This is a genomic window from Nocardia sp. NPDC055165 (assembly GCF_053606985.1).
This window is the reverse complement of sequence record NZ_JBSGSS010000019.1, coordinates 1-57671: the sequence shown is the minus strand read 5'-3', so window position 1 is coordinate 57671 and position 57671 is coordinate 1. Positions and strand designations below refer to the sequence as shown.

Sequence of the window (57671 nt, the reverse complement as noted above, 5' to 3'; positions counted from 1 at the left end):
GTCCGGTGGCGCCCGCCGGGGCGCCGCCCTTCCTGGAGTAGGAGGTGGCCCGTGTACGCACGTTCCAGCACATTCGCTGCCCAGCGGTCGTCGATCGACCGTGGTATCGCATACCTCCACAATGCGGTGATGCCGAATATGCCCGAAATCGACGGGTGGGTCGGTATGTCACTGATGGTGGACAGGGCGACAGGCCGATGCATCGCCACGACCGCGTGGGAATCGGAGGACGCCCTGCACGACAGCAGGATGCGCGTCCGATCGCTGCGCGACGGTCTGGCCGAAGCGCTCAACGGACAGGTCGAGCACATCGAGGAATGGGAAGTCGCGGTCATGCACCGCGATCACCTGGCCGGCGCGAGTGCCTGCACCCGATGCACCTGGATCCAGGTCGACCCGACGGCAGTCGACTTGGCGATCCACACGTTCAAGTCCAGCTTGCTGCCGGAATTCGAGAAGATCGAAGGATTCCGCAGCGCCAGCCTGTTCGTCGACCGGGACACCGGCCGAGGGGTGGGATCCACGGTCTGGGCAAGCCGAGAGGAATTGGACAACAGCCGCCCCCTGGTGGATCGCATGCGCGCCGAAGCGATCCGCACCATGGGAGCCGAGGTCCTCGAGGTGGCGGAGTTCCGACTCGGCTTCGCCCATCTGCGCGTCCCCGAGTTGGTCTGAACGACGAGACATCCGGCCGCGGAGCGGCAACTCCCGGCCGGCCTTCGGGCTGTATCGGAGGAGCATTGTGAATGCCTCGAGCGGAGCCGACGAACCACTCGACGCGGCTGAGCGCGCGGAACTACAGCGCCTGCGACAGGAGCTGGCCGAACTTCGTAGCGCCCGCGATGAGAAATCGCCGAACGTTGCTCCGGCCGAGGGCCGACGTCCCTCCGGTCACCGGAGATTGCGCTGGACAGGTGCGGCGGTCCTGCTCGTGCTGGTCGCCGTCCTGTCCTTTTCCGCGGTCCTCGCCCGCTACGCCCACAGCGAGGTCCTCGACACCGACCGCTATGTCCGGACAATGGCCGCGCTGGGGTCGGACCCGGTGCTGCAGGGCGAACTCACCGATCAGATCACCGATGAGGTCATGACGCGCCTCGATGTCGAGGCGATCACCGCCGACGCGCTGCGGTCGATCGCCGACGACGCTCCCCGCGTGCCGCCCGCCGTGGTCGGGCTGGCGCCGGTGATCGCCGATCAGGCCGAGTCGTTCGTGCACCGGACGGTGGCATCGTTCGTGGCCTCCGACCAGTTCGAAGCCCTGTGGATCCAGGCCAACGAGCAGGCGCATCAGGCGCTGGTCGCGGTGCTGACCGGGCAGACCCGGCCTGGCGTCGATGTCAGCGATCAGGGCGTGGTCAGCATCTCGCTGGCCCCGATCATCGACCGGGTTCGGGCAGCGCTGATCGATCGGGGGTTCGCGTTCGCGGACAAGGTCCCCACGGTCGACAAGTCGTTCGTGCTGTTCGAATCGCCCGAACTCGTCAAGGCGCAGCGGGCGACCTCGGCATTGGACAAGGCCTCCGCGGTGCTGCCCTGGCTGACCCTGCTGGCCGCCGTCGGTGCCGTGTGGGTGGCGCCGAACGGCGCACGCCGACGCGCCGTTGCGCTGGTCGGAGTCAGCATCGCGATCGCGATGGCGCTGCTGGCCGTGGCGATCGCTCTCGGCCGGTCGTGGTATCTGGGGGCCGTGCCTGCGGACGTGCTCTCCGCGCAGGCGGCCACGGTGCTGATCGACACCGTGCTGGTTCCGCTGCGCACCGCGTTGCGGGCGGTGTTCGTGCTGGCCGTGGTGATCGCGGTCGTCGGCTACCTCACCGGATCGTCGGGATCGGCGGCCGCGGTCCGTGGCGCTGGTACTCGGGCGCTCGACGCGCTGCGCCCCGAGCACGGGCGGGCCCCGAATCCGATCGAGTCCGCGGTCGCGCGGTTCCGCATCCCGCTGCGGGTGGTCATCGTCGTGATCGCGGTGACGACGCTGGTGTTCTGGCCGTACCCGTCGGGCGTGGTCGTGGTGGTGACCGTGCTCGTCGCGGTGGCAGCCCTGCTGGTGGTGGAACTGGTGGCACGGCCCGCGCTGGTCGAACGCGACTCACCGGTCACGGAGGCGGTGCCGGCTCGGGACGGGTGAGTGCCGCTCGGATCAGGTCTTCTCGTCGAGGTCACGGCGTCGTCGGTCCGACGTTCACGGTGAATTCCGTGTTGCAATGGATTCCGGTCATAGCAAACAGCAGAAGTACGTCACGACTGCCGGGATGGTGAGCGTCGATGAGCAACGATTCGGCTGGGCAGACGGGCGGCACACAGCGACTGCTGGCGGTGTTGCTGGCGATGGCGATGTTCGTGCTCGTCGTCGATACATCGCTGATGAACGTGTCGATCTCGGCGGTGGTGCGAGATCTCGACACGACCGTCAGCGGGGTCCAGGCGGCGATCGCGTTGGAAGCGCTGGTTTCGGCCGCATTCATTCTGATCGGCGGAAAAGCAGGTGACCTGATCGGACGTAAGCGGGCCTATGCGCTGGGATTGATCGGCTACGCGATCGGGGCGACGGCGATGGCGTTCGCGCAGAGCCTGATCGCGATCGTCATCTTCTGGGCGGTGCTCGGCGGGATCGGCGCGTCGCTGCTGTTGCCCGCCATGCAATCGCTGATCCACGGCAACTTCGAAGGCGCGGCGCAGAAGAAGGTCTATGCCCTGGTCGGCGCGGCGGCCGCGATCGCGGCCGCGGTCGGCCCACTGCTCGGCGGATTCATCACCACCTACCTGTCGTGGCGCGTCGGGTTCGTGTTGGAGGTCGTCGTTATCGCGATCGTGCTGTCCGGGATGGGCATCGTCCGCGATGTGTCCTATACCGGCCCACGCAGCGTCGACCTGGTCGGGGCGGTGCTGTCGGTACTCGGTATGGGCGGAATCGTGCTGGGAATCCTGGTGTGGCAGGAGGGCGGCGAAGCGGTCGGCGCCCTCCTGGCCCTCGGGGCCGTCGCGCTGGCCGGCCTCGCCTATTGGCTCGTTCGGCGCAAGCGTGCGGGCAAATCGATACTGCTCGACCCGGACCTGTTCCGTTCCAAGGCCTTCCGGCTGGGCATCTCGGGACAGATGCTGCAGCAGATCGCCCTCGGCGGCACGATGATCGCCCTGCCGATCTACCTGCAGATGGTGCTCGAGTACAACGCGATGCAAGCAGGACTGTCCATCGCGCCCCTGTCGTTGAGCATGTTCGCCGTAGCGCTGCTCACCGGCAGATACGCGGGCGATCGGCCCGCGAGCACCATCATCCGGTGGGGATTCGTGCTCCTGACGGTCGGGACGGTGGTACTCGTTCCGATCGTGCCCCGCGCGGAATTCGGCTGGGGGCTCATCATTCCCCTCATCATCGCGGGCTCAGGGCTGGGTCTGCTGGTGTCTCAGCTCAACAACTACACACTGGCCCCGATCGAGGAGGAGCGGATCAGCGAGGCCGCCGGCGTCAATTCGGCGGCCGGGTCGTTCGGGTTGTCCTTCGGGCTGGCGTTCGCCGGCGCCATCATGCTGGCGACGTTGTCGATCACCTTCACGAGCATGGCGGAATCGAGCACGGTGCTCCCGCAGGCACAGCAACAACAGGTGGCGCAGGTGCTGGAGGACGACGCCGAGATCATGAGCAACACCCAGCTCGATCAGCTGCTCGTCGACCAACCGCCGCAGATCCGCGACGAGATCGTTCGCATCAACACCGAGGCTCGGCCCTTCGCTCTGCAGGTGGCACTACTGGTTCCGCTGCTGGCCGGTCTCGTCGGGTTGTTCACCTCGTTCCGGATGAGACGCATCCCGGAAGCCGTGCCGAAGCCGTCCTGATCCCGGTCGCGATATCGGCGGGGCATTCGGCCCTGCCGGCAACAAGGTGGCGATCAGCCACACCTGGGGTCCCTGGTGTGGAGTGCGGCTCCGGACGATGGTTTACCTATGAGTGGCGCGAAATCGACTACCGAGGTGTGGCGGGAGAAGTTCCGGGCCCGCCGCCGGACCAGGTTCGTCGTGGCGTTCGGAGTTCTCCTCGCGGGACTGAGCACGGCTGCCGTAGTCGTCTTGCCCCGACTTGCGTCCGCGATGTCCGGCATGGATGTCTCGACCATGCTGATCTGGCTGGCGATTCCGGTCTTCCTTGTCGCCGTCGTGGCGGAGTTCGTGTACCTCGAGCGTCACGGCAAGCCTTACGACTACCGTGACTCAGCTACCTCCATCGCCGCCGGTGTGGGGTATCAAGTGCTCAACATTCCCTGGGCGCTGGCGGAGCTCGCGATCTTCGCAACTGTTTCCTCGCTGGTGCCGTGGCACCTCGAGGGCTGGGTTGCGTGGGCCGTCGCGCTGATCGGGGTCGACTTCGCCTACTACTGGTTTCATCGCGCGCACCACGAAATCCGGGTGTTCTGGTCGGTCCACGTCGTGCATCACTCGAGCGAGAACTTCAACCTCACCACAGCACTGCGTACGCCATGGCTGGTTGTCACGTCCCTGCCGTTCCTGGCACCGCTGGCGCTGTCGGGAATCGATGGCAAGATCATCGCCGCCTCCTACGCGATCAACCTGCTGTACCAGTTCGGCATCCACACCGAGGCCATCGGCAAACTCTGGGCGCCTATCGAATTCGTGTTCAACACACCGAGCCACCACCGCGTGCACCACGGCTCCAACACTGAATACCTCGACCGCAACTACGGTGGCGTGCTCATCATCTGGGACCGCGTCTTCGGCTCCTTCGAACCGGAGGGCGAGCAGGCGATCTACGGCCTCACCAAGAACGTCGACACCTACAACATCGCAAAGATCAACGCCCGCGAGATAGTCGCGATCTGGCAGGACGTGCAGAACGCGGCGAAATTCTCGGACAAGCTCGGGTTCCTGTTCCGAGGTCCTGGTTGGCGGCCACAGCCGACCTGAGCGAGCAGCTCTTCGAGTTCGAGCCACCCGTGACGTCATCATGGGCAGGCAGGGACCGCGATCGGCAGCGGCAGCCTGGCCGCGCTATTCGGTGAAGTCGACCTTGGTGCCGTCGATCCAGCCCGGCAGGCTGTCCGCGACGAAGTCGGACATGTCGCGGCCCGCGTCGATCGTCGATTCGACGTCGGCGAGGTAGGTGGCCATCGCGCGTTTGGCCGACGGCGTGGACGCCGCGGTGAGGAAGTGGGCGCGTTCGATGTGCAGGCCCTTCTCGAGTGAGGTCGAACCACCCTGGTAGACAGCGTGTTTGATACCACGGACCGCCGTGGGGGAGCGCTTCGCCAACCTGGCAGCCGTCGCCTGCGCCTCGGTCAGCAGCTCGTCGGCGTCGATCAATCTGTGCACGAGCCCGATCTCCAGCGCCCGGCTCGGGGTGATCGGAGCGCCCTCGAGACACAATTCGAGCGCACGCCCCGCGCCGAGCACGCGAGTGAGCATCTGGGTGCCACCGCCGCCGGGGATGATGCCGACCAGGATCTCGGGCTGCCCGATTTCGAAGGGACCATCGGCCATCAGGCGCAGGTCGCAAGCCAGCGACAGCTCGCAACCGCCACCCAGCGCGCGGCCGTTGAGCGCGGCGATGAAGACGGTGCTGGACTCCCGCATCAGTCGGCACACCTCGTGATAGCGGCGGAGATTCGCGACACCGCCCGCGCCGGCCCGGGCCAAGCCCGACTGCCCGCCGGGAACATGGTCGGCCAAGGAACTCATCCGCAGCGCTGCGCCCGCCGTGCGCGCGTTCAGCGTCAGCGGTGCGGCCTCGACGCCCTCCAGGATCTCCGACACCGAGTAATGGCTGACGAAGACCCCGTCGACGGCGCTGGTGAGCACAACCGCACGGACTCCGTCGTCACCGTCGATGGCGCGCAGGAGGTCGAGTAGTTCACCCATCACGGCATCGGTGAGGAAGTTGTAGGGCGGGTTGTTCAACCAGATGGTTTGAACGGGGCCGTTCCGGTCGGTGCGGAGAAATTCCATGCCATTGCCTTTCGTTGTCGCTATTGCCCGTAGGCACGTTCGAGTTCGGCCAGCGCGTCACCGCAGTACGGTGCGACCCGTTGGACATGGGGCAGTGCGGTCGCGCACGCGGTCACACACAGGTTGAGGCGATTCGCGTAGGACAGGATCGTCAGGTTGAGTGCTTGACCGTCGAGCGGGATCGATACCGCGTGCCACTCCTCCAGGGTCATACCGTTGTAGTGCAATTGCCGGCTCGGTCCCGGCATATTGGAGATGACGACATTGAACATCGGCGTGATCCGGCTGCTCACGCCGAGTACCAGACTCGCGCCGAAGGGCGCCATGAGCATCGCCGTGTACGCCATGACCGCCGCGCCCGACATCCGGCTCATGTGTTCCTTGGCAGCGACCGTCGAGGCGACGATCGCCGAGACGCGTTCCCGCACATCGGTGATGTCGGTCGCGAGGGTGGCCAGCGCCATGGTCGTCGCGTTGCCCTCGGCGTCGTCGCTGTCCTTGGGTCGGAACGACATCGGCATGCCGGCGATCAGTGAGTCCGCGGGCAGCGCGTCGATCTCGGCGAGGTAGCGGCGCAGGCCGCCCGCGCAGATCGCGAGGATGACGTCGTTGATCGTTCCCCCGCATCGCTGAGCGAGCGCGGTGATGCGGGCCAGATCGAACGACTGGGTGGCTATCCGGCGTTCGGCGGTGATCGCGCCGTTGAGGATCGATGCCGGCGCGGAGTACGGCTTGACCAGGGCCGCATCGGATTCGAACAGCCCGCCGTACATGCGTGAGATCGCCTGCACACCCGTGAGCTGATCGGCGATTCCCCGGATCGGAGCGTTCATCAGTCGCCGGAGCGAGGAGACCGGGCTCGCGCCCGTACCTTCCGAATCCGGGGTGGGGTGGGGCCGGGGCTTCCGGGTTTCGCGATAGGCCCAGATCGCAGGCCTGCCGCGTTCGTCGGGATCGTTCGACATCACTTTGCGGGCGAGCCGCACGGTGGCGACGCCGTCGAGCAGGGCGTGGTGTCCTTTGACGTAGAGCGCCAGACGTCCGTCGTCGAGGCCCTCGATGACGTGCAGTTGCCACAGTGGGTGCGACCGATCCATCGGTACACCGTGCAGGCGCGAGACGAGGGCGCCGAGCTCACGCTGTCCGCCCGGCGCGGGCAGTACATGGTGCTGGAGGTGGTAGTCGAGATCCGGTGCCTCGACGCTGACCCATTGTGGGAGCACGCGAGCGATCAGCGCGGAGTCGATGCGGCGGTCGAAGGGGCTGGTCGCACCGGTGTAGGTCCGTAGGTCGTCGAGCAGGTCCGCGACGAAGTCCGGGCCCGCGTCCGGTGGCAGCCGGAAGATGTCGAGGTGTGCGATGTTCATCAGGTTGGAGTCGGTTTCCCCCCAGAGGAAGGCGACATCGATCGGGTTCAGCGTGGTGGTCGACATGGGGTGGTGGCCTCCGGCGAGAATTCTGTAGTGGACGCGGCTCGCAACGCTGCTCGGCCGTCAGTGGCGGTGTCGGTCATACGTCGTTCTCGGTGCGCGCGGTAGGCAGTACTGCCGTCAGCCATGCGGTGAGTTCGGCATCTACCCGATCCAGGGCTGTGGTCGATCGCTGCGCCTTGGCGACCAGGATCGCGCCCTCGATCGCCGCGATCGCGGTGGTCGACAGCGATTGGGCGCGTGGCATCGGTACCCCTTGTTGCCACAGCGCGACGGTGATCAGCGACTCCCAGGACGCGAAGGCCTCGCCCGCGGCGTTCTTCGCCTCGGCGAAATCGCCGCTTTCCAGCGCGCCCGCGGCGATGGGGCAGCCTGCCGCGAAATCGGTGTCGTGGAGCTGGCGCCGGAAGAGGTCGACGATGTGCGACAGCGTCGCGGTGGGGCCACTCGTGGCCAGATCGTTGAGGATCATCGACGCCATCAGCGCCCCGGCGTGCCGGGTGGCCTCCTCGGCCAGCTGTGCCTTCCCGCCGGGGAAGTGGTGATAGATCGAGCCCCGGGGCGCCTGCGAGCGGGCGATCACGTCGGCGAAGGAGGTGCCCTCGATGCCCTTCTCCCGGAAAAGCAGGGCGGCGCCGATCAGCATCTTGTCGCGGGCCGACGCTGTCACTCCGGCCGCGCTGTTCTCTGCGGTCACCACGTCACCATCCTATGTCCATCATCATATCCAGATTCTGCCACGATCCCGTTCGCGCACCATTCCACCTGAGTTACGCAGGTAGAAACACATTCGCCATTGACTGTAACACGCAGTTACGGCTACATTGCTGTCATCCCACTATGTAGCGCGTCATAGACGACGAGCTCGTTCGGATCACCGATGATCCGAGGCAGAAGGGCATTCGCAGATGAGCTTCCCCATCGAGACGACCGACGGACATCGCCTGGTCGTCACCACGGCCGGCGACCTCGCCCGGCCCACCGTCGTGCTGGTACACGGCTTCCCCGACGACCAGACGGTCTGGAACGGCGTCGCGCGCGTGCTGTCGGACCGGTTCCACACCGTGACGTTCGACGTACGTGGCAGCGGCGAATCGGACAAACCCCGGGCGATCTCCGCCTATCGCAAGGATCAGCTCGCCGCCGACATCGGCGCGGTAGCCGCGGCGGTCTCCCCGGACCGGCCGGTGCACCTGATCGGCCACGACTGGGGCGCGGTGCAGGCCTGGCACGCCGCCGCGGCCCCGGCGACGCGCTCGGCGATCGCCTCCCTGACCTCGATCTCCGGGCCCTGCCTGGACGGTGTCCCGCACTGGTTGCGCAGCAGCCTCGCCGCCGGACCGGCCGGATGGCGTGCGGTCGCCACGATGTGGAAGTCCCCGCTCTACATGGGCGCGCTGGCCACCCCCGTGCTCGGCGCGCTGCTGTGCAGGCTCGGCCTCGTCGACGCCGCGATCGGGCTCGCGCACCGACTGGAAGCCGGTGTGGCACCGAATATCTCGCCGCACCGGGCGCGCGACAACCGCGCCGGCCTCAAGATCTACAGCGCCAATCTGGTACCGACGCTGCTCCGTCCCCACCTGCGCAGGGTCGGTGTGCCGGTGCAGGTGCTCGCCCCGCGTCGCGACATCTTCATCACGCCCGCCGCGCAGCGCGACGTGGCCCACGTCGCCGACCAGTGGCAGGTCCACGACGTCGACGGCGGCCACTGGGCCCCGGCGTTCAACCCCGCCGAGATCGCCGACCGCATCCGCGCGTTCGTCGACGCCGTCGAAGCAGCCACCACCGCAACCCAGGCAGGAGAACCCCGTGAGCACTCTGCGTGATCAAGACAAAGTCGCACTCAAAGCACGTGCCGTGGAATGGGATTGGACCGGTCTGCCGTTCCACTACGTCTACGACGACCCGTTCTCGACTCATGTGATCAACAGCTTCAACATGCTGCTGCCCGAGGGCGAGGTGTTCTTCGTCCAGGTTTTCCAGCAGGCGTTGCCGCTGATCACCGATCCCGAGGTCCACGAGGACGTCGTGGGTTTCATCGGGCAGGAGGCCACGCACTCGTCCGCGCATCAGAGCCTGGTCGACTACCTCGACCTGCACGGGCTCGATTCCACCCGGTTCACCGACCAGATCCGGTGGTTCTTCCGGGCACTGCTCGGCGAGCGCGAACTGACCGACCGGCGTGCGCACAACTGGCTGCTCGAACGTGTCGCCGTCGTCGCGGCGCTCGAGCACTTCACGTCGTACCTGGGCGACTGGGCGCTCAACGCCGACGCGTGGCGCCGAGGCACCATCGAGACGCGAGTGCTCGACCTGGTGCTGTGGCACCTTGCCGAGGAAGTCGAACATCGGCACGTCGCCTACGACCTGTTCACGCATCTGGACGGTAGCTATTGGCATCGCATCAGGGCCTATCTGGTTGCGATGCCCACCTTCGCCTTGCTGCACTTGCGCGGAATGCGGCTGCTGCTCAACGACGATCCGGTCGCCGAACGCGGACTGTTCGCGACAGTGCGTGCCGCGCGCCGCGCCTGGCGCGCGGGGATGGTGCCGTCACCCGGCAGCCTCGCGAAGATGTCCATCGAGTACTTCAGGCCGTCCTACCATCCGCGCAAGTACGGCTCGACCTCGCAGGCGGTCGCCTACCTCGCGGCCTCTCCCGCCGCACTGGCCGCGTCATGAGCGAGATCCGGACCACCGCGGACCGGGTCGGCGTCGTGCTCGACCGTCGCCGCATCCCACCGTCTTTCACCGATCCGAACCGGCCCGACCGGGTCATGCGGGCCTACCGTTCCCTGCTGCGCTTCTACAGTGCGCTCAGCAACATGCGCCTGCCCGCGACCGGGCCTGCGGTCGTGGAGCGTGGCATCGCGGTCCGGGTTGTGGAGAAGACGACCGAGGCGCTGGGCGTGGTCAGCCTCACGCTGCGATCATGCTCAGGGGAGGAGCTGCCGCCCTGGCATCCCGGCTCGCACATCGACGTCACATTGCCGTCGGGGACGGTTCGCCAGTACTCGTTGTGCGGCGATCCCGACGACCGGACGACGTACCGGATCGCAGTGCGCTGGATCGACGGCGGAACGGCGTCGACCGAGATCCACGACGACGTACGCGCAGGCTCGATCCTCTCGATCCGCGGCCCCCGCAATGCTTTCCCGTTCGCCGATCCCCGGCTGGCGAAGGCCGACATCGACAACATCGCCTTCGTCGCCGGCGGGATCGGCATCACCGCCCTGCTGCCCATGATCGGCCACGCCCACCGCTCCGGCCTCGACTGGACCCTCACCTACTTCGGCCGCAACGAAGCGACCCTGCCGTTCCTGGCAGAGCTCGCCGCCACGGACCGGAACCGGGTCCGCGTGCTGACCACCGAGCGCAACGGCCGCCCCGATCCTGCCGAGCTGCTCGCCGATGTCCGCGCCGGGTCGTCGATCTACTACTGCGGTCCGCCCGTGCTGCACGATGCTTTTCGTGCGCTCCTACCCGAAACAGGCGCGGCGGGACTGCATTTCGAACGCTTCTCGGCACCACCGGTGATCGGCGGCGACCAGTTCCGAATCCGTTTGGCGCGCACCGATACCGAGGTCGAGGTCGCCGCGGACCAGTCAGCCCTGTCCGCGGTGCGCGCGACCCGGCCGGGCACCGCCTACTCGTGTCAGCAAGGTTTCTGCGGCACTTGCCGGGTCAAGGTGCTCGCCGGTGCCATCGAGAGTCGAGGGACCGCGCGGTTCCTCGAGGAACCCGACACGATGCTGCTGTGCACCGACCGTGCGCGAGGACGTCGAGTCACCGTCGACCTGTGATCACCGATACCGAGGACGCGTGATGCGCGTATCACTGGATCGAACATGTGGCCATCGGTCGCCTCGCGCACGGGACGACGACGAAGCCCAGAAGCTCGGCACACACTGAGCGTGGTGGCTATCGGTGTGCGTCTCGGAGCGCAGTGGTTTGAATCTGATAACCCTGCGGGCTCAGGCGTCGCAGGACTTCGGAATAGGTGCCGGTGCGGTGCAGGAGCGCGGTGGTGGCGCGTCCGGCGCGGAGGGCGACGGCATCGGCGGCGGGGGAGGTGGGCAAACCGCAGGTGGTGCGGATGTGCCGTGGAATGAGGGCGAGGCCGACGCGGGCGAGTGCGGGGTAAGCCTGGAACAGGGAAGCTTTGGTGAGGCTGCCGTCGAGGGCGCGTGGATGCAGGATGGCATCGAGCGTGCTGCGGGTTTGGGCGTTGACGCAGATCAGGTGGCGGGAAGCCGCCCATAGCCTGCGGTATTCCTCGTGACTGGCGGGGAGGTGGTCTAGATCGAGGGCTTCGGCTGAGAGTCCGTGCTCGGCGGCGGAGGCGCGCAGGGCGTCCTCGTCGACGCCGAGGGTTTCGAAAGCGATCGCTGCTTCTCGGAAGTAGCGATCGGCATCTTCGGGGGTGAGTCCTCCGGCCAATGTTTGGTAGGCGTAGTAGACCGAGTGCCAGCTGAGCATGTGGTTGCCCAGTTGCAGGTAGGGGTCGAGGGCACTGTATCGGTTCCCGGTCATGGGTTCGGTGCCGACGATGCGGGCGTGTAGCCGGTCGAGACGGAGATTGGCCTTCGCGACGGTGTCGGTGTCGGCGAACACGACGGTCAGGAAGTAGTACATGGTCCGGTTGAGGCGTCCCAGGGGATCCTCCCGGTAGCGACTGTGCTCCTCGAGTGCGGCGGCGCCGTGCGGGCTGGCGACCATGTCGAGCACGAACGAGCGCATGACGCCGGGGATCACGGCCGGATGCGACCACACCTTCCACGACACCGAATCCGGGCCGAACAGGCCGTCATCGACTCGGGTAGTCGGGACCTCCAGATGAAACTGCTGCTCCACCGCTCGGCCGGCCGACTCGGCGATGTGCCCGCAGGGCGGGGTCGCGCGCTGGGTGTGGTTCGTGGCCACTTTGCCACTCCTCTCGACAAACACAATCAGAAACGCAATGATTCTCTATATGAGAGTACATGATGTTTCTAGATTGGAGAGGTGGTGGATGTGAGTATCCGTAGACCGCTGGTCGGTTTCGCGGTCTTCGCGCTGACATCGATCCTTGTGACCGCCGTTGTATGGAACACCCTGTCCCGCAACGTGAAAGGTGAAACGGGCACCTATACGGCGACGTTCTCCGACGTCTTGGGTTTGCACGAGGGCGACGACGTACGGATGGCGGGCGTGCGGGTCGGCAAAGTCGTGCGCATCGGGCTCGACGAACGCAATCGAGCACTGGTTACTTTCGTCGTGCAACGCGAGCAGACGCTCTACAGCGACACCAAGGCGTTGGTGCTGTACCAGAACCTGATCGGGCAGCGGTATGTAGGTCTGGCGCCGGGCGTGGAGTCCGAGGGGGCCCGTATTCCCCTGGGTGACCGCGCATCCATCCCCCTCGATCGCACCGAACCGTCGTTCGATATCTCCGGGCTGCTCAACGGATTTCAGCCGCTGTTCCAGGCCCTGGCCCCGGAGCGGGTCAACGCGATGGCAGAGACCCTGATTCAGGCTTTGCAGGGTAACGGGGTGTCGTTGAGCGCGTTCATCATTCAAGCCGCGACCCTGGCTGGCGACTTCCAGCGCCGCGACGCTGTGCTCTCCGACGTCATCACGAATCTGTCGTCGGTGATGACGGGTCTGGCCGCACGGGGCGATGAACTCGAAACGTTGGTCACCCAGACCCGGGCGCTGATCGGCGGGCTCGCCGAGCAAGGGCAAGCCCTCCAGGCATCGACGGCCCAGATAGCCGATGGCACCACGGAGTTGTCCGCCATGCTCGGCCGCATCCAGCCACGCATCGCATCGGCGCAGAACAGCACCGGCCTCGCACTGACGCTGCTGCTGACCAACGGCGCAAAACTCGACCAGGCGGTAGTGGATCTGAACTCCGTACTGGCGGGCATCGGCGGAGCCTTCCAATACGGCACCCATGCCACCGGTCACCTGTGCGGCCTCGACATCTCCCTCTACGGCGTGCTGTTCCCCCGTGGAACATTCAGCCAGATCGGCGGAAGCGCGCACTCACCAGAATGTCGGTGATGATCACGCCACCGTTCGCTCACCGCACCACCGACTACTGTGGCGCTATGCGCAGTACCGATGCCACGGTGTCGCCGACGACCGCCGCCATCGTGTTGCAGTTGCTCTCCGGGTCCACCCCCACGCCGCTGCCCCGGCACCGGCACGAGCTGTCCCGCGAAGACGTCCGGGAAACTCAGCGTGCCCGCGTCGTCGCCGCGGCGATCGAGCTGTTCGCCGATCTCGGGTACTCCCAGACGAAGGTGCAGGACATCACCAAGAGTGCCGGCGTGTCCCGCAAGACTTTCTATGAGCTGTACGCCAACAAAGAGGACGTCTTTCTCGACGCTTACCAGGCGGTCGGTGTGCTCATCGGCGAAGCGGGTGTCGGTGTGGATGACACCGATGACCTGTCCGTTACTCCGGAGACCATGCTTGAGTACGCGCAGCGATTGTTGCTGGTGATGGCTTTCGCGCCCGCGGCTACCCGGATGTTCTTTCTCGAAGCCCTCGGGGCGGGCCCGCGGGTGCGGCTTCGGCGTAACCAGGCGATCGACGAGTTCGTCACCGCCACCGCGCCGTCGCTGCAAGACTTTCGCGCCCGGTACGAACCCGATCTGCCGGCGCTGACCACCGAGCAATGCCACGTGGCGGTGGCAGCTTGCATCGAACTCATCACCCAGTACCTCGCCGATCACGAGGCGGCCACCCTCGCGCTTCTGGCCCCTCGGCTGGTCGATGCCGTACGCGCGATCGTGATCCCCAATTATCGCTCTGAGTAACTGAAGGCTGACGTCCTTGTGCAGCCTGACCTCGTTGGTGTTCAGGCCGCCCATCGGGGTGCGCTGGTGCGGAACTGTCACAGGTGCTCAGTAGGGCGGAACGCTGTTGAGAATGGGAAACACTGTGTAATCTCATAACCAGAATCACTGTGTTTCTCATTTGATGAAAGGATCGGCAACGTGGCCGTTTCCAAGGCACTTCCACTCGCTATCGGCGACCAGCGGCACCGTCGGGCGCCGGGACCACCCGCGCTGCCGCTGGCCGGTGCTCTCTACGGCGCCGGATACCTGCTGGGAGGAGAAGGCTTGGGGCACAAGCTGTTCGACTACTACGGTTCGATCGTCGCGGTGCCGATTCTCGGATTCGGACGGGTTGTTCTCGTGAACGATCCCGAGCTGGTGAAGCAGGTTGGCCGCACGCGAGTTCAATCCGTCCCGATCACACACGGTGCTGTCGACCCTTTCACCGACCATGATTCCGGTGTAGTCGCAACTCCCGCACTGTGATTCACGCCGTCTCGGCCGCGGTGTCCCGCTGGAGCAGGGCTGGGAGGTCGCCTGGCGAGGATACCCACGGAACCAGTTCGAGCGCGGGCAGGACCAGATCGTCGAGCGCGGGGATGTGTATGCCCAGCTCGGACATGCGGCGCGCGACGCGCTCGAGCGACTGTCCCAAGCGGTTGGCGACATCGCAGAGGTGCGCCAGGGAAACGGGTTTGCTCTCGTGCAGCCAATCGTGCTCGATGCGGTCCTGACGTTGCCCGAGCATCACGAGATCATCTCGATCGACCTGCTCCCCCAGCTCGACGCCTTCCGGCATCCGCAGGCCGTAGGCCGTCAATCGGTCGACAACCGCGGGAATGGATCGCCCTACGCGATGTGAGATTAGCAAGACCTCACGGACGGTGACGGCGCCACGGTTTGTGTCGTAGAACCAGCTTCCGAAATCGAGTTCTTCGGAATCGAAATCTTCGTAGATCAGGATGATGCGTTCGTCCAGTTCATCGAATCGTCCATGCCTCGGCACCTCGAATCCATACTCGTGCAGGCGCGTGCCCACTCTGATTAGAGAGGGGAGTCGATCCTTCCCTGCGAACTCGGAAAGAATGCCGAGCGGGATCGGCTCCTCGATCCGCAGCCAGCCGCCATTCATGCTGTCGGCCAGGATTTCGAGATCGGAACTCGCCCAATCGCCGGGAATCGGAGGACCGTCCTGGTAGCCGTAATCGGCCAGCCGATCGGCCACCTCCGACGGAGTAATGTTCAGGTAATCGGCAACACTCAAGATGTGTCCGGGCGGAACTGTTTCCCGGACGTCGAGCCATGGCCCCCTGGTGTCGTCGCCCTCGCTGAGCAATTCGGCGTCGTACTCGGTGATCGCATCGACGACGGTCCCTGCAGCGAGCTGGAATCCGTAATCGCGAAGTCTCGCGACTACCTCGGCGGTGGTGATGTTCATCTCCCGGGCAGCCGCTGAAATGAAGCCTGGCTGAATCGGTTCGGCGACGGCGAGCCACGGGGGACTACCGTCCAGAAACCTGCTGAGGAGTATCAAGTCACCAGATCCGGCGTCGTCCGGGATTTCGGCGGGCGCTGTCACTCCGTACTTCTGGAGTCGTTCGATAACCGATGGGATCGTGAGACCGGTATCAACGGCCGACTTGACTATCCGTCCGGGAGAAGCCGGAATGTCATGCCTCGAATAGCGTGAATAGGAGGTTACGACGGGCTCGAGGAGTATTTCGTCCTGCTCGTCGATTCGACGGGGCAGGCTGCTCGGTGTGCTCAGCTGGTACCCATATCGCGCCAGGCGTTCTGCGGCGTGTGGCAGGTCGATACCTAGTTCCTTGATCGCATTCAACAAGTGGCCGAGCGACACCGGCTCCGCGATCGGCAACCAGCCGTCTCTGGATCCCGGCTCCAACTGCAGCAGCTCGATGTCCAGGCGCAGGACTTCGGAGTGTGCTGCGGAGGGAGCGGTGTCGACGATCCGCTGCGCCGAGGCGGCGTCGAGTACCCGCAATGCGACAGCTCGTTCGACGATGCGCGCGAGCTCCAGTCCCGAAACCTGCGCAATCCGCAAATAATGCCCTGGTTGCGTGAGGCCTGCCGGCGAGCTCCAGCGCAGGTTTTCGCGTTCTGTGATGATCAGGGCATCGGACGGCCGACCCGGCATGGTGGTGGGCGCGGTGGACAGCCCCGGAAACGCGGTGGACAGTAGCCGCCATGCGGATCCGGTTCGGTGTGCCAGCACCCGCCACAAGAAGATGTGGTCCGGCGCCCTTCCATGGATCGTCTTGGGTTCGTAGCCCAGCTCCTTCGTGATCCGCCACCAGTCCCGGACGGTCAGTTTTAGCAAGTCGACGTCCGGTGGCCAGCTTCCGGTGACCCGGGTATCGTGTTGCCGATTGCCGATGGCCAAGGCGCTACGTGCGTCGGCTGCGGCGTCGGTGAGGATATCCGCAACCCGGGGACTGGTCGCCGAAATGCTGTAGATCCACGGATGATTCAAGAAAGCAGGTGGATTCTCCACGAGCTCCCGCGCCGTCTCTGTCAGCAGATCCGCTACCCGTTCGGCGACATCCTGAACAATCATGGTCCGATCGACCGACAGCTGAATCTGCCCGTCACCGGTGAGGTTGACGATGGCTCCCGCGGGCACGATCGATCCCTCGATGCTGGCCAGGACGCCGGTGTGCTGCGCCGTGCCGACATTGATGCCGTCGACCAGGAGACCTCCGCCTCGTTCACACCACACAACTTGCCCGGTCGGTTGCGGCGTGCAGTGAAACAGTCCGCCGTGCGCGCTGACACCGTCGCTGTCGCGTGAGCTGTGCTCGCCCGCGTTCAATTGCTGTGGTAGCCAGACCTGCTCGTCGCTCTGTTCCCCATCGTCGTGGATCGCGGTGGTCCGGAACTCGGCGATGCCGAGGAGCCGCCGCAGCGCGGTGACGGCTGACATGGCCCGGGCATCGGAGCGTAGATATAGACGCACCCTGGTCCCCGGACCGACAGACGGGGGATCGATCTGCTTGATGTGGAAGAGATGCCCGGGCCCCACAACTGTCACCTGAAGCCACTGACCGGCCAGACCTCCGGAGCGCGGCAACCTGCTCGTCGTCACCTGGATCTCGTCGGCGAGCATGAAGTAGCTGAGCACACCGATGCCGAACCTGCTGTTCGGGAACATCTGTAGTCCGATGCGCGCCCATTCGGCGCGCTCCTCCACGAACTCCGACATGCCGGTGAAGCTGATGCCCGCGCGGGAGAACGCGCCCATGATCTCTGGCTCGCCCATGCCGACACCGTTGTCGTGGCATTCGATGTACATCCGGCCGTCTCCGTCGATCCGCTGCTCGATACGGATCTCGCCTTCGAAAGTGGAGCGCTGCCCGGTCTGCCGCGCGCAGTACTCTTCGCGGGCGCGCCGGTACCGGCAGGCGTCCAGGGCGTTCTGATACATCTCGCGGATCGCCAGGTCCGGCGAACCGTACAGCTGGTTTCCCATCAGGAGTTCTTGGATGCGCCGCTCGTCGACAGTGAAGCGGGCATTCCAATCCTGGAACTTCGCCTGGCCATCGGAGTCCACGGCGGGCGTCACCTTGATCGCGGACGCATAGGAGGGGAGACCGCGCAGCAGGTCGAGAGACGGATCCGCACTGTCAACGAGGAACCGGTGGATCGCCTTCAACCGTGTATCGACGGTGCCGACGTGTGAGCGGACCGCGTGCAGTGCGGCCGGATGGTCGCAGTCGGCATCGAGTTGGCAGCCACCGGGTTTGCGGCCGGAGCCAGCGAGTTTCCACCGGGCGTGACACAGCGTCGCGCGCAGCTCGTCCAGGTCCACCGGCTGCGGAATACCGAGGTGGTCGACGACGACCTGGGAGAGCTGTGTGATGTCCAACGCCAGGGTTCGCGCCGTGACCAGCAACAACCCCACCATTCGTTCCCGCAGCGGCTGCGTTCCACGCGGACCGGCAAGTCCGAGATAAGAATGCGGCTTGAGTCGCATACCGCCCTCGCTAGTCAATCGGTTGATATCGAGGGACAGGCAGCCGATCAGCGCCGTGAGGCGTTCCGGCTCCAGGATCTCCGCGAGATCATTGTGCAGCTTCGGCAATTCGCCAAGCAGCTCACGGATCTCGGTGAACTCGATCGGCTTACGCTCGGCTACCCAGCGATGCAGCAGCCACCAGTCGATCTCGCGCCGGGCGGATCTGCGGTCGGGCAGTGCCGCCTGTCGAGCGCGGCGCAATAGCCACTGATAGTCGAGCAGGAAGCCCTCGAAGTCGTTGTGGCCGTGCGCGGTCGAATCCGAGGGGCTTTCCGTGGGCAAGATCGAAGCGGCGAGCCGGGCCGTCGTTCTGGCGAGTTGCACCTGATGGAGAAACGGTGTGAGCACCAGTAGGACGGCCTCGCCGTGGCTGAGCTGCTCGGTGTTCTCGCCCTGCGTCCACGAGGCCAGGCACTCGACGGCCAGGGCATAGCGGTGCAGGAAGCGCTCGTCCCGCCACGGATCATCGATCGTGGTCTCGGCCCGTGCGTACAGCGTCGCGAGGGCCCGCGCCAGTTCCGCGGTTCTGACTTTGAGGTCCTCGCTCCAATGGTCGGCGGGTATGTGGCACCAAATCTGGTGGTGGGTAACCAGATTGGCCCATTCCAGCGCATATCGGCCGGTACTGTCGTCGGGTCGGTCGACGGACTGGCGCGCCGCCGAATGCAGCTTCGTCCAGTGCGCCCGATCCACGATGCGACTCGACCAGGCGAGATAGGTTTCGATCATCGGCCAGATGTCGTCGAAGTCGTCCGGAACACGACGGTTGAACCAGTCACTGGCGGTCTGCTTCGGGATGTGCTTGCGGGCCCGCTCCCGGCTGCGGCCGTGTCCACGCAGGGCCGCGGTCTCCAAGTCCCGGAGTTCGGCGAACCACCGACTGCGATCGCCGATGTCTCCCATGGTGCAAACCCCCTGTCGGACAAACCCCTCGGACAAGCTCGGACACGAACTCACCGGCAGCGTAGCGGGTCGTACTGTCCGGGCGTCCGAGATCGCTGGCAGCACAACCGCTACCGGCCCTATCACTGAGCCACGGCCGAGGCGGCAAGCGGCTCGGCCCCGAACGAAGGTGGTTGCGATGACTTCATTTCTGGCTCTACTCCATGGCGCCCCGCGTCTCGCCCTGGTGACGGTGGCGCTGGTGCCGCTGCTGATCATCGTGCTGGCGAGCGTTCCGGCACTGCTGGTGCTGCCCTTCCTGCCGGACGGCACGGATCGGAGCTTGCGACTGATCCGCACGCTCATTACATGGCTGCGGGTGACGCTCGAGGGTAGCGCTGGCACAGCGCGGGGTTAGCGCCATGGACCGGCGTGGCTCAGTTGGTCACCTTGCGGGTTAATCTCGCGATCTCGACAATGATCTGGTCAGGGTGGCCGTCGTTCTGGACCGGTGCGTCCAGGACAGTGTCGATGTGGGTGTAGCCCCAGGGGTCATGACGCGCGGTGCTGAGGTCGCTCCAGAGCCCCTAGGATGCCGGGCCGGACCAGCTCGCCCGACAAGCCAGGCCAGGGACAGCTCCACCCATCCTGAAATCGGCATGGGCGGACGTTCGACCGCGCGGGCAACTTGCCTGGAGACGCTTACCGGCCGTGCCCCATTCGTGCCCTGAGCCAGGGGCAAAGGGGGTAAATCCGGGTGCCTCACGCGCAACCGGTAGCCCAGGTCAGACCGTTTTTCCCGCCTATTCGTCTGCTTCCCAAGCAGTGAGATTTCCCGTCGGCAGATGCGGATGTTCGTGACCGAGCGGTATGCGGCATGAGCGGACGTGGTGCTGCGACCTCGGGCACGGGAGGTCGTGTCGCAGGCAGCCAATACAGTCTCCGGTGTGGGATACATGACTTCTTGGGTCGCGGTTCGCGGAGATGTTCCGGGTGACCTGTTCGACGAATTGGGGCTGATCGATCTCGAGGGCCGTTCGGTAGCCCAAGAATCGGACTTTGCCGCAGCGGCACTGCGCGGCGGATGGGTGACAGTGCTCGTCCGCGACACCCATCCGGGGTATCCGTACCGCCCGGATCTGCTGGCGCGGCTTTCTCGACGCGCAGAACTGGTCACGTGCCATGAATCGACGTACGGACCGGAAAGCGCCTCTGCCCGATGGTGCAACGGTCAGCAGGTGTGGAAAGCCGAGCACCTCGCGGAGACGACAGACGTCACCATTGAAGGAGACGTGCCGGACGTCTTCGATGAACTGATGTCCGCCGCTGGCGTTCGCTCTGCCCGAGACTCCGGAATCGACGAATTCTATGAGGTGCCAGTCGAGTTGGCCAAGTCCATCACCGGATTCCGGCAGGACGAGGCTGTCCGAGGAGCCCCACCAGCGATCCGACTCGGCATGGACGTCAAGGCCTTCGCGCTCACGCCGGTCGAATACTCCTGGACCGTCACCAAACTGGATGACGAAGACCAATTGCGAGCCGTCATGGGGGAGGCCATACATCAGTTCCATCGCAGCGAGTTTCCCGGCACCCGGCTGTTCAATCGGACCGGCGCCAATGACAACGGTCGGCGGCGAATCGACGGCGGAACTGTGCCGGCGGTCATGGCCATCAGTGGCTTCGATCGGTGGCGGCCCGAATTCGAAGCCACCGTCGCTCGCCGTGTCGCAGAGGTTGCTCCACAGGCGAAACTTACCCTGAACTGGAATTTTCCAGACGCGGAGCAAGGCATGCAGGAGGCAGATAGTCGATGATCCCTCTGCGAGTTGGCATGAGCCGGAGAGCGGCCCTGAACGCCGTGTAATCGGCATGAGCGTGCACTCAAGTCCGTGTAGTACAGCTCGGGGGCGTTGCCGACGACGCTGACTCTGGCGGCGATGCGGAGCTCGATCCAGAAGAAGGCGTGCGCACGACTCGCGCGCACGTCTTCTTACTGGTCGGGTGCGCCCAGATGGGTTCGGGTGGTGCGGTTGAGATGCTTATCCCCTCGATGTGGCGTATCGGTGGTGAAACGTGCGGCTCCGGGTGGGGCGGCCGCGCGCTGGTTTTCACTGCGCAACGGGAGGGCGAAGATCGCCGTGTGAAACCCTTCGGACGAAACTCATTCGGCAGTAAGGGCTTTGGTAGGTGTGGAAGTTCCGGCTCCCCGGACGAGGGGGTGAGGTTCGCCGGTGAGGACGGCTAGTGCGGCGGCGACTTCGTGCACTTGGGCTTTGACGTAGGTATCGGTTGTGCCAGTGGTCTTTCCGCGGTGCCCGGCGAAAGCTCGTGCCACGGCATAGCTGAACGTGCGTTCGACCCACGTCAGTGTGGTGTGGCGTAGCCAGTGCGTGGTGACACCTTGTGTGGCTACCCACGGCAGCGATTCGCCGACCCGGCCCCAGATGTAGTCGTATCGGCGCCCGGTGATCGGGCGGCCGTGGTCGTATCGCAACAACTGGCCGTTGAACGGGGCGTGCCGGGTGGTCGCGTGGTCGTGCAAGTGCCGCATCAGTGTCGGCGACACGGGCTGCCAGCGGTCTGAGCCGCCTTTCTCCCGAAGGAACACCAGGCATTGGTCGCGATCGAGGTCTTGTGGTCGCATCGCCAGCGCACCGCCGCGGCGGCATGCGGTTTCGAGATGGAACCGCAGGATCAGGGAGTCGAGTTCGGGGTCGTCTCCGGATGTGGCTGCGATCTGGCAGATTTCGGCGACTTGGCCGGACGGGATCGCATAGCGGTGTGAGGGGCGGCGGGTCGGGATGGGTAGCTTCCGCGCTGGATTGTCCTGCGGTCGAATCCAACCGGCTTCTTCCGCGTAGCGGTAGATGCAGCGCACAGCGGACACGTAGTGCTCGACCGCGCTCGTTCCACCCCGTGACGCTCGATTCGTTCGAGCGGTCGCTTGCACCATCTGTGCGAGTTCTTCCAACTCATGGTGGGTGGGTTCGCCCAGAGATCGGTTTGCCCATCGGGACTCGAGTAGGTCGACGTGGGTGCCATAGGTACGGGCCGTCCCCGCTGTCAGGCGGGCCCGCACGCGCGGGATCGCCTCGGCGAAAGTCGGCGCGGTGGGTGCGGTGTCGATGAGATCGGTCGCGGTGATGCCCATCTGGACCAGCAGTAGCCGAGCAGCAGCCAGAGCTTCGGCAGTGACAGGGGAGCCAACAGTGTCTGTCACAGTGTCTCCTCCAGAAGGCGTCGGCTCTGACCGGTCAAGTTGTCGAGCACGGCGGGAGGATGGATCAACAGTCCGCGCAGCGTGCGGTGTGCCATCAGCAGCACCCGGTCGCCTTCCATCAGTCCGACGCGGCGGCGCGTGCGGAACGGGATACGCAGGAACCCGGCACCGGTCATCACGACCGACCCGTCCTCGGTCTCGCGGACAAGGATCAGTCGGCCCTCCGGACACGACAGGGTTAGCCGGGTACCCGGAGACCAACCCAACTGGGTGAACACCGAACGGTCGGCAACACGTCCGGATTCTCCGATTACAGCTATCCCGTAGGCAAGGTTCTTGTTGGCTGATTGGGGAACGGCGAACACCGGCAGTGGGCCGTGGATGCGTTCTTCCAGCCCAGTCAGCGGTGGAGTCAGCGGCTCGATCATCGCCGATCACCCCGCCCCGACGGCGACATGAGACGCCAGGCGTCCGGCTGATCAAAAGTGGCACAGCTGCCACCCTGAGAATTATGTTCGCGCAGGTCAGGCGCTTCTGGTGCCGAACTTGTGTGTCTACACGGGCACTCGCACACCCGATAGTGCGCGAGCGCTACTCGCGTTCGAAAATCTGGCCCACAGGCCGGTTTCGAGGAACGGCGATCATCGCCGAAATGTGGCACAGCTGCCACCGGTGAAAAAAGTTTGCCCTGGTCAAGGTCATACACGGGTGCTCTCCTGGGTGTACGAGTGCACTCGAACACGCAGAAGCCCTGATCTGGCCCGAGAGCCAGGAATCTGTGCGCGAGAGGGGACTTGAACCCCTACGTCCGTGGACACCAGAACCTAAATCTGGCGCGTCTGCCAATTTCGCCACTCGCGCTTGGATGTGTACGACCGTCCAAACTCTACCGGGCGAATCGGGCTTCGCGAAGCGTTGGGGCGGCGTGGCGTACTCGTGGGTAACACGACCTGGGGTTATAACGATTCAGTAACTCTCAATGTGAGGGGCACTCATGTTTGAGAACTCGGGTAACAGGCCGGACCTGCGCGTTCAAACATGAGGCTGCGTCATGTTTCAGAAGATTTCGGTACGGTCGTACAGAAATACTGGGGAGTAGCCCGCTACCGGGCCGGAAACGTGAGGCTTTCCTCATGATTTTGTGCGATTGTGGCTCTCAACAGGCCCGAGGGGCTGCCGGAAACGTGTGCGTGCCGTCGGTGGGCGACACGCCAGGAGAAGGAAGTCGAGCGTCTTGACGATCAACGAGAGCACCGAAATCGGCATGGGAGCGACCGCGAGCGCCAATGGTCGTGGCCAGGCGAGAGGTGTCCGCGCGGCGCTGCTGGAGCAGCTGCGCAACGGGGCGGGATACGCGTTGGCGTTCGGTGGACAGGGTGCGCAGTGGCTGCGCGAGCTCGAGGAGATCGGGCGCGACAGCGCGCTGGAGCCCGAGCTGACCGCGCTGGTCAACGACGCGGCCGTGCTGCTCGAGCCGGTTGCGACGCAGTTGCTGGTGGTGCGCCCCGGCGGTTTCGACCCGATGGGCTGGGTGCTCGAGAGCGAGCTCGACGAGCCGGAGGAGCCGTCCTCGGCGCCCTCGGACGCGGTGCTGCGCTCGGTGGCTGTGTCCATGCCCGGCGTACTGCTGGCCCAGCTCGCCGCGACCAGGGCATTGCGCCTGCAGGGCCTTGACCCGGTCGAGCACGCTCCCGTCGCCATCGTCGGACACTCGCAGGGGCTGTTCGCCGCCGCCGCGGTCGAAGCGGGCGGCACGCGTGACGCGGAGCTGCTGGCCATCGCCCAGCTCGTCGGCGCCGCTGCCGGGCTCGTCGCGCGCAGGCGTGGACTGATGCCGGTGGGTGAGCGGTCGCCGATGGTGGCGGTGTCGAACGTGGATCCCGAACAGCTGCGGGCGATCGTCGCCGAGGTGGCCGAAGGAGTCGACCCCGCGGTCGCCGCGGTCGTGTCGATCCGCAACGGGCGCAAGCGCGTCGTGCTCTCGGGTGCGCCCGCGCAGATCGATCGAGTGCGCACGCGTTGCGCGCAGCTGCACGACGAGCAGACCCGTGAGCGCGAGAGCAAGGCCCGCGGTGGTGCGGTCTTCGCGCCCGTGTTCGAGGACATCGCCGTCGACGTCGCCTTCCACCACCCGGCACTCGCCGAGACGGTCGAACTGGTCGCGGGCTGGGCCCGTCAGTGCGAGATCGACGCCGACCTCGCCGCCGCTCTGACCCAGCAGGTGCTCGTCGACCCGATCGACTGGGTCGCCACCGTCGACGCCGTGGTCGACGCGGGCGCGCAGTGGATCCTGGACCTGGGGCCCGGCGACCTGCTCTCGCGGGTGACCGGCGGCTCGCTCAAGGGCACCGGTGTCGGTGTGGTCGCCGCCGCCACCCGCGCCGGTCAGCGCAGCCTGCTCACCCCGGGCGCCGCGCCCGAGGCGTCGACGCCGTGGTCGGCGTTCGCGCCGAAGCCGGTGCGTCTGCCCAACGGCCGCATCGTCGTCGAGACCGCGTTCACCAAGCTCACCGGTCGCTCGCCGATCCTGCTGGCAGGCATGACCCCGACCACCGTCGACGCGAAAATCGTCGCGGCCGCGGCCAACGCTGGCCACTGGGCCGAGCTGGCCGGCGGCGGACAGGTCACCGAGCAGATCTTCGCCGACCGGGTGAGCGAGCTGCGTCAGCTGCTGCAACCGGGCCGCGCGGTGCAGTTCAACTCGCTGTTCCTCGACCCCTACCTGTGGAAGCTGCAGCTCGGCGGCAAGCGCCTGGTGCAGAAGGCGCGGGCCGCGGGTGCGCCGATCGACGGCGTGATCGTCACCGCGGGCATCCCCGAACTCGACGAGGCCGTCGCGCTGATCGGCGAGCTGTCCGAGGCCGGCATCAGCCACGTCGCGTTCAAGCCGGGCACCGTCGCCCAGATCAAGGCCGTGCTGCGCATCGCCGACGCTGTCCCGGACTACCCGGTGATCATGCACATCGAAGGCGGCAAGGCGGGCGGGCACCACTCCTGGGAAGACCTCGACGACCTGCTGCTGGCGACCTATGCCCAGCTGCGCAGCCAGGCCAATGTGGTGATCTGCGTCGGCGGCGGCATCGGCACCCCCGAACGCGCCACCGACTACCTCACCGGCACCTGGTCCACCGGCCACGGCTACCCGCTGATGCCCCTCGACGGTGTGCTCGTCGGCACCGCGGCCATGGCGACCCTGGAAGCCACCACCGCCCCCGCGGTGAAGCAGCTGCTGGTCGATACCCCCGGCACCCCCGATTGGGTCGGTGCGGGCACCGCCAGCGGCGGGATGGCCTCCGGGCGCAGCCAGCTGGGCGCCGACATCCACGAGATCGACAACGCCGCCTCGCGCACCGGTCGCCTGCTCGACGAGGTCGCGGGCGATGCCGAGGCCGTGGCGAGCCGTCGCGCCGAGATCATCGCGGCGCTCGACGCCACCGCCAAGCCCTACTTCGGCGACATCGCCACCATGACCTACCAGCAGTGGCTGGAACGCTACGTCTCGCTGGCTGTGTCGAGCGAGGTGCCGATCTCGTTCGACTGCGGCAGCGATATCGGTGACGCGATCCGCGACGCGACCCGCTCGGACTGGCTCGACATCAGCTGGCGCGACCGGTTCGCGGAGATGATGCGCCGCACCGAATCCCGGCTCAACCCGGCCGACAGCGGCGAGATCGAAACCCTGTTCGCCGACGACGACGCCTTCGAGCACCCCGTGCAGGCGTTGTGCGAGCTGAAGAAGCAGTACCCGACCGTCGCGGACACCGTGCTGCACCCGGCCGACGTGCCGTTCTTCGTTTCCCTGTGCAAGACACCGGGCAAGCCGGTGAACTTCGTGCCCGTCGTCGACGCCGATGTGCGCCGCTGGTGGCGTTCGGACTCGCTGTGGCAGGCCCATGATCCGCGCTACTCGGCCGATCAGGTGTGCGTCATCCCCGGTACCGTCGCTGTCGCGGGCATCACCCGCGTGGACGAGCCGGTCGGCGAACTGCTCGACCGCTTCGAACAGGACACCGCGTACAGCCTGGTCAGGGCCGGTGTCGTTCCCGAGCCGGTGGACGCGCGTCGCGTCGCCGGTGTGGTGGCGGGAGCGATCGACACCGTGCTCGCCGCCCCCGATGTGCAGTGGGCCGGTCGCACCACCGTCAACCCGGTGCACCGCCTGGGTGACGTCTCGGAGTGGACCGTCGAGCAGGGGAGCGCGGTGCATCAGAGCACCGGCGCCACGCTGACCGAAACCACCGGGCCCGAAAGCGAATTCAGCTACGTGGAGCTTTCGGTGCCGCTGGCCCGCGACTCCGTGCGGATCCGCATCACCGTGCCGGCGAGCGTGTACTCCGGTGGCGCGCCGGTGATCACCGACGCCGACGCCGAAACCGCGATGTCGGCACTGCTCGGCGTTGCCGCCGGGAAGTCGCTGCCCGAGGTGAAAGCCGGTGTGGCGCACCTCAATCTGGCGTGGATGCCGGACCTGATCGCCGACCACGCCGGTGTCACCGGCTCCGGCCTGCCCGACACCCTCAGCACCCTCGGTCGCACCGCCCCCGATGTGCTCGTCGGCGCCTGCTGGCCCGCGGTCTTCGCGGTGCTCGGCGCGGCTCGCACCCCGGTCGGTGGCTGCGTCATCGAGGGCATGCTCGACCTGGTCCACCTCGATCACCAGGTCGAACTGCTGAACGAATTGCCCTCCGAGACAAGCATTCTTGTCGTTCGCGCCGAAGGCGGGGCGGTGGTCGACACCGACATGGGCCGCGTGGTCGAGGTCGTGGTGAACATCGGCCTGATCCTGGATCAGGGACTCGACGCCACCCCGCTGGCCCGCCTCGTCGAACGCTTCGCCATCCGCGGCCGCAACGGCGCGGGCGAGCTCACCGATCCGCCGCGTGCGGCCGGTGCGGTGTCCGACACCGCCACCGACACCCCGCGCCGCCGTCGCCGCGACGTGCAGATGGCCGCCCCGCGCGCCATGCACGCCTTCGCCGCGGTCTCCGGTGACCACAACCCGATCCACACCTCCGAGGCCGCCGCCAAGCTGGCCGGCCTCGGCAGCCCGATCGTGCACGGTATGTGGCTCTCGGCCGCCGCCCAGCACGCGGTGGTCGCCGTGGATCCCGAAAGCTCCGTTCCCGCACGCACTCTCACGGCATGGACCACCCGGTTCCTCGGCATGGTGCGCCCCGGCGCGACCGTGGACGTGCGGGTGGAGCGGATCGCGGTGGACGCGGGCGCCGAGATCGTCGAGGTCTCCTGCCGCGTCGACGGTGACCTGGTCATGACCGCGACCGGGCGCACCGCCGCCCCGAAGACCGTGTACGCCTTCCCGGGCCAGGGCATCCAGCGCAAGGGGATGGGCCTGGACGCGCTGACCCGCTCGAAGGCGGCCAAGCGGGTGTGGGAGCGTGCCGACGCGCACACCCGCGAAGCCCTCGGTTTCTCGATCCTGGCGGTGGTGCGCGACAACCCGACCTACCTCAAGGCGCGCGGTGTCGAACATCGGCACCCGGACGGCGTGCTGCACCTGACCCAGTTCACCCAGGTCGCCATGGCCACCCTCGGTGTCGCCCAGGTCGCCGAGCTGCGGGAAGCGGGCGCGTTCGTCGAAGGCGCGATGCTGGCGGGTCACTCGGTCGGCGAGTACAACGCCCTCGCCGCCGTCGCCGGTGTGCTGCCGCTGGAGGCCGTGCTCGAGGTGGTGTTCCAGCGTGGCTCGGCCATGCACGAGCTCGTGCCGCGTGACGCGCAGGGCCGCAGTGACTATCGGATGGCCGCTATCCGCCCGTCGCAGATCGGGCTGCCCGACGCCGAGGTGATCGACTTCGTCGACGGCATCGGCGCCGAGACCGGCGAGTTCCTCGAAGTGGTGAACCTGAACCTGCGCGGCTCCCAGTACGCCATCGCGGGCACGGTCGCCGGGCTCGAAGCGCTCGAGACCGAAATCGATCGCCGCCGTGCGGAATTCGGTGGCAAGCGGGCTTTCATCCTGGTGCCCGGCATCGACGTACCGTTCCACTCCTCGGTGCTGCGCGACGGTGTGCCGGAGTTCCGGCACAAGCTCGAGCAGCTGCTGCCCGCCGAGGTGCACCCGGAAGTCCTGGTCGGACGCTACATTCCGAACCTGGTGCCACGCCCGTTCTCCCTGGATCGCGCGTTCCTCGCCGAGATCGCCGAACTCGTGCCCTCGGAGCCGCTCGTAGCCGTGCTGGCCGACTTCGACAGCTGGGCCACGCGCGATGCCGAGCTGTGCCGGGTGGTGCTGATCGAGCTGCTGGCCTGGCAGTTCGCCAGCCCGGTGCGCTGGATCGAGACCCAGGATCTGCTGTTCACCGACACCGCGCACGGCGGTCTCGGGGTCGAGCGCTTCGTCGAAATCGGCCTAGGCGCCACCCCGACGGTGGCGAACCTGGCCTCGCAGACGCTGAAGCTGCCCGCGTTCGGCGGGGCGACCGTGGAGGTCGTCAACGTCGAACGTGACGCCGCGGTCGTCTACTCCACCGATACCGATCCGGCCCCGGTCGACGACATCGACGAGACCCCGGTCGAAGCCGCGGCCGCACCGGCAGCGGCGGCACCCGTCGCCGCCGCCGCTCCGGTGGCGACCGGCGGCCCGCGCCCCGACGACATCGCCTTCAGCGCCGCCGACGCCACCCGTGTGCTCATCGCGCTGTGGACGAAGCTGCGGATGGACCAGATCGGCCCGGTCGACACCATCGAGGGCCTGTGCGACGGTGTCTCCTCGCGCCGCAACCAGCTGCTCGTCGACCTCGGCGCCGAACTGTCCCTCGGCGCCATCGACGGTGCCGCCGACGCCGACATGGGCGCGCTGGCGGCCACGGTCGAACGCCTGGCCCGCACCTACAAGCCGTTCGGCAGCGTGCTCACCGACTCCATCGGCGACCACCTGCGCAAGGTCTTCGGACCGTCGGGCAAGCGGCCCGCCGCCATCGCCGATCGGGTCAAGAAGGTCTGGGAACTCGGCGACGGCTGGGCCAGCCACGTCACCGCGGAGGTCTCGCTCGGCACCCGCGAAGGCGCCAGCGTGCGCGGTGGTGACCTCGGCGGTCTCGCCGGTGGTGCGCTCAGTGATGCCGCATCGGTCGACGCCGCCATCGACGCGGCCGTGCAGGCCGTGGCGGCACGGCGCGGTGTCTCGGTCTCGATGCCCTCGGCGGGTGGCGCGACAGGCGGCACCGTCGACGCGGCGGCGCTCGGCGAGTTCACCGAGCAGATCACCGGACGCGACGGCGTGCTCGCCACCGCGGCGCGGGTGGTACTCGAACAACTCGGCCTCAGCGAGAAGATCAGCGCTCCCGAGGCGACTGCCGACACTCTCGCGGACCTCGTCTCGGCCGAATTGGGTTCGGACTGGCCGCGTCTGGTCGCGCCCGCGTTCGACGCCCGCAAGGCCGTTCTCATCGACGACCGGTGGGCCACCGCCCGCGAGGATCTCGCGAAGATGTGGCTCGGCGACGACGCCACCACCGCGGAACAGTCGATCGACGGATTCGCCGGCGCCGGTGAAGCCGTGGCCGCCCAGGCGAACTGGTGGCGGCAGCGGGCCATGCACGAGGCCCGTTCGGTGCTGGCCGGGGTGTACGCGCAGATCGCGAAGACCGCGCTCGACACCACCGAGCCAGGTCTGTGGTCCGACGACCTCGCCGTGATCACCGGCGCCAGCAAGGGTTCCATCGCGGCAGCGGTCACCGGCAAGCTGCTGTCGGGCGGCGCGACCGTGGTGGTCACCACGTCGAGTCTCAACGACGAGCGGCTGCGGTTCTACCGCTCGCTCTACCGCGACAACGCCCGCCACGGTGCGGCGCTGTGGGTGGTCCCGGCCAACATGGCCTCCTACCAGGACCTCGACGCGCTGATCGACTGGGTCGGCACCGAACAGGTCGACAACGCGGGCGGCGCCAAGATCAAGGTCAAGGACGCGATGACCCCGACGATGCTGCTGCCGTTCGCGGCGCCGCGCGTCGCCGGTGACCTCGCCGACGCGGGCGCTCGGGCCGAAATGGAAATGCGCGTGCTGCTGTGGTCGGTGGAACGGCTGATCGGCGGCCTGTCGGCCCTCGGCGCCGACCACGACGTCGACGCGAAACTGCATGTGGTGCTGCCGGGTTCGCCCAACCGTGGCTTGTTCGGCGGCGACGGCGCGTACGGCGAGTCCAAGGCCGCCCTCGACGCGGTGGTCTTGAAATGGAAGGCCGAGAAGTCCTGGGCCGAACGCGTCACCCTGGTGCACGCGCTGATCGGCTGGGTGCGCGGCACCGGGCTGATGGGCCACAACGACCCCATGGTCGAGGCCGTCGAGAAGGCGGGTGTGCACACCTGGTCGACCGACGAGATGGCCGACGAACTGCTCAAGTGGTGCACCTCGCGTGCCCGCCAGGTGACCATCACCGGCCCGCAGCAGATCGACCTCACCGGTGGTCTGGCGCGTGCCAAGCTCGACCTGCCCGCGCTCGCCAAGCAGGCGCAGGAGGCCGCGGCCGAGAAGGTCGAAGAAACCGCCACCGTCGCGACGATCGCCGCACTGCCCGCCCCGCCGACCCTGAGTTCGGCACTGCCGGTGCCGGAATGGGCCCCGGTCACCGCGGAGCTGAGCGACATGGTCGTGATCGTCGGCGCCGGTGAGCTCGGGCCGTACGGCTCCTCGCGCACCCGCTTCGAGATGGAGGTCGAAGACGAACTGTCGGCCGCCGGCGTGCTCGAGCTGGCCTGGACCACCGGTCTGATCCGGTGGGAGAACGAACCGAAGCCCGGCTGGTACGACACCGAATCCGGCGACTTCGTGCCGGAATCGGAGGTCGCGCAGCGCTACCACGACACCGTGGTCGAACGCTGCGGTGTGCGCCGCTACGAAGACGACGGCGCGATGCTCGACAACGCGGCCCCGCTGCTCACCTCGGTGTTCCTCGATCAGGACCTGTCGTTCACCGTCGCAGGCGAGGCGGAGGCACGCGCCTTCCACACCGCCGATCCCGAGCACACCGTCATCGCGCCGGTCGCCGATTCCAGCGACTGGACCGTGACTCGTCAGGCGGGCACCGAGATCCGGGTGCCGCGCAAGGCGAAGCTGTCGCGTGTGGTCGGCGGTCAGATCCCGACCGGCTGGGATCCCACCATCTGGGGCGTCTCGGCCGACATGGCCGCCTCGATCGACCGGGTCGCGCTGTGGAACATCGTCTGCACCGTCGACGCGTTCGTCGGCGCGGGCTTCAGCCCCGACGAGCTGATGAGCTGGGTGCACCCGAGCCTGGTGGCCAACACCCAGGGCACCGGTATGGGCGGCATGTCCTCGATGCGCTCGCTCTACGTCGACAACCTGCTCGGCGAACCGCGCCCGAACGACATCCTCCAGGAGGCACTGCCCAACGTCGCCCTGGCGCACGTGGTGCAGTCCTACGTCGGCAGCTACGGCGCCATGGTGCATCCGGTCGCGGCGTGCGCCACGGCGGCGGTCTCGGTCGAGGAAGGCGTCGACAAGATCCGGCTCGGCAAGGCCGAGGTCGTGGTCGCCGGTGGCTTCGACGATCTGGGTATCGAAGGCATCGTCGGCTTCGGTGACATGTCGGCCACCGCCGACTCGGCGAGCATGCGCGCCAAGGGAATCAGCGACCGCTACTTCTCCCGCGCCAACGATCGCCGCCGCGGCGGGTTCGTGGAATCGCAGGGTGGCGGCACCGTGCTGCTGGCCCGTGGTGACGTGGCCGTGCAGATGGGTCTGCCGGTGCTCGGCGTCGTCGCCTTCGCCCAGTCCTTCGCCGACGGCGTGCACACCTCCATCCCGGCGCCGGGTCTCGGCGCATTGGGTGCGGGGCGCGGCGGCAGCGAGTCGCGACTGGCGGCCGAACTGCGCAAGCTCGGCGTGACCCCCGACGACATCGCGGTGATCTCCAAGCACGACACCTCCACCGCGGCCAACGACCCCAACGAGTCGGAGCTGCACGAGCGGCTGGCGGGCGCGCTGGGTCGTACCGAGGGCGCCCCGCTGTTCGTGGTCTCGCAGAAGAGCCTCACCGGACATGCCAAGGGCGGCGCGGCGGCGTTCCAGCTCATCGGCCTGTGCCAGGTGCTGGAAAACGGTGTGGTGCCGCCGAACCGGAGCCTGGACTGCGTCGACGAGAAGATGGCGGGCTACCCGCACCTGGTGTGGGCGCGTGAGCCGCTGCGCTTCGGCGAGAAGTTCGCGCTGAAGGCGGGTCTGGTGACCTCGCTCGGCTTCGGTCACGTGTCCGGTCTGCTCGCGGTGGTGCATCCGCAGGCGTTCCTGGCCGCGATCGAACCGGCCGCGCGGGCGGAGTACCAGGAGCGGGCGCAGACGCGTCAGCTCGCGGGCAGGCAGCGGTTCGCCGAGGCCATGTGCGGCGGGTCGGCACTGTACGAGAAGCCCGCTGATCGTCGACTGGGCGCCGACGGCACGCCGGCCAAGCAGATCCGTCAGCTCGAGGCCGACATGCTGCTCTCGCCGCAGGCGCGTCTGGACAGCGACGGCGTCTACAGCGCGAGCGGATGGGGTTGCGGCACCGGGCAAATCACCCCGCAGCCGACCGAAGCGTCGTAGGCTGCCGCTTTGTGACGATTCTCGGTATCGGCTTGGACTTGGTGACCATCTCCGAGTTCGCCGAACAGCTGCAACGGCCCGGGTCGACCATGCTCAGGGAGACATTCACCGCTGGTGAGCGTCGCTACTGCCAGAGCAAGCAGACCGACCCGGACCGCAGCTTCGCCGCACGCTGGGCCGCGAAGGAGGCGGTGCTCAAAGCCTGGGCATCGTCTCGTTTCGCCCGCAGTCCGCAGATCGGCGACAACCCGTATCCGCTCATCGAAGTCGTCAACGACGCGTGGGGCAGGCCCAGCATCAAACTCCACGGCCTCGCCGCGGAATTCCTGCCCCGCGTCCGAGTGCACCTGTCCCTGACCCACGACGGTGATACCGCCGCGGCGATGGTGGTGCTGGAAGACCCGGGTGAACTGGCCGATCTGATCGACGGCCGGGGCTAGAAATCGCGAACCGCTAGTGTTCCTCGGCGGTTCGCGATTCTTTTTCCGCCACCAGTAGATACGCCACCATGAGGCGCTTGAGTTCGGCGACCGCGTCGGTATTCGACTGGTTTTCCTGTACCGAGAAATTCAGCATCGAATACACGACGTGTACCAGCACTTCGGCCATCATCGTGCGCCGGGCGCGCGGGGTGCGCGGGGTCAGCGGCCGCAGCATCTGCGAGACGACCGCGGCGAATTCCTTTTCGTGCAACGCGCCTGTCGCGCGTGTGGACGGGGTCGACTGCATCGCCAGCCACACTTCGCGCCGTGACGGGTCGGTGGTCCACAGGTTCGCCATGTGGTCGACGAACTGGTTCATGTGCCGCAACCAGTCCAGTGAGGGCACTTCACCGTGGAAGTCGGCCAACTCGCGGGAAACCGCAACCAGGTCTTGCCGATTGAGTTCACAGACGATCACGTACTTGTTGGCGAAGAACTGATACAGCGTGCCGATGGGCACCTCGGCGCGCTGGGCGACCTCTTCACAGGTGAACGACTCGAAACCCACCTCGACCAGCAACTCGCGCGAGGACGCCAGCAGCGCGTCGAATTTGCGCTTGCTGCGCTCCTGCGTCGGCCGCTTGCGCGGCATCAACTCCTGGGGGTCGTCCTGCAATTCCAGCGCAGGGTCCGGACGGCTCTGCGGTGACCGGGCCTGCGCGTGTACTTCCACCCATCCAGGCTAGCGGTATACACAGATCCGCGACACGCCTCTACCGACAGCGTGTCAACAACTGGCTGAAATCCCGACCCATCCATGCCCTGACCGGTGACGAATCATCAGATAAGTGTGCGTCTATCTGCACGCTTATTCGCGGCTAGCCAGCTCACGCCGCACCAGACCTACCGCGAAGTGACGGACCCTGCGTGGTCCCGTCCCGCACCGTTTCGCACAGGGGAAGGCAAGACTTGTGGCAGCAGGATCTGTGGTAACCCTCGGCGTCAGCACCGAACGGGGAGCCGTGCACGCGGTGGCGTTCGCCGAATCGGGCGTCACTCTCACGGATCGGATGCTGCTGCGGCGCACCGTCCGTGCCAACGGAGACGGTAAGGCCGAAGTGGCGGCAGCGGTACACACCGCCCTCGACGCGATCGCGACCGAGCTCGACGACGAGCACGAGATCGCCGGGGTGGCAGTGAGTTACCGCGACGCCGTCGAACGGCGCGCGATCGTGACCCGCCTGGCGGAGACCCAATGGCGCACGGCCTCGCTGGTTTCGGCGAAATCGTCGCATCTGTTCGTCGCGGGCGCGATGACCTGGCTCGACGAGTTCGACAATCTGCTCGTCTACGAGGCGGTGCCGGGCTACCAGGCGATGACACTGATCGACCAGGGTCGGCACCGTGTGCTCGCCGCCTACTCGCAGACCGGCGCACCCACACCCGACGCATTGCGCGCCGGGGTGTCGGCGGGGTGGGATCAGTTCGAGGCGGCGTCGGTGAAGCCGGCCGCGGTGGTGCTGGTCGGCTCGTCGTCGGACGCACCCGCGGTGCGCGACGCGGTCGCCGGATTCGGGGTGCCGGTGCTGCCGTGCCGGTTGGCGCCGTTCGCGCCCGCCGCCGGTGCCGCGCTGGTCGCGCTCGGCGATACCGTCGTGGTGCCGATCTCGAGCGGGTCGCGGTCCAGGCGTGGGACGGCGATGGTCGCCGCGGCGGCGAGTGTGCTCGCGGGCGGGCTCGTGGCGGGTGGTTCGTACGCGGTGATCAACAGCGGGCCGCCCGCGGTCGACAACACGGCCGTGTCGTCGGAGCCCGGTGCCGCGTCGGCGCCGGTCATTCCGCAAGCCCCCCAGACACATGAAGCCGCCTCCATGGAGTCCGGGTCGAGCGGCGGTGTGGGTTCCGGTAGCGGGTTGCAGGTGAGCCCGGTGGAAGAATCGCCCACGTCGCCGTACGAAACGGTGTCGCCGAATCCGCAACTGGTGAACCCGGGCGAGTTCCCGCTCGACTACCCGACCCAGCTGTACGGGGACGCGCCACAGGAAGACCCGCTTCCGCTCGAACCCGCTGTTCCCGTGGTTCCGCAGATTCCCGCCGCCGCACCGACCCTGCCCGGCACCGGCATTCCGCTCGGGATGCAGCCCGCGCAGGCGCCCATGCCGCAGGGCCCGCACACGGCGTCCGCCGACTGATCGTCTCCACCACGAAGGGGCAGCGCACGCGCTGCCCCTTCGTGGTTCTCAGACGTTGCTCTGCCGACGGAACAGCGCCCCCGCCGCGATGTACCCGACGAGCCCGATGCCGGCACACCACAGCACCGCGAGTACCCAGCTGCTGCCGATCGGCGTGCCCATCGACAATCCGCGCAGCGTCTCGATCACCGGGGTCACCGGCTGATTCTCGGCGTACCAGTGCAGCCACGTCGGCATCGACGAGGTCGGCACGAACGCCGAACTCACATAGGGCAGGAACATGAACACGAAGGTGAAGCCGTTGGCCGCCTCCGGGTTCGGGGCGAGCAGGCCCAACGCGGCCGCCAACCACGACAGCGCGAACACGAACATCGCCAGCACACCGAAAACACCCAGCCAGCGCAGTGGATCGGTGGTCGGGCGGAAGCCGAGCACCACCGCCACCCCGATCACGATCGCGGAGGTGATCAGATTGCGGATCACGCTCTCGGCGACGTGCCCGGTGAGTACCGCCGACCGGGCGATGGCCATGGTGCGGAACCGGTCGATGATGCCCTCGGCCACGTCGGTGGACAGCGCGAGCGCCGTGGTGGACGCCCCGAAACTCGCACACAGCAGGATGATTCCGGGTACCACGTAGTCGATGTAGGCACCGGGACCCACGTCCATGGCGCCACCGAAGACGAACACGAACATCAGCAGGATCATCACCGGCAGCACGACCGTCATGATCATGGTGTCGGGGCTGCGCAGGGTGTGGCGGATATTGCGGTCCAGCATGGTGGCCGAATCCTGCAGTGTGCGCGTGGCGTTCATGCCGCGACCTCGGTTCGTCCGGGCTGACCGGTCAACGCGAAGAACACGTCGTCGAGGTCGGGGGTGTGGACAGTGAGCTGCTCGATCGCGATATCGAGTTCGGCGAAACGGTCGAGTAGCCGCTTGATCTCGACGGCGCTGCCGTCCGAGGGCACCTGCAGGGTCAGCTGTTCGGGATCGGGGTGGGCGCCGGTCGCGGTGTCGAGCGCGTTGGTCGCGGCGGTCAGCAGTCCGCGATCGGCGAAGCGGAACCGGATGTGGCCGCCCGGCACGAGGCGTTTGAGTTCGGCCGGGGTGCCATCGGCGACGATCCTGCCGTGGTCGAGTACGGCGATCCGGTCGGCGAGCTGATCGGCTTCCTCCAGGTACTGGGTGGTGAGCAGGATGGTTGTCCCCTCGGCCGCCAATTCCCTGATGGCGGACCACAGATCGCGTCGGCTCCGTGGGTCGAGGCCGGTGGTGGGTTCGTCGAGGAAGACCATGCGTGGCTCACCCATCAGGCTCATCGCGAGGTCGAGCCTGCGCCGCATGCCGCCCGAGTAGGAGGCGACCGGCTTGTCGGCGGCGTCGACCAGGTCGAAGCGTTCCAGGAGTGCGTCGCCACGGCGTCGGGTCTCGTCCTTGCCGAGGTGCAGCAGCCTGCCGGTGAGGCGCAGGTTCTCGGCGCCGGTGAGTACCCCGTCGACGGCGGCATACTGACCGGTGACGCCGATCAGGCGCCGGATCGTATCGGGGGCTTGCGCCAGGTCGTGTTCGAAGAGCCTGACGTCGCCGCGATCGGGCCTGCTGAGGGTGGCCAGGATGCGGACCAGCGTGGTCTTGCCCGCACCGTTGGGTCCGAGCAGGGCGAAGACGGTGCCCGCGGTGATGTCCAGGTCGAGGTCGTCCAGGACGACATGGGAGCCGTAGGTCTTGTGCAATCGGCGGATCGAGAGTGCGGGCGGTGGTGGCGATGTCATGAGTTCTCTCCGATCGAGAAACTGTTTATGTAATAAACACAGTTTATAGGCTAAACAGTTCTTGAGCGCAAGAGTGCGCGGGTTAGAGTCGAGGCGAGCAGAGGAGGCAGATGACGACGTCCGGCGACATGGCGCTACCGAAAGCGGTCGAGCTGATGTGGGGGCGCGAGCAACCCGGCGGCAGGGGGCCCAAACGCGGGCTCACCCTGGATCAGATCCTCGACGCCGCGACCGAAGTGGCCGATGCGGAGGGTTTCGCGGCGCTGTCGATGAATCGGGTCGCCAAGCAGCTCGGCTTCACCGCGATGTCGCTGTACCGGTACGTCGACAGCAAGAACACGCTGGTCGACCTGCTGATGGATCGCGTAGTGGGGGCCCCACCCGAGATCGCCGCGGGAACGCCGTGGCGGGTGGGTCTCGAGCGGTGGGCGCTGGCCGAGTTCGAGCGGCTCGGCCGTCATCTGTGGTGGTTGGACATCCCGCTGAGCAGGCCGCCGATGGGGCCGAACAACATGGCCTGGCTCGAAACCGCGTTGCAGGTTCTCGCCGAGGCGGCCGTGCCGGAGCCGATCAAGCTCCAGCTGGTGATGAACGTGTCGATGTTCGTGGTCGGTAAACGGCGGTTCCTCCGGGATCTCCAGGAGGAAGAGGGCGGCGACTTCGCCTCGGTGATGGCCAGGGTGCTCGACCCGCAGCGCTTCCCCTCGGTGTCGGCCGCCCTCTCCAACGCCGCGTTCGACGATGACGATATCGACTGGGAGAGGGCCGACTTCGAGTTCGGCCTCGCCCGTTTGCTCGACGGTTACGAGGTCTTCATCGCCACCTTCGGCGACTAGACCGACAGGTCGCGGCGCAACTTCGCGACGTGCCCGGTGGCGCGGACGTTGTACTGGGCAACCTCGATCTTGCCCTTCTCGTCGACCACGAACGTCGAGCGGATCACACCCGTCACGGTCTTGCCGTACATCATCTTCTCGCCGAAGGCGCCCCATTCTTTGAGCACCTCGCGCTCGGGGTCCGAGAGCAGCGGGAAGGTCAGGCCCTCGTTGTCGCGGAACTTGGCCAGCTTGGCGGGCTTGTCGGGAGAGATGCCGAGCACCTCGAGGCCCGCGCCGCCCAGCTCGGCCAGATTGTCGCGGAAGTCGCAGGCCTGCTTGGTGCAGCCGGGGGTGCTGGCGGCGGGGTAGAAGTAGACGATCACCTTGCGGCCGCGGTAATCCGACAGCGACACGTCCTTGCCGTCGGCGTCGGGCAGCGTGAATTCGGGGGCGGTGTCTCCGGGGGAGAGGCGATGGTTGTCGGTCACCACCGCACGGTAACCGACCGGGTCCGCGAGGCGCATGGATAGACTCGGTGACGAGCAGCAAGACATATACCTGGAGGTGACGGTGGCCAAGGACGACACCGACCGGATCGAACGCGAGATCGAGATCGCGCGTACCCGGTTGGCGACCACGCTCGACGAACTGGCGGTGCGCGCGGATCCGCAACGGATCGCGGAAGACACCAAGACGATGGTGGTCGCCAAGTTGAACGAGCCGAAGGTCAAATACACGCTGATCGGAGCGGGCGCCCTTGTGGCCGGCCTGGTGCTGATCAAGATCTTCCGCCGCTGAATCAGCAGGCCGGACAACAAAAAACACCCGATGTGCCAACGAGTCACATCGGGTGTTTTTTGTGGCTTTACTGCGTGGGGCAGGCCAGGCCGTCGCCATCGGGGTCGAGGTGCGGCGAGTAGCCCGGCTCGCCACGGAACAGCGGCGCGCGGCCTGCGGCCATCGCGTCGTCGCAGCTGCGGAACGCGCCACCGGCCGAACCGGACTGGACCAGGTTGGCCGAGCCGGTCGCTCCGAGGATGGAGTCGAAGCTGGACGAACCGGTACCCGCCGAGCCCGATACCGGGTCGGCGTGGGAGACGGGAGCGGCGATCAGGGCGAGCCCTACGGCGGCAAGGCTGACGGTGAGCCGACGAACGTTCATGAATTCCTCTATGTCTGCTGCGGTTCGGGTGTGGTCACGGCCACGATGTGGCCGGTAGCCCCGTCCACCTTTGTGACGGGGCGACCGATTGTCAACCGCACGCGACCCGAGGATTCGCCGGGAGTCTCGGTCGGTTATTCACCCAGTCTGCGCCCGGTCAGGTGTTCGGCCGGGATGGTGCCCATGCGACCCGCGTTGAAATCCTCCATCGCCTCGATGATTTCCTCCCGAGTGTTCATCACGAACGGCCCGTATTGAATCACCGGTTCGCGCAACGGAGTTCCGCCGAGTAGCAGGACCTCGAGATCGCCGGTGGTGCTGTGCTGGGTGAGATCGGCGGTCAGGGTGAGGGCGTCGCCCTTGCCGAAGACCACCAGTTGCCCGGCGCTGATCGGCCTGCGATCGACGCCGACCGTGCCGCTGCCCGACAGCACATAGGCCATCGCGGTGAAGTCCTTCGGCCACGGCGTCTCCAGCTGGGCGCCGGGGACGAGCGAGGCGTGCGCGTAGGCGATCGGGGTGTAGGTGGAGCCGGGGCCGGAGAAACCGGCGAACTCACCGGCGATGACGCGCACGAGCGCGCCGCCGTCGTGTGAGCTCACCAGGGTCAGTTCGCTCGCGCGCAGGTCCTGGTAGCGCGGGGTGGCGAATTTGTTCGCCCGCGGCAGGTTCACCCACAGCTGGATTCCGTGGAACGTGCCGCCGGAGATGACGAGCTTCTCCTCGGGCAGTTCGTCGTGCAGCATGCCCGAGCCCGCGGTCATCCACTGGGTGTCGCCCTCGCCGATGACGCCGCCGCCACCTTGGGAATCGTGGTGGACCATGGTGCCGTCGAGCATGTAGGTGACGGTTTCGAAGCCACGGTGCGGGTGCCACGGCGCGCCCTTGGCCGCATACGGCTCGTAAGCGACCGGGCCCATCTGGTCGAGCAGGATGAACGGGTCGGCCGAGCGTAGGTCGACGCTGGGGAACGGCCGGGTCACCTCGAAGCCGGCGCCCTCCTGCTGGCGCGCGGCGGTGACGATCTGGCGAACCGGGCGCTGGGTCTCGGTGACATCGGGGCGGGGCAGCCGGGGCAGCACCATGATGTCGTCGACGGTGATAGCTGGCATGGGGTGCCTCCTGGAAGCTTCGTCAGGCTGTTGGTTTCCATGTCAACCAACAGAGTTCTAGAATCATTCCCGTGCCCAGATGGTTGTCCGAAGAAGAGCAGCAGACATGGCAGTCCTACATCCTCATGCGTCAGCGACTCGACGCCGTCCTGGCCGCGGGTCTGGGCGAATACGGACTGTCGATGGCCGACTACGAGCTGCTGGTCCCGCTGTCGGCGGCACCCGACGGATGCCTGCGGGCCAAGGAGCTGGCCGCCCAGGTCTGCTGGGACAAGTCCCGGTTGTCCAAGCATGTGGCCCGCATGGCCGCTCGCGGACTCGTCGATCGAGTGCAGGCCGAGGACGACGCGCGCGGAATCGTCGTGTCGCTGACCGAGGCCGGACGCACGGTGTTGCGCGAGGCCGCACCCGAGCATGTCGAATTGGTGCGGGAGGTGTTCGTCGACCGGATGACCGACGCGGAGAGCACGGCGATCCGCTCGCTGGCAGGCAAAGTGATCGCGGCGAGTGAGGCCCGAAGCGATTCGGCCGGTTAACGATTCGGGCCACCGACCCGATGCGCACTAGACAGGGCTCGAACTTCGCACGCAGGGGTGGTGGCATGAAGACAGCCGGATACATCGTTTCGATGGGCATGCTGTGTGCGTTGTCGGTCGCGGGGTGCTCGACCGAAGACGGCACCGCGCAACCGGCGACGACGACCGCTCGCGGTGGCTCGTGGGGTTCTGGTGCGCCCGCCACCGAACTGCCCGGTGCGGGCGGTCCGACGACCGCACCGGATCGGTCGCCGGTGATCACCGTCGTTCCGACGACGCCGGGCCCTCGCCCGACCGGTCAGGGCGCACCGAGCAGCCTCCCCGGCACCACCGCGCCACAGCCGCCGGTCGCGACCGACGTCGTCTCGCTGGTCGCCGTCGACGCCGCGGGTCAGCCGTCCAACGGTTTCACCGTGTCCGGCTCCACTCCGGTCGGCGTCCTCGACTGCTCCCACATGTCGCCGAGCCGCTCGGCCACCACCGCGGGCATCTACGAATGCGGTGCTTCCGCCGACTCGGCCAACGTGTGCTGGGCGGCTCCCGACAAGGCCTCCCTGCTGTGCGCGAACGATCCGTGGCAGCGCGGTCTGCGCCGGTATACCGTCGACCCGCCGGTCGCCGATATCGGCAAAACCGCGTCGCCCGAGCCGTGGGCACTCGAACTCGCCGACGGCCGCCACTGCCGCATCCGCGTCGGCGGCGCCTGGGGCGGCCGCTCCGACGGCCTGGTCGGCGCCTACTCCTGCGACGGCGGCAACGACGTCGTCCTCCAGCCGTCCACCGCCCGCACCGCCATCGACACCTCGACCAGCACCTGGCAGGTCAGGATCGGGCCACTCGGATCCGGCGCACCCGACTTCCCCGCGCCCGCGACTGTCGCCGTTCGCACCGCCTATTTCGCCGCGGTGAGCTGAGGCAGGTGCGTGGCTGTCCTCGATGTCGAGCCCGCCCTGTCGTGGCGGTACGTTGAGATATGCCCATCGCCTCGCTCAACGGCATCCAGCTCAGCTACGACGTCACCGGTTCGGGACCGCTTGTCCTGCTCGTGATGGGTAGTGGGAGTCCTGGACGTGTCTGGCGCACCTATCAGGTGCCCGCCCTGGTCAAGGCGGGGTTCACCGTCGCCACTGTCGACAATCGGGGGATCGCGCCGTCGTCGGAGTCGGCATCGGGGATCACCATGGCGCAGCTGGTCGGTGATACCGCCGCGCTGATCGAGCACCTAGGGGCTCCGGCGCATGTGGTCGGCACCTCGATGGGCTCGCGGATCGTCGCCGAACTCGCGCTGGCCCGGCCGGAGTTGCTGCGCCGGGCGGTCATGTTCGCCGCCACCGCGCGGCCGTATCCGGTGACGAGCACCCTCAGCAAGGGCGAGCAGGCGTTGTTCGACAAGGGGATTCAGCTACCGCCGGAATACGCGGCCGCCGTCAAGGCGATGATCAATCTGTCGCCACACACTCTGGCCGATCCGGCCAAGGCGCAGGAGTGGCTCGATATCTTCGAATTCACCTCGGGGAAGGGAACTCCCGGCACTCGGGCGCAAGCGGCAATGGATCGGTCGCAGGACCGGCGGCAGGCGTATCGGGGGATCTCGGTGCCCAGCTTGGTGGTCGGGTTCGCCGATGATCAGATGGTGCCGCCGCGGTTCTGCCGGGAGGTCGCCGAGGCGATCCCGACCGCCACCTATACCGAGATCGAACGGTGTGGGCACTACGGATATCTGGAGCGGCCCGACGAGGTCAACCGCATCCTGATCGAATTCCTCTCCGCTGCTCGATAATTCACCACTCACAAGGATCTTCGATGACCGATTCGCCGAACTGCCCCGCCTGTGACGACACGTTCACCTATCGGGAGATGAACGGGACGTGGGTGTGTACCAACTGCGCCAATCAGTGGGGACTGCGCCTGGTCCCGGATCTCGACGACGCCTGAGCCGCGGGTCGGTCAGCTCGTGGTCAGCGCCGACGCGGCGGCCGCGGCGATCGCGGTGGCGACGGCGGCGAGGGCGGGGGAGTGCAGCTTCCACTGCTGCCAGTACAGCGGGACATCGATGTGGGAATCACCGTCGATGTTGACCAAAGTGCCTGTGGTGCGGTCTTTCCCGGTTTGCAGGTCGGGCAGCATGCCCCAGCCGAGGCCGAGCCGCACCGCATCGGCGAACGCGCTCGACGAGGGCACGTAGTGACCCGGCGGATCGACCTGGCGACGGGTGCGCCGGCGTAGCTGGCGGAGCTGGAGATCGTCTTTGCGATCGAAGTGCACGACGGGCGCGTGGGCATACGCGGCGGAGGTCGGGCCGTCGGGGAACCAGGTGCGGACGAACCGCGGTGTCGCCGTGGGGCGGTAGCGCATCGCCCCCAGCGGGGTCACGGTGCAGCCCTGCACCGGTGTGGCGGTGGCGGTGATCGCGGCGGTCACCGTGCCGTCGCGCAGCAACCGGGTGGTGTGTTCCTCGTCTTCGCGGTGCAGGTCGAAGGAGATCCCGGCGGGCACGCTCGCGAGCGCGGGCATGACCCACGATTCGAGGGAGTCGGCGTTGACGGCGATCGGGATGCGGATCGGCCGGTCGGCGGGGCGGTCGGCATCGCCGAGTTCGCGCGCGGTGTCGCCCGCGAGCAATTCCACCTGCCGGGCCAGACGCAGCACCGCGAGCCCGGATTCGGTGGGGCGCACCGGTTTCGAGCGTTGCACCAGCACGCGTCCCGCCGATTCCTCTAGCGCTTTGATTCGCTGGCTGATGGCCGACGGGGTGAGGTCGAGCCGACGGGCGGCCGCGTCGAACGTGCCCTCGGTGAGGACGGCGTTGAGGGCGCGCAGCTGGTCCAGTTGGAAATCCACTGAAGTAACTCTAATGGTAGTGAAGAATCATTAGCTGGACTGAAAATTGACGACCTCTTAACGTCGAGAGCTGTGACGGCATCATCGGCGGCGTCGGCCGCCCTCTCCGGATTGGGCTTCGGGCTCTCGCTCATCGTGGCCATCGGCGCGCAGAACGCGTTCGTGCTGCGTCAGGGGGTGCGTGGGCAGCACGTGTTGCCGGTGATCGCGGTGTGCGCGGTGTCCGACATCGTGTTGATCGGCGCGGGCGTGGCCGGGTTCGGGGCGGTCGTCGAGTCGTTTCCGGCGGTGCTGACCGTCGCCCGGTACGCGGGGGCGGCCTTTCTGGTCGGCTACGCGCTGCTGGCGGCTCGGCGCGCCCTCGGTTCGTCGACCCTGATCACCGACGCGGCGGGTGCCTCGGTGGCCGTCGGTGCGTCCGTGCTCACCTGTCTGGCGCTGACCTGGCTCAATCCGCACGTGTATCTCGACACGCTGGTGCTGCTCGGTTCCTTCGCCAGCACCTACGCGGCGCCCGACCGCTGGTTCCTCGCCGCCGGGGCCATGCTCGCCAGCGTCCTGTGGTTCGGCGCCCTCGGCTACGGTGCTCGCCGGCTCGGTCCGCTCTTCGCGCGCCCGAGGGCGTGGCGTGTCCTGGATTCGCTGATCGCCGTGGTCATGCTCGCGCTGGCCGTCGGCCTGCTGCTCGCCTGAGGCGCGGTGTTAGGACTCCCACGGCTTCACCGGGGGCTTGACCCACAGCAGCTTCTCGTCGGCGTGGGTGCGCACCGCGGCGGCGTGCCGGGGGTTGCGGGCCGCCCAGGCGTCCTTCTGGTCGAGGAGGTCGGCGACCACCTGCCAGGTTTCGCCGGTGCTCGGCGGATTGGTGTCGGCGGCGCGGGCCAGCTTGCGCAGGGTGGCCGCGGGCAGGGCGAGCAGTTCGGCGCTGCGGATATCGCGTGACCAGACGTAGGCGGCCATGCGGCGGGCCTTGGCGACGCGGCTGGCGGTGGCCGCGTCGGAATGCGCGTGATCGGGTGCCTGATCGGCGCTGTCTGGCACGACGGCGATTCTACGACGGAACGCCCGCGCTCCGGTCGGCGATGACCGGGGCGCGGGCGTTCACCCGTCAGGTTGCTCAGTAAGCGGAGTTGACGTTGTCCATGGAGCCGTAGCGCTGCGCCGCGTAGTTGCAGGCCGCGACGATGTTGGCCACGGGGTTCCAGACGTCGAAGGGGGTGCCCTCGACGTGGTAGGTCGCGAAGGTGGGGTCGATCACCTGGAGCAGGCCCTTGGAGGGGATGCCCATCGCGGCGTTGGAGTCCCACAGGTTGATCGCCTGGGGGTTGCCGGTCGACTCGCGCATGATGTTGCGGTGGATGCCCTCGTAGCTGCCGGGGATGCCCTTGGCGGCCATGATGTCGAGCGCTTCGGTGATCCAGCCGTGCAGGTTGTCCTCGTAGGACTTCACCTCGGGCATCGGGGCCGGGGCGGCCTCGGGAGCCGGGGCGGCCTCCGGTGCCGGGGCGGGAGCGGCCTGCGGCGCGGGCGCCGGGATGGCCTGGATGGCGGGGGCGGCGCCGACGGCGGGGATGTTCTCCGCCTGCTCGACGACCATGGCGGCACGCTCGGGAACGCTGTCGTCGGCGAACGAGACGGCGGAGGACGCGGCTACGGCGACCAGGCCGACCGCGGCGACTGCCACGGTGAACGCCTCACGGCGCGAGCGACGGCCGATAACGGTGCTGAGCTTGTCTTTGTTGAGCATGGCTTTTCTGTTCCTTCATCTCTGTCTGGCGACGCAGGCCCTGCATCAGGGCGCGATGGATCGCGCAGCGCGCACGGGAGTACACGCCGGTCAGGCGATGCGTTGTTTCTGTCTGTATGGGAAGGTGCGACACTGTCGGGGGACGAACGCTCGATGGCAGTTCATCGCTGGCGCCGCACGGTGCTCCACAGCTGGCTGCGGGGAGACCACGCGCTGTTCGGTGCTATCGGAGGTTGGATACTTCCGGGCTAACCAAACCGCAGGTCCGTTTGTGACCTGATGACAGAATGGTCACGACGGGTTAACGCAAGGTGAACGAAACCTGAACGGCAAACGCTGCCGATCTTGGTTCATTGCCGGGCAGTTGCAGAATCGTTATGTATGCAGGAGGTTTGCGACTCTGATCTGCGTGGCGGCCGTCACAGAAAAAGTTTGCCCGAATCAGGTTTTGCGGGGGTTTGCGCAGCTAGAGCGAGTCCGAATCGGGCTCTGAGCGCTAGCACGCCGGATTGTCCATGGCAGTCCGATAACGAGATCGTGACCGTTGCCCGGCAACTGCGGCTACCACCTCTCGCAGACCGGCCATGCGGGGCTCGTCCGTCTCGCTCGAACGCCATACGATGCCGAAAGTGCAGTCGGCAAGTGCGTCGACCGGCACGAAGCGCAGGTCGGGGCGTGGGTACAACTGTGCGGCAGAGGCGGGGACGAAGGCGACCGCACCGGTCAGTGCGACGGTCGCGAGCATCGACTCGAACGTCGTGCCCATGGCCGTGGCATAGCGAACGGCTCGGCCGTCGGGCCGAGGGTCGGCGGCCCAGTACGCACGTCCCTCGGGAAACGACTCGGGCACCATCGTGACGACCGCGTGGTGTGCGAGATCGGCCAGGCGCAGCGACTCTCGTCGCGCCAGCGGATCCGTCGCGGCCAGGCATGCGACCCGGCGCTCGACCACGAGTGGAACGACGTGCAGATGCGACGGAACAGGCACATGGACGAACGCCGCATGGATTTCACCGCGCTCCAGCGCGGCCAATTGCTCGGTGAACGTGTCGATCACCTGCACACGAGGGCCCAGTTCCGGAAAACGTGTCGATATTCCATCGATGATCTGGCGGGTCGGGCCGAGTGCCGTAAAACTCTCGCATACCCCGATCCGCAATATTCTCGCTTCTGTCGAGGCGTGATTCGCCATTTCTCTCAACTGCTCCGAGGAATCCACTATCGAACGAGCCAGCGGTAGCAATTTCAGCGCGATAGGAGTGAGTTCTACCCGTCTGCTGGTTCGATCGAAGAGCCGAACTCCCAATCGTTGCTCCAGTGCCCGGATTTGCTGGCTGAGTGCGGGCTGAGTCAGGTACGCGCGGCGCGCTGCCCGGCCGAAATGCAGCTCCTCGGCGAGAACCAGCAGCAGGCGGAGTTGGTGGGGTGTGGGGTCGTCGCCCTGCAAGCTCGAGCCTGTCCCATCCATAACCCACACTCTATCGATGACGGCGAGATCCTGATAGTTACACCGTTGTGAGGCATCGCCCGGGCTGGCAAGGTTTATTTCGCTGCCGCCACGGATCGACCAGCAGGAATAGGAATCATGCGACAAAGTCTCGCCGCACTCGTATTGTGCGTCTTCGGTATTACGACCGGTGAATTCGTGATCGCGGGAATCCTTCCCGATGTCGCGGCTGAATTCGGCGTCTCTATTTCGGCGGCCGGGCTTCTGGTGACCGCTTATGCCGTCGGGATGATCTTCGGTGGACCGGTCGTCACCGCGCTCACCGCGCGCTACTCGCGCAAACCGTTGATCAGCGTGCTGCTCTTGATCGCGGTGGCAGGCAACGTCGCCTCCGCGCTGGCGCCCTCCTATGAGTTCCTCTTCGTTGCCCGCGTTGTCACCGCGCTGGTCACCTCCACGTTCTTCGCGAACGCGATCGTCATCGCGACCGCGACCTCGCCGCCGGACAAGCAGGCGTCCACGGTCTCGAAGCTGGTCTTCGGGATGAACATCGCAATGGTGCTGGGTGCACCGATCGGGACGCTGCTGGGCAATCGGTTCGATTGGCGTACACCGTTTTTCGCGATTGCGGCGGTATGCGCTCTCGGCTTGGTGCTCGTGCTGCGCTCGGTCCCGGAGGTCGCGAACTCCGGCGGGTCGGCGTGGTCGGAATTGCGGGTGTTCGGCGATCGCGACGTTCAGCTGGCCATTGCCGTCACGGCGATCGGCAGTGCGGGCGTGCTGATGGTGTTCGTCTATTTCGCGCCGTTGCTGACCGAGGTCGCGACGTTCGCCTCCAGCGCTGTGGCGGTGATGCTCCTCGTCTACGGCCTCGGCGCCACGGTGGGCAACGTCGTCGGCGGCAGACTGTCCGACCGCTCACCGAAACGTGCGCAGCTCGGTCTGCTCGTGTTGCTGGCCTGTGCGTTGCTGCTGATGTGGGCGGTGAGCGGCCAGACCGTGCTCATCGGCGTGATGGTGTTCCTGGTGGGTGCACTCGGCTTCTCGGTGATCCCGGGAATGCAGGCCCGTGTCCTGAACACCGCGAGGCTGGCCCCGACGCTCGCTATCGCGGTCAACGCCTCGGCGTACCAGCTCGCCGCGGCCTTCGCGGGCTGGTTCGGCGGGCAGGTGATCGACTCTGCCGGACTGCGCGTCGTGTACCTGGTCGCCGCCGCTGTCACTGTCCTCGGTATCGCTGTCAGTGCTGCCGCATGGCACCGTGACACTGCCGAGAGCAAGCGCGTCGCGCCAGTGGCCAACTCTGCCCCTCGTGAGCGAGATCACTGAACGGTGACGGCCTATCCGGCGGCCGAAACGAACGAAGCCCCTGACCATGAGACCTGGTCAGGGGCTTCGTTGTGGTGCGCCATCAGGGACTTGAACCCCGAACCCGCTGATTAAGAGTCAGCTGCTCTGCCAATTGAGCTAATGGCGCATGTCTTTGTTCTTTGCCCCGTCTCCGGTGCGGAACAAACATTAGCAGGCCGTGGGGCGGAAAGTGAAATCGGGCGCTGACCAGCAACAATGCGGCACATCCGGCGTTGTTAACGCCGACGACCTCCGGACCTATCTAACGATTGTGACTTGGTCGTGTCGCGGGGGCTTTCCCGTTGGAACCGGCCGGGTCAGCTGGCAGAATGGGCGAGACGTCGAGTTCGTAACGCCCCCCGCCTACACGGATGGCTCTAGCGATTCGGGTCGGTGGGATCTGCGGCGCACTGTAATCGCGTCGGTACGGAAACGGGGTTGACATGGGTAAGAAGCGGGGGCGACCTCGGTCGCTACGGACGATCGTTCCGATGGTGCTGTTGGCGGTGTTCGCGCTCGGCGCGTCGGCCTGCTCGGCCGCCGAGGGCACCGGGGTGGAGGTGGCGATCGATCGCAACCCCCTCGCCGAGCTCATCAAGCCGAAGCTCGTCTCGACCATCAAGGACGGGCAGGTCGGCGTCTCGCCCGGCATGCCCATGGCCTTCCAGGTCGAGGACGGCAAGTTCACCGACGTCACGCTGACCAACCAGCAGGGCGCCGCGGTAGCGGGTCAGCTGGCCGCGGACGGGCGCTCCTGGTCGACCGCCGAGGTGCTCGGCTACGGCAAGACCTACAAGCTCACGGCCTCGGCCATCGGGCTCGGTGGCGCGAACTCCTCGACGCTGAGCTTCACCACCAGCTCGCCGAAGAGCCAGACCAAGCCGTACCTGCTGCCCGGCGAGGGCGAAGTGGTGGGAATCGGTCAGCCGGTCGCGATCCAGTTCGACGAGAACATCCCCGATCGCCGTGCCGCCCAAGAGGCCATCAAGATCACCACCGAGCCCGCCGTCGAGGGCGCCTTCTACTGGGTGAACAATCGCGAAGTGCGGTGGCGCCCAGAGCATTACTGGACGCCGGGCACCAAGGTGACCATCGATGTGAACGTCTACGGCAAGGACCTGGGCAAGGGTCTGTACGGCCAGGACAACATCCATTCGTTCTTCACCATCGGTGACGCGGTGGTCTTCACCGCCGACGACAACACCAAGCAGGTGGTGGTGGAGAAGAACGGTCAGGTGATCATGACCATGCCCACCTCGATGGGTAAGGACAGCACGCCCACCGACAACGGCGTCTACATCGTCAGCGACCGGCACGAGAAGATCATCATGGACTCCTCGACCTACGGTGTGGCGGTGAACTCGTCCGACGGGTACCGCACGCCGGTCGACTACGCGACGCGAATCTCCTACAGCGGCATCTTCTTCCACTCGGCACCGTGGTCGGTGGGGCAGCAGGGCTACTCCAACTCCAGTCACGGCTGCCTGAACCTGAGTCCGGCGAACGCGCGCTGGGTGTACGAGAACGCCAAGCGTGGTGACATCACCGTCATCAAGAACACGGTCGGCGGCACCCTGTCCGGTGTCGACGGGCTGGGTGACTGGAACATCGCGTGGCCGGAATGGAAGGCGGGCAACGCCGACGCTCCGTAGGCGCGCGACAGACGAAAAACGAAGGGGCACCGGATTTTCCGGTGCCCCTTCGTTGTGTCTGTGGACCGCTCAGAGCGGGGTGGGAAGTTCGCTGCAGTCCATCATCGCCTCGCCCGCGACCGCGAGCGCGCTACCGAAGGCGCCGCACAGAATGCGGCCGCCGAACAGCAGGCGGTCGAGGTTGGGCAGGCCGGCCGAGCCGGTCCCGGAGGACCCGGTGGTTTCGACGCCGGTGGTGGAGCCGCTCTGCGCCGAACCGGATTCGGGCTGATCGCTCGGCAGGCCGAAGTCGCCGATGGGGGTCTCCGCCGTGAAGTCGGTGAGGGGCAGGCCGGGCGAGGCCGTGGCGGTCCCGGCGACGGGGCCGAGCACGGTGACGGCCGCGAGGACGGCGACGACGGTGGAACGCTTCATCAAGGGGTCTTTCCGGTCGAGCGCTGACGCGATGGCGAGATCTGCCCCACATCTGGGCAGCGGTCCAAAGTGTAGCGGTCAAACGTGATGTTCGTCATGGTGGTGCGAGTTATCCGGCGGCGGCCAGGCCCGGTTCGTCGCGATGGATCTCGGACGCGACGCTCAGCTGGTCGACGACCACCCTGCGCGCGCCGCAGCGGCAGCGTTGGTAGGCCACGACGCCCTCGCTGGTCCGGTGGCGTGACTCGATCTGCCAGGTGTGTGCGGGGTGGCTGTTCATGGTTCGAGTCTGATGTAATGGCATTGTGCATTACAACCATTACGGGCGTGAGCCGGTGCTCCTGGGCGTCGACCTGCTCAACGATCCGTGTTCGAACGCCGCGGAGTTGGCGCGACGCTGCGCGGCGGCAGGCTTGGTGCTGTCCACGCCGGTGTCCGACGGCGATCTGACGTCGGTAACGGCCTTCCTGGGGCACTGGCGGGGCGTGGTGGAGTGCGCGGACCGCGCCGAACGTGCGGCCCGGCTCAATGTGCTGCTGGCCGAATACGCCTCCGCGCCCCGCTTGACCGACCATGTGGGCGACGGCTGGCATCTGCATTTCCGTGACCCGGGGGTGGCGACGGACCGCCAGATCGCGGCGCTGATCACCGTCGGCACCGCATTGCACCTCACCGGGCTGGGGATGGACCGTCTCGGCGTCTGCGCGGCGGACGGGTGCTCACAGGTGTACGCCGACACCTCACGCAACGGCAGGCAGCGTTTCTGTAGCCCGGCGTGTGCGAACCGGTCGGCCGTTCGACGGCACCGGGCGAGCCGCGCCGAAAGCGGTGCCGCCCAGGTCGGTCCGTAGCCGCGGGGTGCCGAGACAGCAAAGAAGGCCCGGTCCTTGTGGACCGGGCCTTCTCTTCGGGGTGACCGACGGGACTCGAACCCGCGACATCCAGGATCACAACCTGGTGCTCTACCAACTGAACTACGGTCACCATCACCGGTGAATCACCGGCGCCGTCGATACTAGCGTGACTTTGGTGCCAGGCCCTAATCCGCTGGTAGAGGGCTTGAACCGGTGACGTCCACGGCCTCGGTGGCGGCCTGCGCGGCGGCGGCGATCTCGGTGGTGGTCGGCCCGGGCAGCGGGACGAACGCGGTGCGGCGATAGTACTCGAGTTCGCGGATGGATTCCTTGATGTCGGCCAGCGCGCGGTGGGCCAGGCCCTTCTCCGGTTGCCCGAAGTAGATGCGCGGGTACCAGCGTCGGCACAGTTCCTTGATCGAGCTCACGTCGACCATCCGGTAGTGCAGGTGCGCGTCCAGCTCCGGCATGTCGCGGGCGATGAAACCGCGATCGGTGCCGATGGAGTTACCGCACAGCGGCACCGTGCGCGCGGTGGGCGCGTACTCGCGGATGTAGTCGAGTACCTGCTGCTGGGCCTGTTCGAGAGTGACGGTGGAACGCCGAACCTCTTCGGTCAGACCGGATTTCGCGTGCATGGTGGCGACGACCGGTGGCATGCAGGCCAGGGCGGCGTCGTCGGCGTGGATGACGATGTCGACACCGTCACCGAGAATGTTGAGGTCGCTGTCGGTTACGAGCGCGGCGATCTCGATCAGCTTGTCGCTGTCGAGACGGAGCCCCGTCATTTCGCAATCCATCCAGACCAGGAGTTTGTCTGACACGGGAGCCACCCTAATGGTGGGCCCGGGAACCTGGTCGGCAGGTGTGTCGCGTGGGCGAGGCGGACCGGGTTTGCCGACGACATCCCCGGATGTTTGCCGACCGGGTGACGTGCCCGGATACAGTTTGCCTGGAATTGACCGCAGACGTTTCGAGCATTTCTTGCGTACGTGCCAGTGAGCAGACGGAGGACGCGCGAATGACCACCCCACAGGAGAAGGCGGCAGCGGCACGCAAGGCGGCCGAAGACGCGACCAGGGTCGCCGCCGAGGCCTTGGCGGCCGCGGAGGCCGCCGAGCAGGAAGCCGCGGCGGCGAGCGCGGCACCGGCCACGGACAGTCGACCGGCGGCCGAGGGCGGCGAATCCGATTCTGCGAGTGAGGAATCTACCTCGAAGCCGGCGGCATCCGGCGCGGCCGCGCAGATCGCCGAGGGCTACGCCTTCAGCGGACCCGCACTGGAACTCGGCACGGTGATGGTCGACGGCGTGGCCGATCCTGGTGCGCGCGTGCGTATTCCGCTGCGGATGATGAACCGGCACGGTCTCGTCGCCGGTGCGACCGGCACCGGCAAGACCAAGACCCTGCAGGGCATCGCCGAACATCTGTCCCGCGCGGGCGTTCCCGTGGTGATGGCCGACGTGAAGGGCGACCTGTCGGGCCTGAGCGAGCCGGGCGCCGACACCGACAAGATCCGGGCGCGCGCGGCGGAGACCGGCGCGACCGACTGGGCGCCCGGTGCGTTCCCCACCGAGTTCGTCTCGCTCGGCACCGGCGGCATCGGGGTGCCGATCCGGGCGACGATCACCTCGTTCGGACCGATCCTGCTCAGCAAGGTGCTCGGCCTCAACGACACCCAGGAATCGACGCTCGGCCTGATCTTCCACTGGGCCGATCAGCGCGGCCTCGCCCTGCTGGACCTGAAGGACCTGCGGGCGGTGATCACCCACCTGACCAGTCCCGAAGGCAAGGAAGACCTCAAGGGCATCGGTGGGGTGTCCTCGCAGACGGCCGGGGTGATCCTGCGGTCGCTGGTGAATCTGGAAGCCGACGGCGGCGACACGTTCTTCGGCGAACCCGAACTCGACCCGGCCGATCTGCTGCGCACCGCGGGCGGGCTCGGCGTGATCACACTGTTCGAGCTCGGTCAGCAGGCGGCGCGGCCCGCGCTGTTCTCGACGTTCCTGATGTGGGTGCTCGCCGATCTGTTCCAGACGTTGCCCGAGGTGGGTGACGTGGACAAGCCGAAGCTCGTGTTCATCTTCGACGAGGCGCATCTGCTGTTCGCCGAGGCGTCCAAGGCGTTTCTGCAGCAGGTCGAGCAGACGGTGAAGCTGATCCGGTCCAAGGGTGTCGGTGTGTTCTTCTGCACCCAGTTGCCCACCGACATCCCCAACCCGGTGCTCTCCCAGCTCGGAGCCCGCGTGCAGCACGCGTTGCGCGCCTTCACCCCCGACGATCAGAAGGCACTGTCCAAGACGGTGCGCACGTATCCGAAGTCGTCGGTGTACGACCTGGAAGAGGCGCTGACCTCGCTCGGTACCGGTGAGGCGATCGTCACCGTGCTCTCCGAAACCGGTGCGCCCACGCCCGTTGCCTGGACCAAGATCGCGCCACCGCGCTCACTGATGGACACCATCGGCGACGAGGCGATCAAGTCCAAGGCACTGTCGAGCGCGCTGCAGGGCAGATACGGGCAGAGCGTCGACCGGGAATCGGCCTACGAGATGCTGCTCGCCAGCGTGGCGGCCGCCGAGCCGGTACCCGAATCCGCCCCCGCGCCGGGGCGCTCGACGGACCGGCAGGAAGAGGATTCGGCCGCTGAACGGATCATGGCGAATCCGGCGGTGAAGAGTTTCCTTCGGTCGGCGGCGAGTGCGGCAGGGCGCGAGATCAGCCGCAGTATTTTCGGCACCCGGCGCCGGTGATCGAGTGCGGCCCGTCGATCGGCGGGCCGCACTCCCCGAGTCCCGGGATCAGCCAGTCACCGCGCGAGCTCGCGCATCAGCAGGTCGGCGGTCGTCTCGCGACGGAGCAGCTGCTCGGTGCGGCCGTGGGCGACCGCGACGACCGGCGGCCTGCCCGCTGTTCGATATCCGGCCGCGCACGGGTGATAGGCACCGGTGCACGGCACCGCGAGAACCTCGCCGGCACGAAGATCGGCCGGAATCCGGACCTCGGCGGCGATGAGCCTGCCCGCGGCACCGTGCCTGCTCGCGACCGATGCGGTGAGCTGGGGTCCGGCCGGATGCCGGTTGACCACGAGCGCGCTCACATCGTCGCGCCCGTCGGTATCCCCGTCGACGATCACGCACCTGCCGCCGGCGACCTCGGTGACGGCGAGCACCCGGTGGAGCGTGACACCCGCCCGCGCGACGATCGCGCGCCCCGGTTCCATCGCGAGGACCGGGCGGGGGAAGTGGTGGCGCGCACAGCCCGCGTCGAGCGCGTCATCGAGGATGTCGGCGAGTTCGCGCAGGTTGAGCTCGGCATCGCCGCCGCGCAGCGCCACCGCGTGCCCGCCGCCGATATCGAGATGGGTCAGCAGGGTGCCGTGTTCGGCCTGGATCCAGGCCATCTCGCCGATCATCCGGCGGATCGCCTCGCCGTACAGGTCGGGGTCGTGGATCTGTGCGCCGAGGTGGCAGTGCAGTCCGGTCAGGATCAGCTTCGGCTGCGCGATGATCCGGGCCACGGCCGTGGCGCAGGAATCGCTGCCGAGCGGGAACCCGAACCGTGAGCTGCCCGGCACCTCGATTCCGGGCGCCACCCGCAACAGCACCTGCTGTGGGCGGGTCGCGAGCGAGGCGAGCAGGGTGATCTCGGTGAGGGTGGAGACCACGATGCGGCCGACCCCCGCGCCTACCGCGGCGCGGAGCTCGTCGAAGGGAGCCCCGTTGCCCTGCAGGACGATCCGGCGTGGGTCGATGCCCGCCGCGAGCGCCACCTCGAGCTCACCGGTCGAACCGACCTGCACGGCGAGGCCCTCCTCGGCGACCCAGCGGGCCACCGTGCGCAGCATCAGGGCGGTACCCGCGTAGACGATCTCGGTGTCGGGGAAGTGCTTGCGGTAGGCGCGGCAGCGTTCCCGCACCTCCGTCTCGTCGATCACGCGCACCGGCGTGCCGTACTGGTCGGCGACATCGTGCAGGGCCACGCCGCCGAGGGTGATCCGGCCGTCACCGTCGTAGTGGGTGTCGGCGGGCCACACCGCGGGGTCGAGTCGGGGGACCGCACTCGCACGCAGGGACGGGAAGATATCGAGCAACGTCACGGTGGTCTCCTCCAGGAGGACGCCCCCGCACTCGGACGGCGGGGCCACTTCCAGGACTACGCCGCTCGCGGGCAGCCGAACTCGGTCTTTACGGGTCCTTGACCACCCGGCGACCGTTCCTGACGACTTGCTGACGTGGGTGTCAGCCGCCCAGCTTCTTGTAGAACGCGCCCGCGATCGGTGCGGTGAACGAACGGGGGCCGTAATTGCCCGCCACGCTCATGCCCTTGCTGATCAGGCCGGGGACGATGCGCATCTTGTTGCGGGCCAGCGCGTCGATGGAGACCTTCGCGGTGTACTCCGACGACACCCAGAGGAAGTCGGGAACCATCTTGTCGACGATCGACTGGTCTTCGGGGGCCGGGGTTTCGGTGCGGACGGGGCCGGGCGCCAGCAGGGTGACGTTCACGCCGCTGCCCTTGAGCTCGCCGCGCAGCGACTCCGAGAAGGTGTTCGCGAACGCCTTCGACGCCGCGTAGGTGGCGTTGTTGGGGATCGGCATATTGCCCGCCGCCGAACCGCTGATCAGGATCCCGCCCGCCTTGCGCTCGATCATGCCGGGCAGCACCGCCAGGCTCAGGTCGTGCACGGCAGTGGCGTTGAGTTCCATCTGCATCCGCTCATAGGCGAAGTCGAGCTCGGCGACCGGCCCGAACGTCGCGATGCCCGCGTTGTTGCAGAGAACGGCGATATCGCGAACCGCGAGCTCGTCGACGAGGCTGGCCCGCTGGGTGCGATCGGCCAGGTCGACCGCGCGGACCTCGGCGGTGATGCCGTGGGCCAGGGTCAACCGCTGGGCCAGCTCGGTGAGGATCTCACCGCGGCGCGCGACCAGGATCAGCGAATAGCCGCGCCCGGCCAGTTCGGCGGCCAGCGCGGTGCCGATGCCGGAGGACGCGCCGGTGACGACGGCACGATTGTCTGCAGTGGGGGAGGGCAAGCTCACGAGGGGAGCTTAGGGGATCGGCTACGGCCGTGCGGTGTCCGCATCGACGGGGTGACAGCGCGATGAGAGGGTTCGACGCTGAATGGTCCGGCGCCATCGATACTGGACCGATGGCTGACGAGCAGGTGTTCGGGATGGGCGACGACCCGCTGGCCGAGCCGACGTGGCCCGCGCTCACCGACGACGAGATCGCTCGCGCGGTCGCCGCGACCTGGGGCGGTTCGCCCGCTGCGATCGAATGGCGGGGTGCGCGGCCGTTGTCGTCGACGGTGGGGGTGCGGTTGGACGGTGGGGATCGGCTCGTGGTGAAGCGGATGCCCGCGCGATTACGCGATGTGGTGGCGTTGGGTGAGGAGCATCGGTTCATCCGGCACCTGCGGGTTCGGGATATTCCGGTGCCCGAAGTGCGTGCCACCGTGGGGGATTGGATGAGCGATGAGTCCGGCCGAGACCGTGATGGCGCGACAGGCGCGTTCGTCTACGAGGTGCATCGGGTGGGGATGGGGGAGGATCGGTATCGCGCGGACTTCTCCTGGTCGCCCTATCGCGACCGTGACGATGCGGGGAGCGCTGGGCTGATGCTCGGCCGATTGCATTCGGCCGCAGCAGATTTCGATGCACCGGCTCGACCCGCGCGACCGCTGCTGGCGAGCATGCACAATGACGTGGCGTGCGCCTTCGAATGGCACATCGCCCGACGGCCGTCGGTCGCCCGATTCCTCGGTGCGAGAGACTGGCGCGCTGACATTCCCCAGTTTCACGCCGACCTTTCCGGCGTCGCGCCACTGTGGACGCACGGGGACTGGCACGCGACGAACCTGCTGTGGAACGACCACGAGGTGACCTCGGTGATCGATTTCGGCCTGGCCGACCGGACGACGGCTGTCTTCGACCTCGCCACCGCCATCGAGCGCGCCGCCATCGACTGGGTTTCGCTGCGTGACGGCGGACCCGCACACGTCCGAGCAGACCAGATCACCGCGCTGATCCAGGGATATCAATCGGTTCGACCGCTGTCGGTCGCCGAACAGCGCCTGCTCCCGGACCTGCTCCCGCTCGTGCACATCGGCTACGAACTCTCCGAAATCGACTACTTCCTGACCATCGCCCACGACCCACGCAACGCCGAAATCGCCTACTACGACTGGCTTCTCGGTCACCTGCGCTGGTACGAGACAGCAGAGGGGCGCGAACTACGCGATGTAATTCACGACGCCTCCCTGCGCTGACCGCGCCCGGCACCGCCGGCCGTATTTCCGGCGACACCCACCCCAGGCCACCCCCCGACGACACCCACGATCCGCCATGACCGCACTCCCAGCCCCGCACGACCCGACCTCGAGGAGGGTCCGCCGCGCAGCGGCGCAGCGGCCCGGCCGCGAGTTAGCCACCGTTGCGTC

49 protein-coding genes and 3 tRNA genes are annotated in these 57671 nt (G+C 67.1%); 27 read left to right on the top strand and 25 right to left on the bottom strand.

Annotation, left to right across the window (positions count from 1 at the left end; all coding sequences use genetic code 11):
- Positions 1-129: 129 nt before the first annotated feature.
- The 4 genes from ACWFRF_RS30245 to ACWFRF_RS30230 all read left to right on the top strand — a co-directional run bounded on the left by ACWFRF_RS30245 (position 130) and on the right by ACWFRF_RS30230 (position 4917).
- Positions 130-675 (top strand): hypothetical protein, encoded by a 546-nt coding sequence (locus tag ACWFRF_RS30245; protein ID WP_379312548.1) that lies wholly within the window; start codon positions 130-132, stop codon positions 673-675.
- Positions 676-742: 67 nt separating this feature from the next.
- On the top strand, positions 743-2128 hold the full coding sequence (locus ACWFRF_RS30240) for a hypothetical protein (protein ID WP_452453520.1): 1386 nt from the start codon (positions 743-745) through the stop codon (positions 2126-2128).
- A gap of 137 nt (positions 2129-2265) precedes the next feature.
- Positions 2266-3834, top strand: a complete 1569-nt coding sequence (locus ACWFRF_RS30235) for an MFS transporter (RefSeq protein WP_379312550.1) — start codon at positions 2266-2268, stop codon at positions 3832-3834.
- 108 nt (positions 3835-3942) lie between these two features.
- Positions 3943-4917 carry a sterol desaturase family protein gene (locus tag ACWFRF_RS30230; protein ID WP_452453518.1) on the top strand — a complete coding sequence of 325 codons (975 nt, stop codon included), beginning with the start codon at positions 3943-3945 and terminating at the stop codon, positions 4915-4917.
- An 84-nt stretch (positions 4918-5001) separates the two neighbouring features.
- Here the strand turns inward: ACWFRF_RS30230 and ACWFRF_RS30225 are convergent, their stop codons facing one another.
- The 3 genes from ACWFRF_RS30225 to ACWFRF_RS30215 form a co-directional block, all read right to left on the bottom strand.
- Entirely contained in the window at positions 5002-5955 is a 954-nt protein-coding gene (locus ACWFRF_RS30225; protein ID WP_379312553.1) for an enoyl-CoA hydratase/isomerase family protein, read from the bottom strand.
- A 20-nt stretch (positions 5956-5975) separates the two neighbouring features.
- On the bottom strand, positions 5976-7388 hold the full coding sequence (locus ACWFRF_RS30220) for a WS/DGAT/MGAT family O-acyltransferase (RefSeq protein ID WP_452453516.1): 1413 nt from the start codon (positions 7386-7388) through the stop codon (positions 5976-5978).
- 76 nt (positions 7389-7464) lie between these two features.
- A complete protein-coding gene (locus ACWFRF_RS30215; protein WP_378994578.1) occupies positions 7465-8082 on the bottom strand; it encodes a TetR/AcrR family transcriptional regulator in 618 nt (205 codons plus the stop codon).
- 211 nt (positions 8083-8293) lie between these two features.
- On the opposite strand from ACWFRF_RS30215, the gene ACWFRF_RS30210 reads away from it, so the two are divergent.
- The 3 genes from ACWFRF_RS30210 to ACWFRF_RS30200 are packed head-to-tail and all read left to right on the top strand — an operon-like array spanning position 8294 to position 11188.
- Positions 8294-9211 (top strand): alpha/beta fold hydrolase, encoded by a 918-nt coding sequence (locus ACWFRF_RS30210; protein ID WP_452453514.1) that lies wholly within the window; start codon positions 8294-8296, stop codon positions 9209-9211.
- Entirely contained in the window at positions 9195-10067 is an 873-nt protein-coding gene (locus ACWFRF_RS30205; protein WP_452453512.1) for a metal-dependent hydrolase, read from the top strand. Before ACWFRF_RS30210 ends, ACWFRF_RS30205 begins: the two co-directional genes overlap by 17 nt.
- Positions 10064-11188: a PDR/VanB family oxidoreductase gene (locus tag ACWFRF_RS30200; protein ID WP_452453511.1), complete on the top strand. Its 1125-nt coding sequence runs from the start codon at positions 10064-10066 to the stop codon at positions 11186-11188. Before ACWFRF_RS30205 ends, ACWFRF_RS30200 begins: the two co-directional genes overlap by 4 nt.
- A gap of 118 nt (positions 11189-11306) precedes the next feature.
- Here the strand turns inward: ACWFRF_RS30200 and ACWFRF_RS30195 are convergent, their stop codons facing one another.
- Complete coding sequence (locus tag ACWFRF_RS30195; protein ID WP_452453509.1) at positions 11307-12308, bottom strand: oxygenase MpaB family protein; 1002 nt, start codon at positions 12306-12308, stop codon at positions 11307-11309.
- Between the two features lie 90 nt (positions 12309-12398).
- Here ACWFRF_RS30195 and ACWFRF_RS30190 point away from each other — a divergent pair, with 90 nt between their 5' ends.
- The 3 genes from ACWFRF_RS30190 to ACWFRF_RS30180 all read left to right on the top strand — a co-directional run bounded on the left by ACWFRF_RS30190 (position 12399) and on the right by ACWFRF_RS30180 (position 14698).
- Complete coding sequence (locus ACWFRF_RS30190; protein ID WP_452453507.1) at positions 12399-13430, top strand: MCE family protein; 1032 nt, start codon at positions 12399-12401, stop codon at positions 13428-13430.
- Between the two features lie 47 nt (positions 13431-13477).
- Positions 13478-14191: a TetR/AcrR family transcriptional regulator gene (locus ACWFRF_RS30185; protein WP_452453505.1), complete on the top strand. Its 714-nt coding sequence runs from the start codon at positions 13478-13480 to the stop codon at positions 14189-14191.
- Between the two features lie 180 nt (positions 14192-14371).
- Positions 14372-14698 (top strand): hypothetical protein, encoded by a 327-nt coding sequence (locus ACWFRF_RS30180; protein WP_452453503.1) that lies wholly within the window; start codon positions 14372-14374, stop codon positions 14696-14698.
- Between the two features lies 1 nt (position 14699).
- Here ACWFRF_RS30180 and ACWFRF_RS30175 read toward each other — a convergent pair whose 3' ends face one another.
- Positions 14700-19148, bottom strand: coding sequence for a wHTH domain-containing protein (locus ACWFRF_RS30175; protein ID WP_452453501.1), 4449 nt, complete (start codon positions 19146-19148; stop codon positions 14700-14702).
- A gap of 178 nt (positions 19149-19326) precedes the next feature.
- Here ACWFRF_RS30175 and ACWFRF_RS30170 point away from each other — a divergent pair, with 178 nt between their 5' ends.
- Entirely contained in the window at positions 19327-19545 is a 219-nt protein-coding gene (locus ACWFRF_RS30170) for a hypothetical protein (RefSeq protein WP_410877458.1), read from the top strand.
- Between the two features lie 529 nt (positions 19546-20074).
- A complete protein-coding gene (locus ACWFRF_RS30165) occupies positions 20075-20941 on the top strand; it encodes a hypothetical protein (protein ID WP_452453499.1) in 867 nt (288 codons plus the stop codon).
- Positions 20942-21288: 347 nt separating this feature from the next.
- On the opposite strand, the gene ACWFRF_RS30160 is transcribed toward ACWFRF_RS30165, so the two are convergent.
- The 3 genes from ACWFRF_RS30160 to ACWFRF_RS30150 all read right to left on the bottom strand — a co-directional run bounded on the left by ACWFRF_RS30160 (position 21289) and on the right by ACWFRF_RS30150 (position 23208).
- On the bottom strand, positions 21289-22347 hold the full coding sequence (locus tag ACWFRF_RS30160) for a tyrosine-type recombinase/integrase (protein ID WP_452453497.1): 1059 nt from the start codon (positions 22345-22347) through the stop codon (positions 21289-21291).
- Positions 22344-22775: a hypothetical protein gene (locus ACWFRF_RS30155; protein WP_452453495.1), complete on the bottom strand. Its 432-nt coding sequence runs from the start codon at positions 22773-22775 to the stop codon at positions 22344-22346. The genes ACWFRF_RS30160 and ACWFRF_RS30155 overlap by 4 nt, the downstream gene beginning before the upstream one ends.
- Before the next feature lie 351 nt (positions 22776-23126).
- Positions 23127-23208, bottom strand: a tRNA-Leu gene (locus tag ACWFRF_RS30150).
- A 373-nt stretch (positions 23209-23581) separates the two neighbouring features.
- Between ACWFRF_RS30150 and ACWFRF_RS30145 the strand changes: the two genes are divergently transcribed.
- Together ACWFRF_RS30145 and acpS are read left to right on the top strand one after the other, a co-directional pair.
- Entirely contained in the window at positions 23582-32908 is a 9327-nt protein-coding gene (locus tag ACWFRF_RS30145; RefSeq protein WP_452453493.1) for a fatty acid synthase subunit beta domain-containing protein, read from the top strand.
- An 11-nt stretch (positions 32909-32919) separates the two neighbouring features.
- On the top strand, positions 32920-33348 hold the full coding sequence (gene acpS / locus ACWFRF_RS30140) for a holo-ACP synthase AcpS (RefSeq protein ID WP_378994563.1): 429 nt from the start codon (positions 32920-32922) through the stop codon (positions 33346-33348).
- 13 nt (positions 33349-33361) lie between these two features.
- On the opposite strand, the gene ACWFRF_RS30135 is transcribed toward acpS, so the two are convergent.
- Complete coding sequence (locus ACWFRF_RS30135) at positions 33362-33982, bottom strand: TetR family transcriptional regulator (protein ID WP_378994773.1); 621 nt, start codon at positions 33980-33982, stop codon at positions 33362-33364.
- A gap of 319 nt (positions 33983-34301) precedes the next feature.
- On the opposite strand from ACWFRF_RS30135, the gene ACWFRF_RS30130 reads away from it, so the two are divergent.
- The gene (locus ACWFRF_RS30130) at positions 34302-35522 is read left to right on the top strand and encodes a hypothetical protein (RefSeq protein ID WP_452453490.1); all 1221 of its coding nucleotides are present in this window, start codon (positions 34302-34304) and stop codon (positions 35520-35522) included.
- 48 nt (positions 35523-35570) lie between these two features.
- On the opposite strand, the gene ACWFRF_RS30125 is transcribed toward ACWFRF_RS30130, so the two are convergent.
- Together ACWFRF_RS30125 and ACWFRF_RS30120 are read right to left on the bottom strand one after the other, a co-directional pair.
- Complete coding sequence (locus tag ACWFRF_RS30125) at positions 35571-36338, bottom strand: ABC transporter permease (protein WP_452453489.1); 768 nt, start codon at positions 36336-36338, stop codon at positions 35571-35573.
- Complete coding sequence (locus ACWFRF_RS30120) at positions 36335-37297, bottom strand: ATP-binding cassette domain-containing protein (protein WP_452453487.1); 963 nt, start codon at positions 37295-37297, stop codon at positions 36335-36337. The genes ACWFRF_RS30125 and ACWFRF_RS30120 overlap by 4 nt, the downstream gene beginning before the upstream one ends.
- A 110-nt stretch (positions 37298-37407) precedes the next feature.
- Between ACWFRF_RS30120 and ACWFRF_RS30115 the strand changes: the two genes are divergently transcribed.
- The gene (locus ACWFRF_RS30115; protein WP_449969771.1) at positions 37408-38133 is read left to right on the top strand and encodes a TetR/AcrR family transcriptional regulator; all 726 of its coding nucleotides are present in this window, start codon (positions 37408-37410) and stop codon (positions 38131-38133) included.
- On the opposite strand, the gene bcp is transcribed toward ACWFRF_RS30115, so the two are convergent.
- A complete protein-coding gene (gene bcp / locus ACWFRF_RS30110; protein ID WP_379225838.1) occupies positions 38130-38603 on the bottom strand; it encodes a thioredoxin-dependent thiol peroxidase in 474 nt (157 codons plus the stop codon). The two genes, ACWFRF_RS30115 and bcp, sit on opposite strands and share 4 nt — an antisense overlap.
- A gap of 34 nt (positions 38604-38637) precedes the next feature.
- On the opposite strand from bcp, the gene ACWFRF_RS30105 reads away from it, so the two are divergent.
- On the top strand, positions 38638-38913 hold the full coding sequence (locus ACWFRF_RS30105) for a DUF3618 domain-containing protein (protein WP_379313854.1): 276 nt from the start codon (positions 38638-38640) through the stop codon (positions 38911-38913).
- Positions 38914-38980: 67 nt separating this feature from the next.
- On the opposite strand, the gene ACWFRF_RS30100 is transcribed toward ACWFRF_RS30105, so the two are convergent.
- Both ACWFRF_RS30100 and ACWFRF_RS30095 read right to left on the bottom strand, forming a co-directional pair.
- Positions 38981-39277, bottom strand: a complete 297-nt coding sequence (locus tag ACWFRF_RS30100; protein ID WP_378629849.1) for an excalibur calcium-binding domain-containing protein — start codon at positions 39275-39277, stop codon at positions 38981-38983.
- A gap of 134 nt (positions 39278-39411) precedes the next feature.
- A complete protein-coding gene (locus ACWFRF_RS30095) occupies positions 39412-40389 on the bottom strand; it encodes a pirin family protein (protein WP_378629850.1) in 978 nt (325 codons plus the stop codon).
- A 71-nt stretch (positions 40390-40460) separates the two neighbouring features.
- Between ACWFRF_RS30095 and ACWFRF_RS30090 the strand changes: the two genes are divergently transcribed.
- The 4 genes from ACWFRF_RS30090 (at position 40461) to ACWFRF_RS30075 (ending at position 42860) form a co-directional block, all read left to right on the top strand.
- Positions 40461-40925 (top strand): MarR family winged helix-turn-helix transcriptional regulator, encoded by a 465-nt coding sequence (locus ACWFRF_RS30090; RefSeq protein WP_378994548.1) that lies wholly within the window; start codon positions 40461-40463, stop codon positions 40923-40925.
- A 65-nt stretch (positions 40926-40990) separates the two neighbouring features.
- Positions 40991-41839 (top strand): hypothetical protein, encoded by an 849-nt coding sequence (locus ACWFRF_RS30085; RefSeq protein WP_378994546.1) that lies wholly within the window; start codon positions 40991-40993, stop codon positions 41837-41839.
- 59 nt (positions 41840-41898) lie between these two features.
- Positions 41899-42705, top strand: a complete 807-nt coding sequence (locus tag ACWFRF_RS30080) for an alpha/beta fold hydrolase (RefSeq protein WP_378994544.1) — start codon at positions 41899-41901, stop codon at positions 42703-42705.
- Between the two features lie 23 nt (positions 42706-42728).
- On the top strand, positions 42729-42860 hold the full coding sequence (locus tag ACWFRF_RS30075) for a hypothetical protein (RefSeq protein WP_378994542.1): 132 nt from the start codon (positions 42729-42731) through the stop codon (positions 42858-42860).
- Positions 42861-42872: 12 nt separating this feature from the next.
- On the opposite strand, the gene ACWFRF_RS30070 is transcribed toward ACWFRF_RS30075, so the two are convergent.
- A complete protein-coding gene (locus tag ACWFRF_RS30070) occupies positions 42873-43766 on the bottom strand; it encodes a LysR family transcriptional regulator ArgP (protein WP_452453482.1) in 894 nt (297 codons plus the stop codon).
- A 72-nt stretch (positions 43767-43838) separates the two neighbouring features.
- Between ACWFRF_RS30070 and ACWFRF_RS30065 the strand changes: the two genes are divergently transcribed.
- Positions 43839-44459, top strand: coding sequence for a LysE/ArgO family amino acid transporter (locus ACWFRF_RS30065; RefSeq protein WP_452453481.1), 621 nt, complete (start codon positions 43839-43841; stop codon positions 44457-44459).
- Between the two features lie 9 nt (positions 44460-44468).
- Here the strand turns inward: ACWFRF_RS30065 and ACWFRF_RS30060 are convergent, their stop codons facing one another.
- The 3 genes from ACWFRF_RS30060 to ACWFRF_RS30050 all read right to left on the bottom strand — a co-directional run bounded on the left by ACWFRF_RS30060 (position 44469) and on the right by ACWFRF_RS30050 (position 47107).
- Positions 44469-44807: a hypothetical protein gene (locus tag ACWFRF_RS30060; RefSeq protein ID WP_387445225.1), complete on the bottom strand. Its 339-nt coding sequence runs from the start codon at positions 44805-44807 to the stop codon at positions 44469-44471.
- A gap of 76 nt (positions 44808-44883) precedes the next feature.
- Positions 44884-45513, bottom strand: coding sequence for a transglycosylase SLT domain-containing protein (locus tag ACWFRF_RS30055; protein ID WP_378659547.1), 630 nt, complete (start codon positions 45511-45513; stop codon positions 44884-44886).
- A 496-nt stretch (positions 45514-46009) separates the two neighbouring features.
- Complete coding sequence (locus ACWFRF_RS30050; protein ID WP_452453479.1) at positions 46010-47107, bottom strand: LysR family transcriptional regulator; 1098 nt, start codon at positions 47105-47107, stop codon at positions 46010-46012.
- On the opposite strand from ACWFRF_RS30050, the gene ACWFRF_RS30045 reads away from it, so the two are divergent.
- Positions 47099-48289 (top strand): MFS transporter, encoded by a 1191-nt coding sequence (locus tag ACWFRF_RS30045; RefSeq protein WP_452453477.1) that lies wholly within the window; start codon positions 47099-47101, stop codon positions 48287-48289. The two genes, ACWFRF_RS30050 and ACWFRF_RS30045, sit on opposite strands and share 9 nt — an antisense overlap.
- A 72-nt stretch (positions 48290-48361) precedes the next feature.
- On the opposite strand, the gene ACWFRF_RS30040 is transcribed toward ACWFRF_RS30045, so the two are convergent.
- Positions 48362-48437, bottom strand: a tRNA-Lys gene (locus ACWFRF_RS30040).
- Between the two features lie 316 nt (positions 48438-48753).
- Here ACWFRF_RS30040 and ACWFRF_RS30035 point away from each other — a divergent pair.
- Positions 48754-49962 carry a L,D-transpeptidase gene (locus tag ACWFRF_RS30035; protein ID WP_378994530.1) on the top strand — a complete coding sequence of 403 codons (1209 nt, stop codon included), beginning with the start codon at positions 48754-48756 and terminating at the stop codon, positions 49960-49962.
- Between the two features lie 69 nt (positions 49963-50031).
- On the opposite strand, the gene ACWFRF_RS30030 is transcribed toward ACWFRF_RS30035, so the two are convergent.
- Together ACWFRF_RS30030 and ACWFRF_RS30025 are read right to left on the bottom strand one after the other, a co-directional pair.
- On the bottom strand, positions 50032-50376 hold the full coding sequence (locus ACWFRF_RS30030; protein WP_378994528.1) for a hypothetical protein: 345 nt from the start codon (positions 50374-50376) through the stop codon (positions 50032-50034).
- A 109-nt stretch (positions 50377-50485) separates the two neighbouring features.
- Positions 50486-50656: a hypothetical protein gene (locus tag ACWFRF_RS30025; protein WP_378994526.1), complete on the bottom strand. Its 171-nt coding sequence runs from the start codon at positions 50654-50656 to the stop codon at positions 50486-50488.
- 25 nt (positions 50657-50681) lie between these two features.
- Here ACWFRF_RS30025 and ACWFRF_RS30020 point away from each other — a divergent pair, with 25 nt between their 5' ends.
- Entirely contained in the window at positions 50682-51227 is a 546-nt protein-coding gene (locus ACWFRF_RS30020; RefSeq protein WP_452453475.1) for a CGNR zinc finger domain-containing protein, read from the top strand.
- 60 nt (positions 51228-51287) lie between these two features.
- Here the strand turns inward: ACWFRF_RS30020 and ACWFRF_RS30015 are convergent.
- Positions 51288-51360, bottom strand: a tRNA-His gene (locus ACWFRF_RS30015).
- 55 nt (positions 51361-51415) lie between these two features.
- A complete protein-coding gene (gene orn / locus ACWFRF_RS30010; RefSeq protein ID WP_101464057.1) occupies positions 51416-52054 on the bottom strand; it encodes an oligoribonuclease in 639 nt (212 codons plus the stop codon).
- A gap of 197 nt (positions 52055-52251) precedes the next feature.
- Between orn and ACWFRF_RS30005 the strand changes: the two genes are divergently transcribed.
- Positions 52252-53979, top strand: a complete 1728-nt coding sequence (locus ACWFRF_RS30005; protein ID WP_452453472.1) for a helicase HerA-like domain-containing protein — start codon at positions 52252-52254, stop codon at positions 53977-53979.
- A gap of 56 nt (positions 53980-54035) precedes the next feature.
- On the opposite strand, the gene ACWFRF_RS30000 is transcribed toward ACWFRF_RS30005, so the two are convergent.
- Positions 54036-55325: a diaminopimelate decarboxylase family protein gene (locus tag ACWFRF_RS30000; protein ID WP_379315642.1), complete on the bottom strand. Its 1290-nt coding sequence runs from the start codon at positions 55323-55325 to the stop codon at positions 54036-54038.
- Positions 55326-55467: 142 nt separating this feature from the next.
- Positions 55468-56271, bottom strand: a complete 804-nt coding sequence (gene cmrA / locus ACWFRF_RS29995) for a mycolate reductase (RefSeq protein ID WP_378994513.1) — start codon at positions 56269-56271, stop codon at positions 55468-55470.
- A 110-nt stretch (positions 56272-56381) separates the two neighbouring features.
- Between cmrA and ACWFRF_RS29990 the strand changes: the two genes are divergently transcribed.
- A complete protein-coding gene (locus tag ACWFRF_RS29990; RefSeq protein WP_452453469.1) occupies positions 56382-57500 on the top strand; it encodes a phosphotransferase enzyme family protein in 1119 nt (372 codons plus the stop codon).
- The last annotated feature ends 171 nt before the right edge of the window (positions 57501-57671 follow it).

Excerpts from the sequence above, each read along its gene's own strand:
- ACWFRF_RS30115 (WP_449969771.1), top strand. The coding sequence starts at position 37,408 with ATGACGACGTCCGGCGACATGGCGCTACCGAAAGCGGTCGAGCTGATG.
- ACWFRF_RS30200 (WP_452453511.1), top strand. The coding sequence starts at position 10,064 with ATGAGCGAGATCCGGACCACCGCGGACCGGGTCGGCGTCGTGCTCGAC.
- ACWFRF_RS30085 (WP_378994546.1), top strand. The coding sequence starts at position 40,991 with ATGAAGACAGCCGGATACATCGTTTCGATGGGCATGCTGTGTGCGTTG.
- ACWFRF_RS30125 (WP_452453489.1), bottom strand. The coding sequence starts at position 36,338 with ATGAACGCCACGCGCACACTGCAGGATTCGGCCACCATGCTGGACCGC.
- ACWFRF_RS30225 (WP_379312553.1), bottom strand. The coding sequence starts at position 5,955 with ATGGAATTTCTCCGCACCGACCGGAACGGCCCCGTTCAAACCATCTGG.
- ACWFRF_RS30095 (WP_378629850.1), bottom strand. The coding sequence starts at position 40,389 with ATGCCAGCTATCACCGTCGACGACATCATGGTGCTGCCCCGGCTGCCC.
- ACWFRF_RS30105 (WP_379313854.1), top strand. The coding sequence starts at position 38,638 with ATGGATAGACTCGGTGACGAGCAGCAAGACATATACCTGGAGGTGACG.
- ACWFRF_RS30175 (WP_452453501.1), bottom strand. The coding sequence starts at position 19,148 with ATGGGAGACATCGGCGATCGCAGTCGGTGGTTCGCCGAACTCCGGGAC.
- ACWFRF_RS30170 (WP_410877458.1), top strand. The coding sequence starts at position 19,327 with ATGACTTCATTTCTGGCTCTACTCCATGGCGCCCCGCGTCTCGCCCTG.
- ACWFRF_RS30220 (WP_452453516.1), bottom strand. The coding sequence starts at position 7,388 with ATGTCGACCACCACGCTGAACCCGATCGATGTCGCCTTCCTCTGGGGG.
- ACWFRF_RS30035 (WP_378994530.1), top strand. The coding sequence starts at position 48,754 with ATGGGTAAGAAGCGGGGGCGACCTCGGTCGCTACGGACGATCGTTCCG.
- ACWFRF_RS30235 (WP_379312550.1), top strand. The coding sequence starts at position 2,266 with ATGAGCAACGATTCGGCTGGGCAGACGGGCGGCACACAGCGACTGCTG.
- ACWFRF_RS30030 (WP_378994528.1), bottom strand. The coding sequence starts at position 50,376 with ATGAAGCGTTCCACCGTCGTCGCCGTCCTCGCGGCCGTCACCGTGCTC.
- ACWFRF_RS30025 (WP_378994526.1), bottom strand. The coding sequence starts at position 50,656 with ATGAACAGCCACCCCGCACACACCTGGCAGATCGAGTCACGCCACCGG.
- ACWFRF_RS30055 (WP_378659547.1), bottom strand. The coding sequence starts at position 45,513 with ATGCTCAACAAAGACAAGCTCAGCACCGTTATCGGCCGTCGCTCGCGC.
- ACWFRF_RS30230 (WP_452453518.1), top strand. The coding sequence starts at position 3,943 with ATGAGTGGCGCGAAATCGACTACCGAGGTGTGGCGGGAGAAGTTCCGG.
- ACWFRF_RS30100 (WP_378629849.1), bottom strand. The coding sequence starts at position 39,277 with ATGAACGTTCGTCGGCTCACCGTCAGCCTTGCCGCCGTAGGGCTCGCC.
- ACWFRF_RS30245 (WP_379312548.1), top strand. The coding sequence starts at position 130 with ATGCCGAATATGCCCGAAATCGACGGGTGGGTCGGTATGTCACTGATG.
- ACWFRF_RS30080 (WP_378994544.1), top strand. The coding sequence starts at position 41,899 with ATGCCCATCGCCTCGCTCAACGGCATCCAGCTCAGCTACGACGTCACC.
- ACWFRF_RS30135 (WP_378994773.1), bottom strand. The coding sequence starts at position 33,982 with ATGCCGCGCAAGCGGCCGACGCAGGAGCGCAGCAAGCGCAAATTCGAC.
- ACWFRF_RS30005 (WP_452453472.1), top strand. The coding sequence starts at position 52,252 with ATGACCACCCCACAGGAGAAGGCGGCAGCGGCACGCAAGGCGGCCGAA.
- ACWFRF_RS30185 (WP_452453505.1), top strand. The coding sequence starts at position 13,478 with ATGCGCAGTACCGATGCCACGGTGTCGCCGACGACCGCCGCCATCGTG.
- ACWFRF_RS30045 (WP_452453477.1), top strand. The coding sequence starts at position 47,099 with ATGCGACAAAGTCTCGCCGCACTCGTATTGTGCGTCTTCGGTATTACG.
- ACWFRF_RS30075 (WP_378994542.1), top strand. The coding sequence starts at position 42,729 with ATGACCGATTCGCCGAACTGCCCCGCCTGTGACGACACGTTCACCTAT.
- ACWFRF_RS30120 (WP_452453487.1), bottom strand. The coding sequence starts at position 37,297 with ATGACATCGCCACCACCGCCCGCACTCTCGATCCGCCGATTGCACAAG.
- ACWFRF_RS29990 (WP_452453469.1), top strand. The coding sequence starts at position 56,382 with ATGGCTGACGAGCAGGTGTTCGGGATGGGCGACGACCCGCTGGCCGAG.
- ACWFRF_RS30155 (WP_452453495.1), bottom strand. The coding sequence starts at position 22,775 with ATGATCGAGCCGCTGACTCCACCGCTGACTGGGCTGGAAGAACGCATC.
- ACWFRF_RS30210 (WP_452453514.1), top strand. The coding sequence starts at position 8,294 with ATGAGCTTCCCCATCGAGACGACCGACGGACATCGCCTGGTCGTCACC.